This is a genomic window from Micromonospora sp. WMMD754, assembly GCF_049315235.1.
Taxonomy (GTDB): domain Bacteria; phylum Actinomycetota; class Actinomycetes; order Mycobacteriales; family Micromonosporaceae; genus Micromonospora; species Micromonospora sediminicola.
On record NZ_CP186058.1, the window covers coordinates 454,786 to 510,333 of the forward strand.

54 protein-coding genes, 2 tRNA genes and 1 pseudogene (2 of these 57 cut by a window edge) are annotated in these 55,548 nt (G+C 72.7%); 25 read left to right on the forward strand and 32 right to left on the reverse strand.

Annotated elements, in window-relative coordinates; genetic code table 11:
• Nucleotides 1-44, forward strand: the final stretch of a protein-coding gene (locus ACN27B_RS02070; protein WP_422743235.1) for a PIN domain nuclease. The gene continues 376 nt to the left of window position 1, outside the view; only the last 44 of its 420 coding nucleotides appear in the window; its start codon lies off the left edge, out of view; its stop codon occupies nt 42-44.
• Nucleotides 45-112: 68 nt separating this feature from the next.
• The gene (locus ACN27B_RS02075) at nt 113-1,252 is read left to right on the forward strand and encodes a site-2 protease family protein (RefSeq protein WP_099164102.1); all 1,140 of its coding nucleotides are present in this window, start codon (nt 113-115) and stop codon (nt 1,250-1,252) included.
• Between the two features lie 2 nt (nt 1,253-1,254).
• Here ACN27B_RS02075 and ACN27B_RS02080 read toward each other — a convergent pair whose 3' ends face one another.
• Nucleotides 1,255-2,481 carry an FAD-binding protein gene (locus tag ACN27B_RS02080; RefSeq protein ID WP_422743237.1) on the reverse strand — a complete coding sequence of 409 codons (1,227 nt, stop codon included), beginning with the start codon at nt 2,479-2,481 and terminating at the stop codon, nt 1,255-1,257.
• Nucleotides 2,482-2,548: 67 nt separating this feature from the next.
• On the opposite strand from ACN27B_RS02080, the gene ACN27B_RS02085 reads away from it, so the two are divergent.
• Nucleotides 2,549-2,920 carry a hypothetical protein gene (locus ACN27B_RS02085; protein WP_422743239.1) on the forward strand — a complete coding sequence of 124 codons (372 nt, stop codon included), beginning with the start codon at nt 2,549-2,551 and terminating at the stop codon, nt 2,918-2,920.
• A gap of 878 nt (nt 2,921-3,798) precedes the next feature.
• Here ACN27B_RS02085 and ACN27B_RS02090 read toward each other — a convergent pair.
• Nucleotides 3,799-4,728, reverse strand: coding sequence for an LLM class F420-dependent oxidoreductase (locus ACN27B_RS02090; protein WP_422743241.1), 930 nt, complete (start codon nt 4,726-4,728; stop codon nt 3,799-3,801).
• Nucleotides 4,729-4,815: 87 nt separating this feature from the next.
• Here ACN27B_RS02090 and ACN27B_RS02095 point away from each other — a divergent pair, with 87 nt between their 5' ends.
• Together ACN27B_RS02095 and ACN27B_RS02100 are read left to right on the forward strand one after the other, a co-directional pair.
• Nucleotides 4,816-5,124 carry an ArsR/SmtB family transcription factor gene (locus ACN27B_RS02095; RefSeq protein WP_172967944.1) on the forward strand — a complete coding sequence of 103 codons (309 nt, stop codon included), beginning with the start codon at nt 4,816-4,818 and terminating at the stop codon, nt 5,122-5,124.
• A 2-nt stretch (nt 5,125-5,126) separates the two neighbouring features.
• Nucleotides 5,127-5,657 (forward strand): SRPBCC family protein, encoded by a 531-nt coding sequence (locus ACN27B_RS02100; RefSeq protein WP_422743244.1) that lies wholly within the window; start codon nt 5,127-5,129, stop codon nt 5,655-5,657.
• 3 nt (nt 5,658-5,660) lie between these two features.
• Here the strand turns inward: ACN27B_RS02100 and ACN27B_RS02105 are convergent, their stop codons facing one another.
• Nucleotides 5,661-6,866, reverse strand: a complete 1,206-nt coding sequence (locus tag ACN27B_RS02105) for an FAD-dependent monooxygenase (RefSeq protein ID WP_422743246.1) — start codon at nt 6,864-6,866, stop codon at nt 5,661-5,663.
• 71 nt (nt 6,867-6,937) lie between these two features.
• Between ACN27B_RS02105 and ACN27B_RS02110 the strand changes: the two genes are divergently transcribed.
• On the forward strand, nt 6,938-7,519 hold the full coding sequence (locus ACN27B_RS02110) for a TetR/AcrR family transcriptional regulator (RefSeq protein ID WP_099164096.1): 582 nt from the start codon (nt 6,938-6,940) through the stop codon (nt 7,517-7,519).
• A 54-nt stretch (nt 7,520-7,573) separates the two neighbouring features.
• Here the strand turns inward: ACN27B_RS02110 and ACN27B_RS02115 are convergent, their stop codons facing one another.
• Nucleotides 7,574-8,188 carry a biliverdin-producing heme oxygenase gene (locus ACN27B_RS02115; RefSeq protein ID WP_099164095.1) on the reverse strand — a complete coding sequence of 205 codons (615 nt, stop codon included), beginning with the start codon at nt 8,186-8,188 and terminating at the stop codon, nt 7,574-7,576.
• Nucleotides 8,189-8,703: 515 nt separating this feature from the next.
• Here ACN27B_RS02115 and ACN27B_RS02120 point away from each other — a divergent pair.
• From ACN27B_RS02120 to ACN27B_RS02130, 3 genes are all read left to right on the forward strand, one after another.
• A complete protein-coding gene (locus tag ACN27B_RS02120) occupies nt 8,704-9,999 on the forward strand; it encodes a quaternary amine ABC transporter ATP-binding protein (RefSeq protein WP_422743252.1) in 1,296 nt (431 codons plus the stop codon).
• Nucleotides 9,996-10,889: an ABC transporter permease gene (locus tag ACN27B_RS02125; RefSeq protein ID WP_091572396.1), complete on the forward strand. Its 894-nt coding sequence runs from the start codon at nt 9,996-9,998 to the stop codon at nt 10,887-10,889. The genes ACN27B_RS02120 and ACN27B_RS02125 overlap by 4 nt, the downstream gene beginning before the upstream one ends.
• Nucleotides 10,890-10,964: 75 nt before the next feature.
• Complete coding sequence (locus ACN27B_RS02130) at nt 10,965-11,852, forward strand: glycine betaine ABC transporter substrate-binding protein (RefSeq protein WP_099164092.1); 888 nt, start codon at nt 10,965-10,967, stop codon at nt 11,850-11,852.
• A 110-nt stretch (nt 11,853-11,962) separates the two neighbouring features.
• Here the strand turns inward: ACN27B_RS02130 and ACN27B_RS02135 are convergent, their stop codons facing one another.
• Nucleotides 11,963-12,346 (reverse strand): hypothetical protein, encoded by a 384-nt coding sequence (locus tag ACN27B_RS02135; protein WP_422743253.1) that lies wholly within the window; start codon nt 12,344-12,346, stop codon nt 11,963-11,965.
• A gap of 85 nt (nt 12,347-12,431) precedes the next feature.
• Here ACN27B_RS02135 and ACN27B_RS02140 point away from each other — a divergent pair, with 85 nt between their 5' ends.
• Nucleotides 12,432-13,160: a hypothetical protein gene (locus tag ACN27B_RS02140; protein ID WP_422743254.1), complete on the forward strand. Its 729-nt coding sequence runs from the start codon at nt 12,432-12,434 to the stop codon at nt 13,158-13,160.
• On the opposite strand, the gene ACN27B_RS02145 is transcribed toward ACN27B_RS02140, so the two are convergent.
• Genes ACN27B_RS02145 through ACN27B_RS02155 form a run of 3 tightly spaced genes read right to left on the reverse strand, consistent with a single transcriptional unit; the run spans nt 13,144 to nt 14,399 of the window.
• Nucleotides 13,144-13,587 (reverse strand): SRPBCC family protein, encoded by a 444-nt coding sequence (locus ACN27B_RS02145; protein WP_099164090.1) that lies wholly within the window; start codon nt 13,585-13,587, stop codon nt 13,144-13,146. The two genes, ACN27B_RS02140 and ACN27B_RS02145, sit on opposite strands and share 17 nt — an antisense overlap.
• 18 nt (nt 13,588-13,605) lie before the next feature.
• Nucleotides 13,606-13,956, reverse strand: a complete 351-nt coding sequence (locus ACN27B_RS02150) for an ArsR/SmtB family transcription factor (RefSeq protein WP_099164089.1) — start codon at nt 13,954-13,956, stop codon at nt 13,606-13,608.
• Nucleotides 13,953-14,399 carry an SRPBCC family protein gene (locus ACN27B_RS02155; RefSeq protein ID WP_099164088.1) on the reverse strand — a complete coding sequence of 149 codons (447 nt, stop codon included), beginning with the start codon at nt 14,397-14,399 and terminating at the stop codon, nt 13,953-13,955. The genes ACN27B_RS02150 and ACN27B_RS02155 overlap by 4 nt, the downstream gene beginning before the upstream one ends.
• A 135-nt stretch (nt 14,400-14,534) precedes the next feature.
• Here ACN27B_RS02155 and ACN27B_RS02160 point away from each other — a divergent pair, with 135 nt between their 5' ends.
• Both ACN27B_RS02160 and ACN27B_RS02165 read left to right on the forward strand, forming a co-directional pair.
• Nucleotides 14,535-15,491 (forward strand): ATP-binding cassette domain-containing protein, encoded by a 957-nt coding sequence (locus ACN27B_RS02160; RefSeq protein WP_422743255.1) that lies wholly within the window; start codon nt 14,535-14,537, stop codon nt 15,489-15,491.
• On the forward strand, nt 15,488-16,312 hold the full coding sequence (locus ACN27B_RS02165; protein WP_422743256.1) for an ABC transporter permease: 825 nt from the start codon (nt 15,488-15,490) through the stop codon (nt 16,310-16,312). The genes ACN27B_RS02160 and ACN27B_RS02165 overlap by 4 nt, the downstream gene beginning before the upstream one ends.
• 6 nt (nt 16,313-16,318) lie before the next feature.
• On the opposite strand, the gene ACN27B_RS02170 is transcribed toward ACN27B_RS02165, so the two are convergent.
• Both ACN27B_RS02170 and ACN27B_RS02175 read right to left on the reverse strand, forming a co-directional pair.
• On the reverse strand, nt 16,319-19,471 hold the full coding sequence (locus ACN27B_RS02170; RefSeq protein ID WP_422743258.1) for a BTAD domain-containing putative transcriptional regulator: 3,153 nt from the start codon (nt 19,469-19,471) through the stop codon (nt 16,319-16,321).
• 82 nt (nt 19,472-19,553) lie between these two features.
• A complete protein-coding gene (locus ACN27B_RS02175; protein ID WP_099164084.1) occupies nt 19,554-20,141 on the reverse strand; it encodes a GNAT family N-acetyltransferase in 588 nt (195 codons plus the stop codon).
• Between the two features lie 39 nt (nt 20,142-20,180).
• On the opposite strand from ACN27B_RS02175, the gene ACN27B_RS02180 reads away from it, so the two are divergent.
• Nucleotides 20,181-20,648 carry an SRPBCC family protein gene (locus tag ACN27B_RS02180; protein ID WP_099164961.1) on the forward strand — a complete coding sequence of 156 codons (468 nt, stop codon included), beginning with the start codon at nt 20,181-20,183 and terminating at the stop codon, nt 20,646-20,648.
• Between the two features lie 69 nt (nt 20,649-20,717).
• The gene (locus ACN27B_RS02185; RefSeq protein WP_099164083.1) at nt 20,718-21,152 is read left to right on the forward strand and encodes a hypothetical protein; all 435 of its coding nucleotides are present in this window, start codon (nt 20,718-20,720) and stop codon (nt 21,150-21,152) included.
• Between the two features lie 10 nt (nt 21,153-21,162).
• On the opposite strand, the gene ACN27B_RS02190 is transcribed toward ACN27B_RS02185, so the two are convergent.
• A complete protein-coding gene (locus tag ACN27B_RS02190) occupies nt 21,163-21,471 on the reverse strand; it encodes a hypothetical protein (RefSeq protein ID WP_099164082.1) in 309 nt (102 codons plus the stop codon).
• A gap of 73 nt (nt 21,472-21,544) precedes the next feature.
• On the opposite strand from ACN27B_RS02190, the gene ACN27B_RS02195 reads away from it, so the two are divergent.
• A complete protein-coding gene (locus ACN27B_RS02195) occupies nt 21,545-21,955 on the forward strand; it encodes a RidA family protein (RefSeq protein WP_099164960.1) in 411 nt (136 codons plus the stop codon).
• 151 nt (nt 21,956-22,106) lie between these two features.
• Here the strand turns inward: ACN27B_RS02195 and ACN27B_RS02200 are convergent, their stop codons facing one another.
• Nucleotides 22,107-22,688, reverse strand: coding sequence for a DinB family protein (locus ACN27B_RS02200; RefSeq protein ID WP_099164959.1), 582 nt, complete (start codon nt 22,686-22,688; stop codon nt 22,107-22,109).
• Nucleotides 22,689-22,924: 236 nt separating this feature from the next.
• Here ACN27B_RS02200 and ACN27B_RS02205 point away from each other — a divergent pair, with 236 nt between their 5' ends.
• On the forward strand, nt 22,925-23,380 hold the full coding sequence (locus ACN27B_RS02205) for a GNAT family N-acetyltransferase (RefSeq protein WP_099164958.1): 456 nt from the start codon (nt 22,925-22,927) through the stop codon (nt 23,378-23,380).
• A 17-nt stretch (nt 23,381-23,397) separates the two neighbouring features.
• Here the strand turns inward: ACN27B_RS02205 and ACN27B_RS02210 are convergent, their stop codons facing one another.
• Nucleotides 23,398-23,661, reverse strand: a complete 264-nt coding sequence (locus tag ACN27B_RS02210; RefSeq protein ID WP_422743262.1) for a hypothetical protein — start codon at nt 23,659-23,661, stop codon at nt 23,398-23,400.
• A gap of 261 nt (nt 23,662-23,922) precedes the next feature.
• On the opposite strand from ACN27B_RS02210, the gene ACN27B_RS02215 reads away from it, so the two are divergent.
• Nucleotides 23,923-24,363 carry a hypothetical protein gene (locus tag ACN27B_RS02215; RefSeq protein ID WP_157779181.1) on the forward strand — a complete coding sequence of 147 codons (441 nt, stop codon included), beginning with the start codon at nt 23,923-23,925 and terminating at the stop codon, nt 24,361-24,363.
• Between the two features lie 810 nt (nt 24,364-25,173).
• Here ACN27B_RS02215 and ACN27B_RS02220 read toward each other — a convergent pair.
• Nucleotides 25,174-25,680 carry a SigE family RNA polymerase sigma factor gene (locus ACN27B_RS02220; protein ID WP_422743264.1) on the reverse strand — a complete coding sequence of 169 codons (507 nt, stop codon included), beginning with the start codon at nt 25,678-25,680 and terminating at the stop codon, nt 25,174-25,176.
• Nucleotides 25,681-25,800: 120 nt separating this feature from the next.
• On the opposite strand from ACN27B_RS02220, the gene ACN27B_RS02225 reads away from it, so the two are divergent.
• From ACN27B_RS02225 to ACN27B_RS02240, 4 genes are all read left to right on the forward strand, one after another.
• Complete coding sequence (locus ACN27B_RS02225) at nt 25,801-26,502, forward strand: SMI1/KNR4 family protein (RefSeq protein ID WP_157779180.1); 702 nt, start codon at nt 25,801-25,803, stop codon at nt 26,500-26,502.
• A complete protein-coding gene (locus tag ACN27B_RS02230) occupies nt 26,480-27,061 on the forward strand; it encodes a GNAT family N-acetyltransferase (RefSeq protein WP_099164078.1) in 582 nt (193 codons plus the stop codon). Before ACN27B_RS02225 ends, ACN27B_RS02230 begins: the two co-directional genes overlap by 23 nt.
• A 43-nt stretch (nt 27,062-27,104) precedes the next feature.
• Nucleotides 27,105-27,437, forward strand: coding sequence for a hypothetical protein (locus ACN27B_RS02235; RefSeq protein WP_422743267.1), 333 nt, complete (start codon nt 27,105-27,107; stop codon nt 27,435-27,437).
• Between the two features lie 121 nt (nt 27,438-27,558).
• On the forward strand, nt 27,559-27,960 hold the full coding sequence (locus ACN27B_RS02240) for a hypothetical protein (RefSeq protein WP_422743269.1): 402 nt from the start codon (nt 27,559-27,561) through the stop codon (nt 27,958-27,960).
• A gap of 141 nt (nt 27,961-28,101) precedes the next feature.
• Here ACN27B_RS02240 and ACN27B_RS02245 read toward each other — a convergent pair whose 3' ends face one another.
• Nucleotides 28,102-28,341, reverse strand: coding sequence for a hypothetical protein (locus ACN27B_RS02245; protein WP_422743271.1), 240 nt, complete (start codon nt 28,339-28,341; stop codon nt 28,102-28,104).
• A 321-nt stretch (nt 28,342-28,662) separates the two neighbouring features.
• On the opposite strand from ACN27B_RS02245, the gene ACN27B_RS02250 reads away from it, so the two are divergent.
• Entirely contained in the window at nt 28,663-31,605 is a 2,943-nt protein-coding gene (locus ACN27B_RS02250; RefSeq protein WP_422743273.1) for an NACHT domain-containing protein, read from the forward strand.
• A gap of 1 nt (nt 31,606) precedes the next feature.
• On the opposite strand, the pseudogene ACN27B_RS02255 reads toward ACN27B_RS02250, so the two are convergent.
• Nucleotides 31,607-32,677 (reverse strand): annotated as a pseudogene (locus ACN27B_RS02255) (tyrosine-type recombinase/integrase); the annotation flags it as partial.
• Nucleotides 32,678-32,814: 137 nt separating this feature from the next.
• On the opposite strand from ACN27B_RS02255, the gene ACN27B_RS02260 reads away from it, so the two are divergent.
• A complete protein-coding gene (locus ACN27B_RS02260) occupies nt 32,815-33,693 on the forward strand; it encodes an IS5 family transposase (protein WP_422745814.1) in 879 nt (292 codons plus the stop codon).
• A 270-nt stretch (nt 33,694-33,963) separates the two neighbouring features.
• Here the strand turns inward: ACN27B_RS02260 and ACN27B_RS02265 are convergent.
• The 4 genes from ACN27B_RS02265 to ACN27B_RS02280 all read right to left on the reverse strand — a co-directional run bounded on the left by ACN27B_RS02265 (nt 33,964) and on the right by ACN27B_RS02280 (nt 37,763).
• A tRNA-Ile gene (locus tag ACN27B_RS02265) sits at nt 33,964-34,040 on the reverse strand.
• 120 nt (nt 34,041-34,160) lie between these two features.
• On the reverse strand, nt 34,161-35,393 hold the full coding sequence (locus ACN27B_RS02270) for an NAD(P)/FAD-dependent oxidoreductase (protein ID WP_099164075.1): 1,233 nt from the start codon (nt 35,391-35,393) through the stop codon (nt 34,161-34,163).
• Complete coding sequence (locus ACN27B_RS02275) at nt 35,386-37,521, reverse strand: MMPL family transporter (protein WP_099164957.1); 2,136 nt, start codon at nt 37,519-37,521, stop codon at nt 35,386-35,388. The genes ACN27B_RS02270 and ACN27B_RS02275 overlap by 8 nt, the downstream gene beginning before the upstream one ends.
• Before the next feature lie 169 nt (nt 37,522-37,690).
• A tRNA-Asn gene (locus ACN27B_RS02280) sits at nt 37,691-37,763 on the reverse strand.
• Nucleotides 37,764-38,035: 272 nt separating this feature from the next.
• Here ACN27B_RS02280 and ACN27B_RS02285 point away from each other — a divergent pair.
• Both ACN27B_RS02285 and ACN27B_RS02290 read left to right on the forward strand, forming a co-directional pair.
• Nucleotides 38,036-38,428: a hypothetical protein gene (locus tag ACN27B_RS02285; protein ID WP_099164074.1), complete on the forward strand. Its 393-nt coding sequence runs from the start codon at nt 38,036-38,038 to the stop codon at nt 38,426-38,428.
• A 127-nt stretch (nt 38,429-38,555) separates the two neighbouring features.
• The gene (locus ACN27B_RS02290; RefSeq protein WP_099164073.1) at nt 38,556-39,740 is read left to right on the forward strand and encodes an ROK family transcriptional regulator; all 1,185 of its coding nucleotides are present in this window, start codon (nt 38,556-38,558) and stop codon (nt 39,738-39,740) included.
• Nucleotides 39,741-39,846: 106 nt separating this feature from the next.
• Here the strand turns inward: ACN27B_RS02290 and ACN27B_RS02295 are convergent, their stop codons facing one another.
• The 12 genes from ACN27B_RS02295 to ACN27B_RS02350 all read right to left on the reverse strand — a co-directional run.
• Nucleotides 39,847-40,857, reverse strand: a complete 1,011-nt coding sequence (locus tag ACN27B_RS02295) for a sugar phosphate isomerase/epimerase family protein (protein WP_099164072.1) — start codon at nt 40,855-40,857, stop codon at nt 39,847-39,849.
• 172 nt (nt 40,858-41,029) lie between these two features.
• Entirely contained in the window at nt 41,030-43,138 is a 2,109-nt protein-coding gene (locus ACN27B_RS02300) for a ThuA domain-containing protein (RefSeq protein WP_422743277.1), read from the reverse strand.
• 20 nt (nt 43,139-43,158) lie between these two features.
• On the reverse strand, nt 43,159-45,996 hold the full coding sequence (locus tag ACN27B_RS02305) for an RICIN domain-containing protein (RefSeq protein WP_422743279.1): 2,838 nt from the start codon (nt 45,994-45,996) through the stop codon (nt 43,159-43,161).
• 276 nt (nt 45,997-46,272) lie between these two features.
• Nucleotides 46,273-47,340: a polyprenyl synthetase family protein gene (locus tag ACN27B_RS02310; protein ID WP_422743281.1), complete on the reverse strand. Its 1,068-nt coding sequence runs from the start codon at nt 47,338-47,340 to the stop codon at nt 46,273-46,275.
• Entirely contained in the window at nt 47,337-48,731 is a 1,395-nt protein-coding gene (locus ACN27B_RS02315; RefSeq protein ID WP_422743283.1) for an alkaline phosphatase family protein, read from the reverse strand. The genes ACN27B_RS02310 and ACN27B_RS02315 overlap by 4 nt, the downstream gene beginning before the upstream one ends.
• The gene (gene eboE / locus ACN27B_RS02320) at nt 48,728-49,915 is read right to left on the reverse strand and encodes a metabolite traffic protein EboE (protein WP_422743285.1); all 1,188 of its coding nucleotides are present in this window, start codon (nt 49,913-49,915) and stop codon (nt 48,728-48,730) included. Before eboE ends, ACN27B_RS02315 begins: the two co-directional genes overlap by 4 nt.
• Entirely contained in the window at nt 49,915-50,766 is an 852-nt protein-coding gene (locus tag ACN27B_RS02325; RefSeq protein WP_091572289.1) for a TatD family hydrolase, read from the reverse strand. Before ACN27B_RS02325 ends, eboE begins: the two co-directional genes overlap by 1 nt.
• Nucleotide 50,767: 1 nt before the next feature.
• Entirely contained in the window at nt 50,768-51,373 is a 606-nt protein-coding gene (locus tag ACN27B_RS02330; RefSeq protein WP_099164066.1) for an EboA domain-containing protein, read from the reverse strand.
• 37 nt (nt 51,374-51,410) lie between these two features.
• Complete coding sequence (locus tag ACN27B_RS02335) at nt 51,411-52,304, reverse strand: sugar phosphate isomerase/epimerase family protein (RefSeq protein WP_422743288.1); 894 nt, start codon at nt 52,302-52,304, stop codon at nt 51,411-51,413.
• Nucleotides 52,301-53,200 carry an SCO3242 family prenyltransferase gene (locus ACN27B_RS02340; protein ID WP_422743290.1) on the reverse strand — a complete coding sequence of 300 codons (900 nt, stop codon included), beginning with the start codon at nt 53,198-53,200 and terminating at the stop codon, nt 52,301-52,303. Before ACN27B_RS02340 ends, ACN27B_RS02335 begins: the two co-directional genes overlap by 4 nt.
• Complete coding sequence (locus ACN27B_RS02345) at nt 53,197-54,345, reverse strand: inositol-3-phosphate synthase (protein WP_422743292.1); 1,149 nt, start codon at nt 54,343-54,345, stop codon at nt 53,197-53,199. Before ACN27B_RS02345 ends, ACN27B_RS02340 begins: the two co-directional genes overlap by 4 nt.
• Before the next feature lie 266 nt (nt 54,346-54,611).
• A protein-coding gene (locus ACN27B_RS02350) for a Gfo/Idh/MocA family protein (protein WP_091572268.1) crosses the window boundary here: on the reverse strand, nt 54,612-55,548 show its 3' portion. 263 nt of this gene lie beyond the right edge of the window; only the last 937 of its 1,200 coding nucleotides appear in the window; the start codon falls outside the window, past its right edge — the gene reads right to left on this strand; it ends in the stop codon at nt 54,612-54,614.

Consider the following 55,548-nt stretch of genomic DNA (forward strand, 5'->3'; position numbering starts at 1 on the left):
GTCAGCCGACGACCTGGGTGGCGCCGGCCGGAACCGCTGCTTGATCGGTGGGCCACGGCGCGGTGCCGTTCGGCCCTGGTGTGGGGGTGCCCGCGCCGGGTATGACAGGGACATGAGGGCGAGTTTCCGGCTCGGCCGGATCGCGGGCGTACCCGTCGGCGTCAACTGGAGCGTCCTGGTCATCTTCGTGCTGATCGCCTGGTCGCTGTCGGCGAGCCTGTTCCCGCGCTCGTACCCGGGAAATTCGACGCTCGCCTACGTCGCCGCCGGCCTGGCCGCCGCGGTGGTCTTCTTCGTCGGCCTGCTCGCCCACGAGGTGTCGCACGCGGTGGTGGCCAAGCGCAACGGCATCGAGGTCGAGGGGATCACGCTCTGGCTCTTCGGCGGCGTCGCCGAGTTGAAGGGCGAGGCGAAGGACCCGGGCGCCGAGCTGCGGATCGCCGGCGTCGGGCCCCTGGTCAGCCTGATCATCGGCGTGGTGTTCGGCACGATCGCGGTGGCGGTCGCGGCGGCCGGCGGGGGCGGGTTGCTGCTCGGTGCGCTGTCCTGGCTGGCCGGCATCAACGTGCTGCTGGCGGTCTTCAACGTGCTGCCGGCCGCGCCGCTGGACGGCGGGCGGCTGCTGCGCGCGGCGGTGTGGAAGGCCACCGGCGACCGGACCCGGGCCTCGGTGGTGGCCGCGCGCGCCGGCTGGGTGCTGGGCATCCTGCTGATCGGCCTCGGGCTGTGGCGGTTCCTGGTCGGCGCCGGGTTCGGCGGGCTCTGGCTGGCGCTGATCGGTTGGTTCCTGATCGGCGCCGCCGGCCAGGAGGAGCGCGCCGCCCGGATGGGCGACGCGCTGCGCGGCATCCGGGTCGGCGACGTGATGACGCCGCAGCCGCAGACCGCGTCCGGCGACCTGACCGTGGCCGACTTCGTCGACCACTACCTCTTCGCGTACCGGCACTCGACGTTGCCACTGACCGCCGACGGCCGGCCGGTCGGCCTGGTCACGCTCGACCGGGTACGCGGCATCGCGGCGGACCGCCGCGCCTCCACCACGCTGGCCGAGGTGTCCTGCCGGGCCGACGAGCTGGTGCTCGCCCGCCCGGACGAGCAGCTCAACGACCTGCTCCCCCGGCTCAACGAGTGCACCGACGGCCGGGCGTTGGTGGTGGTCGACGACCGGCTGGTCGGGATCGTCTCGCCCAGCGACATCAGCCGCGCCGTGCAGCGCGGCAGCCTGCGCCAGCAGATGCCCGCCGGGCGCTGAGATCAGTCGCGGGGGAAGTAGACGTCCATCTCCGGGGTGCGGAACTTCCCGTCCGGGTCGAACTCGCGCAGCAGGGCCCGGAAGTCGCCGTGCCGGGGGTACGCGGGCGCCGGATCACGCTCGAAGAGCTTGCCCCAGTGCGGGCGCGGCGCGAACGGGGCGAGCCGCTGCTCCACCTCGGCCAGCACCGGTGCCACCGCCACCGGGTCACCGACCCAGGTGAAGTGCACCGCCAGCGTGTCCCGCCGGAAGTTCGGGCTCAGCCACAGCTCGTCGGCGGCCACCGTCCGCAGCTCGCAGACCTGGAGCACGGCGGCGATCCGCCCGGCGACCGGGTCGAGCGCGGCGAGCGCCGCCGCCGCGTCGGCGCGGGCCACGTGCCACTCGGACTGCAGCTCGTCGCCGCTGCTCGGGGTGAAGCCGAGCCGGAAGTGCGGCAGGCGCTCGTGCCACGGCCCGGCCTCGCCGAGCTGGGCGGTGCAGTGCTCCGGCGACATGCCGGGCACCGGGTGCCGGGGCGTGTCGGCGGCCACCGTGTCCAGCCAGTCGGCCGGGGGCGGCGCCTGGTCGGCGTCCTGCTTGATCCACACCTGGTCGAAGCGGTCCGACCGCCACCCGGTGAAGACGCTGACGCTGTACGCGGCGTCGAGCGCCTCGTCCAGCGCCGCGCGGGGCAGGCCCAGCCGCACGTACTGCCGTACCGCGAACGTGGGCACCACGTCGAGGGTGAGCCGGGTGACCACGCCCAGCGCGCCGAGGTTGACCACCAGCCCGGCGAACCTCGGGTCGGTACGGTCGACGGTGAGCAGGTCACCGTCGGCGGTGACCAGCTCCAGCGCCGCCACGGCGGTGGCCAGGTTGCCGTTCGCCGGGCCGGATCCGTGGGTGGCGGTGGCGACCGAGCCGGCCACCGAGATGTGCGGGAGCGAGGCGAGGTTGCGCAGCGCGTACCCCTGGTTGTGGAGCGCGGTGGCCAGGTCGCCGTAGCGCACGCCGGCGGCGACCGTGACGGTGCGCCGGTCGGGGTCGAGCGCGACGGTCGGCGGCAGGCCGGCGAGCGTGACCTGCGTGCCGGCGGTGTCGCCGAGCCGGTTGAACGAGTGGCCGGTGCCGACGGCCCGGACCCGGTCCGCCCCGGCGACCAGCCGGCGCACCTCGTCCACCGAGGTCGGCCGGTGCCGGTCCCGCGCCGACCAGCGGACGTTCCCGGCCCAGTTGGTGTCGGTCATGGGCTGCATCATGCGCCATCCGGCGCGGACAGGGTTGCTCCGGGGGCCGAGCGGGAATCCTGGACGGATGAGCAGCTACCGCGACCCGAGCCTCCGCGGCGACGTGTACCCGTCGGAGGAGGAGATCGATCCGACCGGGGTGGACCCCGACCTCATCGGCGCGGCGCCTGACGCGACCGCGCCGGCCCCGACGCCGACGCCGGAGCCCGAGCCGGACCCGGTGCCCCGGCCGGGCCCGCCGCCGCGCTCCGGGCAGGGCCGGTCGATCGTGACCCGGCACCTGGACGGATCCGTCGAGGTGGTGATCGACCTCGACGGCGACGGCGTGGCCGACGTCGTGCAGGTCGACCTGGACGGCGACGGCGTCCCGGACGTCACATACCTGGACAGCGACCGGGACGGCCGGCTCGACACGGTGCGGCGGGCGACGGCCGGCTGACCCGGCCCGGCCGACCACGGCCCGCCCAAGGTGCGACGCCAGGCCGTCCCGGCGTGCTCCGGACCCGCCCCGATCCGCCCTGCCCCGGCCATGGCCTGGTCCCTGCCCCGGCCATGGCCTGGTCCCTGCCCCGGCCATGGCCTGGTCCCTGCCCCGGCCATGCCCGGTCCCTGCCCCGGCCATGCCCGGTCCCTGCCTCGGCCCGGTCCTGCCCTGCCCGGTCCTGCCCTGCCCGGTCCTGCCCTGCCCGGTCCTGCCCTGCCCGGTCCTGCCCTGCCCTGCCCGGTCCTGCCCTGCCCGGTCCTAACCCCAGCCCGGCCCGCCCTCGGTCCCGGCCATCGGTTCCGGCCCGGGCCCGGTCTCCGGCCATCGGTTCCGGCGCGGGTCGTCCGGCATCCCGGTTCCGCCCCGCCCTCAGGCGCGTCCGGCGGGCCGGCGTCCGTCGGTCCCATCAGGCACCCGCCCCGGTCGCAGGGCCGTCCCGCGCCGCCCCGGTTTCAACGCCGGCTGTCAGCCAGCTCGACTCTCACCTGGCCACGGAGGCTCAGCGAATCGCTCGCCCGACAACAAGCCGCTGTTCCGAGCGCACGGTCACCCTCCGCAACGCTCCGTCAGAAGCAGTGTCACCTCGAACCCATATGACTCAGAGTCATAATTATGACTCTGAGTCATATCGCGCTTGGCGAGAAATCTCCTCCCGACCGTGCTGGGCCGGCTGAGGAAGCTCGGGGCCGAGTCGGACCGAGCCGAGCCGAGCCGGACCGAGCCGAGCCGGACCGGACCAAGCCGGACCGAGCCGAGCCGGACCAAGCCGGACCGAGCCAGGCGGAACCGAGCCAGGCCAGGCCAGGCCGAACCGAGCCAGGCCGAGCCGGGGCTCAGAGCTGCGGCATCACCTCGGCGGCGACCAGCTCCAGGTGGTCCAGATCGGCCAGGTCGAGCACCTGGAGGTAGACGCGATCGCTGCCGGTCTCGGCGTACCGACCGAGCGTGTCGACCACCTCGGCAGGTGTGCCGGCGGCGCCGTTCGCGCGCAGCTCGTCGGGATCCCGGCCGATCGCCTCGGCGCGTCGGGCCACCTCGGCGTCGTCGCGCCCGCAGCACAGCACCAGCGCGTTGGACCAGGTCATGGTGGACGGGTCCCGGTCGATCGCGGCGCAGGCGTCGCGTACCCGCTGGAACTGTGCCTTCGTGTCGTCGACGGAGGCGAACGGCAGGTTGAACTCGTCGGCGTAGCGGGCCGCCAGGCGGGGCGTGCGCTTCGGGCCCATGCCGCCGAGCAGGATCGGCGGGCGGGGCCGCTGCACCGGCTTGGGCAGCGCCGGCGAGTCGCTGACCGGGTAGTAGGTGCCGGGGAAGTCGAACGTCGACCCGGGCGGGGTGGACCAGAGCCCGGTGATGATCGCGAGCTGCTCCTCCAGCCGGTCGAACCGCTCCCCCAGTGCCGGGAACGGGATGCCGTACGCGCTGTGCTCCTCGGCGTACCAGCCGGTGCCGATGCCCAGCTCGACCCGGCCGCCGCTCATCTGGTCGACCTGCGCCACGGTGATGGCCAGCGGGCCGGGCAGGCGGAAGGTGGCGGCGCTCATCAGCGTGCCGAGCCGGATCCGGGTGGTGTCCCGGGCCAGGCCGGCGAGGGTGGTCCAGGCGTCGGTCGGACCGGGGGCCCCGCTCACCGAGCCCATCTTCAGGTAGTGGTCGGAGCGGAAGAACGCGCCGAACCCCGTCTCCTCCGCGCGGCGCGCCACGGCGAGCAACTGGTCGTAGCTGGCCCCCTGCTGGGGTTCGGTGAAGATCCGCAGTTCCATGCCCCGAGCATATGGACCCGACGGCGACGCGGCAGCGCCCGCCTGCATTCCTTGACAGTCATATAACCAGTGAGGCATATTGCCAGCGTGTCCGTGGACGCCTTCGCCGTACTGGCCGAACCTTCCCGCCGCCGCATCCTCGACCGGCTGCGCCGGGCGGAGAGCAGCGTCGGCGACCTGGTGGACGCGCTGGGGATGAGCCAGCCGGCCGTCTCCAAGCACCTGCGGGTGCTGCGCGAGGCCGGCCTGGTCACCTGCCGCACCGCCGCGCAGCGGCGGATATACCGGGTCGACACCGGACCGCTGCGGGCGGTGGACGACTGGCTCGGGCCCTACCGGCGGATGTGGGACACGCACCTCGACGCCCTGGAGCGCCACCTCGACAGTCAGGAGTGACCATGCAGCGCGACAGTTTCCGCCCCGGCCCGCTCGCCGACGTCGAGCTGGTCCCCGGGGGCGACCGGTGGGACCTGGTGCTCGTCCGGGACCTCCGGCACCCGCCGGAGAAGGTGTGGGCCGCCCTCACCGACCCGGAACAGCTGGCGCAGTGGGCGCCGTTCCGGTCCGACCACGACCTCGGCAGCCCTGGCGAGACCACGCTGCGCACCGTCGACGGCGACCGGGCCCACCCGGCCCCGGCCCGCGTGCTGCGCGCCGACCGGCCACGCCTGCTGGAGTACACCTGGGGTGACGCCCTGCTCCGCTGGGAGCTGGCCCCGGCCGGCGCCGGCACCACGCTCACCGTCCGGCAGCGGATCGACCGGCCCGACCTCGCCCCGATGGTGGCCGCCGGCTGGCATCTCTGCCTCGACGTCGCCGGTCATCTGCTCGACGGTGATCCGGTCGGCCCGATCCGGGGCGCGGAGGCGAAGGACTTCGGCTGGGCGGAGCTGCGCGACGCGTACGCCGAACGCCTGGACCGCCCCTGAGCCTCAGACCGCGCGGGCCGGCGGGTCCGGCAGCGTGATCGCGTCCGAGGCCCGCCGGATCGGCTCGGCCACCCGGCTGACCATCCGCTCCCGTCCCGGCAGGCGCGGCAGGAGGCGCAGCATCGACGTCTGGAACCGGATCTGCGTGGCCGAGCCGAGCACCATCCCCTTCAGGTTGCGCTCGGCCAGGGCCTGGTTCGCCGCGGCGAACGGCCGCATCCGACGCTCGTACGCGGCGAATCCGGCCGCCGGTTGCCCGCCCGCCTCGGCCAGCGCGGCGGCCAGCACGTACGCGCCCACCAGTCCCAGGCTGGTGCCCTGGCCGGAGGCCGGCGAGGCGGCGTGGGCGGCGTCGCCGACCAGGCCGACGCGGCCGGACGACCAGCGTTCCATCCGGACCTGGCTCATCGCGTCGAGGTAGAGGTCCGGCGCGTCCGGCAGCGCGGCGAGCAGCTCGGGCACCCGCCATCCCGAGCCGGCGAACGCCCGCCCCAGCAACGCCCGCTGCCTGGCGGCGTCGCCGTGGTCGGGGGCGTCGGCCGGCGAGCGGAAGAGGAAGAGCGCCCGGGCGTCGGGCGCGCCGGCGGTCCGGTAGACGCCGACGGTCCGCCCGGGGGCCGGGTGCAGCAGCTCGACCCGCTCCTCGCCGAACCCGGCGGGCACGGTGCAGATGGCGATGTGGTGCCCGAGAGGGCGCAGGTACGCCGACTCCGGGCCGAACGCGAGGCGTCGTACCGTCGAGTGCAGTCCGTCGGCGCCGATCACCAGGTCGAAGCGGCGGCGCGCGCCCCGCGCGAACGTCACGTCCACGCCGTCGGCGGTGGGGCGCAGCGCGGTGATCGACTCGTCGAAGCGGTGTTCCACGTCTCCGGTCGCCGCCCGCAGGATCCGGGTCAGGTCGCCGCGCATGATCTCCACGTCGCCTCCCGTGCGGCCGCCGAAGAGGGCCGCGTCCATGGTGGCGAGTTGCCGGCCGCGCCGGTCGAGGAATCGGGCCAGGCGCATGCCGGTGTCGTGCGCCCGGACCGAACCGGTCAGGCCCATCCGGTCCAGCACGGTCAGGGCGGCGCCCCGGACGTCCACCTTGTAGCCGCCGTCGCGGGGCGCGGCGGCCCGTTCCACGACTGTGGGTCGGAAGCCGTGGTGACGCAACCACCAGGCGAGGGCGCAGCCGGCGACACCGCCGCCGGAGATCAGCACATCGGTCATGCCGCCGACGGTACAAGCGTGTCAGACGTTTGTGCAAGACAGAATTGCAACACCTCGGTACGCTGTCCGGCATGGGTAATCGGGAGGACCTGCTCGACGGGGCGAAGCGCTGCCTGATCGAGAAGGGCTACGCGGCCACGACCGCCCGGGACGTGGCCACCGCGGCCGGCACCAGCCTGGCCGCCATCGGCTACCACTTCCGCACCACGCGGGCCCTGCTCGACGAGGCGCTCGTCGGCGCGATGGCGGAGTGGGGCGAGGAACTGGACCGCGCGCTGGCCCGGGACGCCGGGCCGGACGCCGACCCCGAGCAGCGGTTCGAGCTGGCCTGGGAACGGATCATCGAGTCGTTCGCCCGGCTGCGTCCCCTGTGGGCGGTGCAGTTCGAGCTGATCGCCCGGATGGACCGCTCCCCCGACCTGCGCGCGGCGTTCGCCGCCGCCAACCGCCGGGCGCGACTCGGGCTGGCCGAGGTGTTCCACCGCCTCGACCCGGACACGGACGAGGCGACCGCGCTCAAGCTCGGCGCGTTCCACCAGGCGCTGCTCGGCGGCGTGGCGGCCCAGTGGCTGGTCGACCCGGACGCCGCGCCCTCGGCGAAGGAGCTGACCCGGGCCCTGCGGACCGTCGCCCGGGAGCTGGGCCCGGCCTGACGAGCCGGTTCGGCCGGGGCACCACCGGCACGACCGCCGCCGAACGGGCCGCCGTCAGCCCGAGGGCCGGACGGCCGCGGTACGACCGACGAACTCGAAGGTCTGCCGCGCGGCCTCGACGGCGTCGTGCCGCTCCGCGGACGACCAGTCGCGCCCGGCCAGCGCCTGACGGAAGTCCCGCCAGTCGGCACCCGGGGCACGACCGCTGCGCCGGAAGAAGCGTGTCCCCTCCCCCTCGGCCAGGCCGAGCCGGCGCTCCACCACGGGGGCGATCACGCTGCCGCCCAGGGCACTGCCGAGCAGCACGTACCGGCCGCCGACCGCCCGGGGCGTGGTGTCCAGGCGGACGCCGGACGTCCGGTCGGCCGCGACTCCGCCCCCAACGCCGAGCGCGGCCAGGTCCGCCCGGAGCAGCGCGGCGGCCTCACCGAGCCGGGCACCGACCGGCAACCCGGTCCAGTCGGCGGCGGCGAGGTCCCGTTCCAGCGGCGCCCAGGCGGCGAGCAGCGCGGCGAGCGTGCCGCCGAGGTCCGCCCGGCCACGGATCCGGTCGGGCAGGGCCAGTCGGCGCTCCACCACGACGTGGTGGTCGCGGGTGCCTTCGCGCAGCGCGGTCAACATCGGCGACACCACCGCCGCCACCCGCCGGGGCCGGACCTGATCGGACATCCGGCGAGTATGTCCTGACCCGTCCAGCGCCCGTCGACCGGAGTGGCACGACGTGGTCCTCACCTCGCCACATTCCCGTCAATCGTTTCGACGGAATTCGACACGCGGTCCGGCGCGTCCCCTTTCCCGCACCACCCGCCGGTTGCTCGACCGGATCCGAATATGACAATCACGCGACGATTTGCTATCGGCGCCTTCATATTCGAGAGTGCCGCTCACCGACGTTCACGCCGCCGGGCCAGCTCGGACAGAAAGCATCCTGATCAGGGAAAACGCACCTCCCGAGCGTGCGGGCGGGCTCACCCGAAGGCCCGGACGACCGAATTCGACCGCCGTTTTTTGTGTGCAGTTCCACATTCCCCGCAGTCCCGACTGGATTTGCGGCGATGACGTCGGTAGGTTTCTCGGCCGGCCCTCACGGCCCAGACAACGTGACCGATGTTGATATGACGGACGAGACGCGAAGACAGCCTCCACCGGCGCGATCCGCGGTGGCCGGCGTCGGAGAGGGGATCGTGTCCGCGCTCGCAGTGAAGTCGCTCTACAAAATATTCGGGAACCGAGCCGACGAAGCGGTGGAACGCCTGGCGGGCGGCGCACCGCGCACCGAGGCGCTGGCCGGCCTGCCGGCCACGGCCGCCGTCATCGACGCGACCTTCGAGGTACGCCCCGGCGAGATCTTCGTCGTGATGGGCCTCTCCGGCTCCGGGAAGTCGACCCTCATCCGGATGCTGAACGGGTTGCTCCGCCCCACCGCGGGCAGCGTCCGGATCGACGGGGTCGAGGTGACCTCGCTCAAGCCGGCCGCGCTGCGCAAGCTGCGCCGGGACAAGGTCAGCATGGTCTTCCAGCACTTCGCGCTCATGCCGCACCGCACCGTGCTGGAGAACGCCGGCTACGCGCTGGAGGTCGCCGGCCTGCCCAAGGCGCAGCGGCGGGAACGCGCGATGGACGCGTTGCGCATGGTCGGGCTGACCGAGTGGGCGGACAAGCTCCCGCACGACCTCTCCGGCGGCATGCGCCAGCGAGTCGGCCTGGCCCGGGCGCTGGCCGCCGACACCGACATCCTGCTCATGGACGAGGCGTTCTCGGCGCTCGACCCGCTCATCCGGCGCGAGATCCAGGACCAGCTCCTGGAGTTGCAGGCCGAGCTGGGCAAGACGATCGTCTTCATCACCCACGACCTCAACGAGGCGATGCGCCTCGGTGACCGGATCGCGGTGATGCGCGACGGCCGCATCGTCCAGATCGGCACCGCCGAGGAGATCCTCACCGATCCGGCGAACGACTACGTGGCGCAGTTCGTGGCCGACGTGGACCGGACCCGGATCCTGACCGCCGCCTCCGTGATGGAGAAGCCGCACCACGTCCTCGACGTCAACGCCGGCCCCCGGGTCGCCGCCCGGGCACTGCGGGAGAGCCAGACCTCGGTGGTCTACGTGACCGGGCCGGGGAAGCGGTTCCTCGGCACGGTCACCGAGGACGAGGTGCTGCGCGCGCTGCGGGAGAACCGGACCAACCTCGACGGGTACGTCTCGGGCGAGCGCGTCCGCACCGTCACCGAGGACACCGCCGTGGCCGACCTGTTCGCCGACTGCGCGGAGAGCCAGCACCCGGTGGCCGTCCTGGACGACCGGGGCCGGCTGACCGGGGTGATCCCCCGGATCACCCTGCTCAGCGCGCTCGCCAGCGCCACCCCGGACGAGGCGCCGCACGCGTCGGCCCCGCACCCGCCGGTCCCGCGACCGGCCGAGCCCGCGACCGGGCCCGCCGAGGCGGAGCTGGTCGGCGACAAGGAGATGTCGGCATGAGTCTGCGCGAATCCCCGCTCGACGCCGCCCTGCCCCGGGTCCCGCTGGGTGAGTGGACGGAGTCCGCGGTGGACTGGGCCACCCGTACCCTCGGCCCGGTCTTCGACGCTGTCGCGTCCGTGGTCGAGGCCCTGGTCAGCCCGCTCGACCAGCTGCTCAACGGCGTACCCGCCGTGGCGGTCGTCGCGGTGCTGGCCGCCCTGGGCTGGTGGCTGCGCGGCTGGAAGTTCGGCCTCGGCACCGCGGTCGGCCTCGGCCTGGTGGCCGGGATGCCGTACTGGGAGGAGACCATGAGCACGCTCGCGCAGGTGCTCGTGGCCAGCGTGCTCGCCCTGCTGCTGGCGATCCCGCTGGGCGTCTTCGTGGCCGAGAACAGGCGGGCCTCCGCCCTGGCCCGGCCGGTGCTGGACCTGATGCAGACGATGCCGGCGTTCGTCTACCTGATCCCGGCGATCTTCTTCTTCGGCATCGGCACGGTGCCGGGCGTGCTCGCCACGCTGGTGTTCAGCATGCCGCCCGGCGTCCGCCTGACCGAGCTGGGCCTGCGCCAGGTCGACAAGGAGATCGTGCAGGCGGCCGAGTCCTTCGGCGCGCCGCCGTGGATGGTGCTGCTGCGGACGAAGCTCCCGCTGGCGCTGCCGACGATCATGACCGGCGTGAACCAGGTGATCATGCTGGCCCTGTCCATGGTGGTCATCGCCGGCATGGTCGGCGCCGGCGGACTCGGCGACGTGATCATGTTCGCGCTCTCCCAGGTCGAGGTGGGCAGCGGCTTCGAGGGTGGGATCGCGGTCGTGGTCCTCGCCGTCGTGCTCGACCGGCTCACCGATTCCGTGGGCGACCGGTTCCCCTCCGCGCGGGCCCAGCGCCTCGCGCGCGAGGCCGCCTGACCGTCGCCCTCCCCGCCGGCACCCCTGGTTCCGCGTACGCGGAACCGCCGGCACCCCGAAAGGAAGGGAAATTCTGTGTTCACGACAGTGAAGCGCGTGCTCGCGCTGGCGGTGACCGCCACCCTGGCCCTGGGCGGCGCGGCCGCCTGCGGCGAGAAGTCGGACGACGCGTCCGGCGCCGACAAGAAGATCACCATCGGCTACATGGCCTGGGACGAGGCGATCGCCGCCTCGAACCTGTGGCAGCACATCCTGGAGGACAAGGGCTACCGGGTCCAGCTCAAGAACCTGGAGGCCGGGCTGGTCTACGGCGGCCTCGCGAACGGCGACATCGACCTGTTCCTGGACGGCTGGCTGCCGCTCACCCACGCCTCCTACGTGGAGAAGTACGGCGACAAGCTGGAGAAGCTGGGCGTGTGGCACGACGACGCCAGCCTCAGCATCGCGGTGCCGAAGTACGTCGAGGGCGTCGACTCGCTGGCCGACCTGGCCGGCAAGGCCGGTACGTTCGGCGGCGAGATGATCGGCATCGAGCCCGGCGCCGGCCTCACCAAGGCCACCCAGGAGCAGGTGCTCCCGCAGTACGGCCTGGACGGCTCGATGAAGCTGAAGACGTCCTCCACCCCGGCCATGCTGGCCGCGCTCGACGGCGCCATCGCGGACAAGAAGCCGATCGTGGTCACGCTCTGGCACCCGCACTGGGCCTACGCCAAGTACGAGCTGAAAGACCTGACCGACCCGAAGGGCACGCTGGGCAAGGCCGAGCAGATCAACACGTTCGGCCGGCAGGGCTTCAGCGAGGACTTCCCCGAGGTCGCCGCGATGCTGAAGAAGTTCAAGATGGACGGTGACCAGCTCGCGTCGCTGGAGGACCTGATGTTCAACACGCACAAGGGCGACGAGAAGAAGGCGGTCGAGGAGTGGCTGAAGGCCAACCCCGACTACCTGAAGACGCTCGCCTGAGCGAACGTCAGTGACCCCAGGGGCCCCGCCGGTTCGGCGGGCCCCTGGCCGTCCATGCCGCCATCCTAGACAGCGGCCCGGTCGTCGCCCGGCATCTCGATGTCGCCCCGTCAGGCCGCCCGCCGGCGCAGCCAGCCGGTGCCGCCGGCGACCACCGTCGCCCCGATGGCGGTGCCGATCGCCACCAGCGCCGCCCCGATCGCCCACAGGCCGCTGTCGTCGCCCGCGGCGGCGTGCGCCGCCCACGGCACGGTGAACGCCACCGTCATCACCGAGGCGACCAGCCAGGTGTTCAGCCACCAGCCGCCGGCCACGGCGAGCGCCACCAGGGTCAGCACCGCGGCGGCCACCTGCCGGACCGCGTACGGTCCGCCGGCCGCGCCGGTCTCCGGGTCCACGATCCAGCCGGACTCCCAGCTCAGCCAGGCCCACCAGGCGCCGGCCGTGGCCGCCGCGAGGATCAGCCCGCCGAGCACCGCACGTCTCGTCGTCACACCTGGAGATCCTGCCGGGCCGGGGTGGGCGGACGGATGAGCATCCGTACTCGTTTCCGGTGGGGTGCTGGCAGGATCTCCAGGCGTGACGAGTGTGTCCCGCCCGCCGGGCGCGCTGCCGCGGGTCGTGCCGGCGGGGGCGCTCGCGGACGTCCCGGCCGACCGGTTCCTGGCGTTGCTGGAGGCGGTCACCATGATCCTCACCCTGCCCGGGCGCGCCGCGACACGGGTGGACGCGCTGGTGGTCCCCACCGGCCAGGGCGAGGACTGGCGCCTCACCGACGCGATCCGCGCCTGGGAAGCCGACCGGGCGCTGCGCCACCTGCTGGTGGCGAGCACCAACCCGGCCGAGCGGACCTACCGCCCGCTCACGCTGGATCGCCTGCGGGCGCTCGGGCTGCGCCGGGTCGACGGGGTCGTGCTCCAGGCCGAGCCGGCCGGCGACACCGGACAGCAGGCCCGGTGGATCCTCGACCGGGTTCGGGAGCTGGGCATCGGCAGTCTCGCGCTGGTCGTCTCCCCGTACCACCTGGTCCGGGTCTACCTCACCGTGTTGCGGGCCGCCGACGACGCCGGCCTGCGGGTGCCGATGGTCCCGCTGCCCGTGGCGGTCGCCCCGCACGCCCCGGTGCCGGAGGCCGGGGCGTGCGGGTACGACCTGGTGGCCGGCGAGGTCAGCCGGTTGCTCCGCTATCCGGACGAGGGCTGGATCGCCACCCCGGAGCGACTGCGCGCCTATCTGCGGTGGCTCTGGACCGAACACGGCGCCCTGCTCGCCGGCCCCGGGCCCGATCCGCTCAGTGCCAGTCGCTGATCCGCACGTCGCGCGGCGACGGCGCGCCCTCGCCGGTCTCCACCAGCGACTTCAGGCTCAGCAGGTAGGACCCCCACTTCGTGCCGCAGTGGTGCATGAACTCGACCGGCTCACGCCAACCCCGGTGGGCGAAGAGCACGATCGTCCAGTCGCCGTCCTGGCGCAGGTCCCACTCGACGGTGGTGCCGACCCACTCCGGCGGGCCGTCCACCACCCGCCAGACCACCCGCTCGGACGGCCGCAGCTCGACGACCTCCATGTCGAACCCGCCGGGCGGGAAGCGGAACTCCAGGACGCCACCGACCTCGGGACTGCCCGTCGTGTCGTCGGTCCACCAGCCGGCCAGTCCGTCGACGGTCGTCAACGCCTCGTACGCCGTCGCGGGGTCCGGGGTCCGCACCCCGATCCGGTGCAGGATGTCCACCATCTCGATCTCCTCGTCTCGTCACTCCGATTGGGTGCGCTGGATCTCCTCGGCGATCCGCTTGATCCGCCGCAGGCGGGCGTCCCAGGCGGAGCCGACCGACGCGAGTTGGGCCACCGCACGGGCGAGCTGGGCGTCGTCGACGCGGTAGCGCCGCTCGCGGCCGGCCGGGTCGCCCCGGACCAGACCGACCCGGTCCAGGACGCCGAGGTGCTTGGCCACCGCCTGGCGGGTCACCGGCATCTGCCGGCTCAGCGACGTGGCGGTGCCGCCGCCCTCGGCGAGCAGCAGGTCGAGCATCCGGCGGCGGGTCGGGTCCCCGATCGCGGACCACAGGTCGTCGTCGACCGGCTCGACCAGGGTGCTGGTCACGGCCGGACGGCCAGCGTCGCGGCGTAGGGCGGCAGTTGCGGCAGGAAGTGGTCCCAGCCGCTGACGTGGTCCCGGTACTGCTGCTCCAGCACGGCGATCTCCCAGCCCATCTCCCGGAAGCCGGTCTCGGTCATCCGCAGCAGGGTGCCGGCGCCCGACGGGGTCAGCTCGAACGTGACGAGCAGCGAGTTGCCCTCCACCGGCGTCTCGCCGGCGGGGTGGGTCCAGCGGAACGAGAACGTCCGGGGCGGGCGGGCCTCGACGACGGTGAACGGGACGACGGTGTCGCCGAAGACGATCTCCCCGGGCGCGCCGGGGGTCGGGGTGTAGCGGGCCTCGTCGGGCCACCATCTCGACAGGTGCTCGGGGCTGCTCACCACCTCGAAGACGATGTCGGGCGACGCCTCGACGAAGATCTCCCGCTCGATGGTCCCGTACTCCATGGCAACCTCCTGCAACCGTTGGTTGCACATGACGCTAGCCGCCCCCGGCCCGACGCGCAACCATTTGTTGCATGTGCGTGGTGGTGCCAGCGTCGTGTGCGTCCGCTGCCAGCGCCACCCACCAGGGTCGGTGCCATGACGTACGCATTCGAGGCGGAGGGCCTGGTCAAGCGGTTCGGTACGACGACCGCGCTGGCCGGGATCGACCTCGCCGCACGACGGGGGACCGTGCTGGGGGTGCTGGGGCCCAACGGCGCCGGCAAGACCACGGCGGTGCGGATCCTCGCCACCCTGTTACGCCCGGACTCCGGGCGCGCCACCGTCGGCGGTCACGACGTGGTCCGCGAGGCCGCCGAGGTACGCCGGCTGATCGGGCTCACCGGCCAGTACGCCTCGGTCGACGAGGACCTGACCGGCACGCAGAACCTGGTGCTGATCGGCCGCCTGCTCGACCTGAGCCGGCGCGAGGCCCGGGCCCGGGCGACCGAACTGCTCGCCTGGTTCGACCTGAGCGCCGCGGCCGGACGGCCGGCCAAGACGTACTCCGGCGGGATGCGCCGCCGGCTGGACCTGGCCGCGAGCCTGGTCGGCCGGCCGGAGGTGATCTACCTGGACGAACCGACCACCGGTCTGGACCCGGCCAAGCGCGAGGAGATGTGGGGCGTGGTCCGCTCGCTGGTGGACGACGGCTCGACGGTGCTGCTGACCACGCAGTACCTGGACGAGGCCGACGCGCTGGCCGACGAGATCTCGGTGATCGACCACGGCCGGGTGATCGCCCACGGCACGCCGGGTGAGCTGAAGCGGATCGCCGGCAGCCAGACGATCGTGGTCCGGCCGAGCGAGCCCGACCGGATCGGCGAGGTCGCCGAGATCCTGCGGGCCAGCACCGGCGCCGAACCGGAACTGCCCCGACCCGGCCTGCTCACCGTGCCGGTCGAGGGCGACGCCCCGTTCACCGCCGTGGTCCGCCGGCTCGACGACGCCGGCATCGGGGTGGCCGAGCTGGCGCTGCGACTGCCCAGCCTCGACGAGGTGTTCTTCACGTTGACCAGCCACGGCGCCGACGAGTCCACGGAGGTGGCGGCATGACCACGACCACCCGCGCGGCGGCCACGCGGCCCCGCACCCGCGCGCCCCGGGGCGCCGCCCGTAGGTTCGGACTGGCCCGGCACAGCCTCGCGCTCGCCGGCCGCAGCCTGATCAAGACGCTCCGCACACCGGAGCAACTGCTGGACGTCACGCTCCAGCCGGTCATCTTCGTGCTGATCTTCGTCTACCTGCTCGGCGGCGCGATCTCCGGCTCGCAGCACGCGTACCTGGAGTTCCTGCTCCCGGCGATCATGGTGCAGACGGTGCTCTTCGCGTCCATCGCGACCGGCGTCAGCCTCAACACCGACGTCGAGAAGGGCGTCTTCGACCGGTTCCGCAGCCTGCCCATCGCCCGGTCCGCGCCGTTGGTCGGCTCCGTGGTCGGCGACCTGGTCCGGTTCGTGGTCTCCATCGTGGTGCTGTTCGCGTTCGGCTACGCCATCGGCTTCCGGATCGGCACCGACCCGCTGTCCACGCTGGCCGCCTGCCTGCTGACCATCGCGTTCGCGTTCGCGGTCAGTTGGATCGGCGTGCTGCTGGGCGTGGTGATGCGCAGCCCGGGCGCCGTGCAGGGCACCGCGTTCCTGGTGCTGTTCCCGCTCACCTTCGGCACCAACATGATGGTGCCGACCGACACGCTGCCCGGGTGGTTGCAGTGGTGGGTCGGGATCAACCCGGTGGCCGACGTGATGGAGGCGGCCCGGGGCCTGATCATCGGCGGCCCGGTGGCCGGGCCGGTGACCCGGTCGCTGCTCTGGACCGTGGCGATCATCGCGGTGTTCGCGCCGCTCGCGGTGCGGGCCTACCGACGTCGCGCCTGACCGGCCTCACCGAGCCGGGTCGCCGCCCACGAACGCGAGGGCGTCGGCCCGGCTCAGGCCGTGCCCCCGGGCGTACGCGGCGGCGTAGCCGTCCTCGCCCAACTCGGTCCGCAGCCGTTCGGCGAGCCGCTGCACGTCCGGGTTGGACCGGTCCGGCCAGCCGCGCAGCGCGTCGGACGTGCCGAGCAGCTCGGCGGCCCGCTCGTACCGGCCCTCCGCCTCGGCGACCGCGACCCAGCCGACCGCGATGATCGCCATCACCGGCATGTCCCGTGCGGCCAGCCCTCGGACGGTGGCCTCGTCCAGGTGACGGCGGGCGTCCGGCAGGTCGCCCCGGGCGAGCGCGAGATGCGCCATGGTGGCCAGCAGCAGGCCACGGAACTGCGGCGCGACCAGTGGCGCCTCGTCCTGCCGGCGCATCGCCTCGGCGAGGCACTCCTGCGCCTCGTCGAGCGAGCCCTCCAGCCGGGCGATGTCGCCGAGCATCATCAGCCCGAACGCGGCGTCCCGGCCGTCCCGGTCGGCCACCCGGTCGGCGACGAACCGGCGCAGCTCCGCCTTGGCGCCGGCCACGTCGCCGGAGCGGGCGCGGATGGCCGCCAGCCAGATCAGCTGGAAGCCCGGCTCGGCGGCCGGGTTCAGTTCGCGGACCAGGCGCGCCGACTCCTCCAGCGCGGCCGTGGCCGCCGCGAAGTCGCCGCGTTTGGTCAGCGCGTCGGCGTACTGGCTCAGCACCATCGACAGGCTCCACCGCTCGCCCACCGCGCGCAGCTCCTCGATCGCCCCGGTGAGGTCGCGCAGCATGCCCTCGGCGTCGCCGTCGTTCTCCCTGATCTGGCCGCGCATCGCCAGCAGCGTCCCGTCCGTCCACGGGTCGGGATGGCCGCGCGCCCGGTCGACCGCGGCGATCCCGGCGGCGGTGTCATCGGTGAAGATGGACAGCGCCGGTTCGAGCAGCGCCACCAGCGGGTGCCCGGTCCCCTGCGCCGCGCGCACGGCGTCGGTCAGCTCGGCGATCCGCTCCGGCGTCGGCACGTGGGCGCTGTGGAACATCTCCGTGACGACACGGATGGCGAGCACCACGGCCCGCTCCCCCGGCGGCGTCGGGCCGGGCAACGCGAGCGCACGGGCCAGCACGTCACCGCCGATGCCGCCGTCGTCGCCCCAGATCGTCAACGGCAGCGCCAGCCCCGCGCCGATCCGCAGCGCGGTGTCGGCGTCGCCGGCGTCGCAGGCGTGGTGCAGCGCGCCGACGATGTTCTCCCGTTCCGCCTCCAGCAGCCGCAGCCAGGGCAGCTGGCCCGCGGTGCGCAGGTGCGGCTCGGCGGTGCCGACCAGATCCCGGAAGTACGCGGCGTGCGCGGCCCGCGCCCCGGCCCTCTCCCCGGCCGCGGCGAGCCGCTCCAGCCCGTACTCACGGATGGTCTCCAGCATCCGGAACCGCCCGTCGTCGACCACCTGGAGCAGCGACTTGTCGACGAGCGCGTCGAGCAGCGCGGCGGCGGCCGGGCCGGCGACGCCGGCCGCCGACTCGGCGGTGACCGACGCCGGGAAGACCGCCAGCCGCTCGGCGAGCCGGCGCTCGTCGTCGGTGAGCAGCCCCCAGCTCCAGTCCACCACCGCCCGCAGCGTCCGGTGCCGGGGCAGCGCGGTGCGGCTGCCACCGGTCAGCAGCCGGAACCGGTCGTCCAGGCCGGCCGCGACCTGCCGGGGCGACAGCGTCCGCAGCCGCGCCGCCGCCAGCTCGATCGCCAGCGGCATGCCGTCGAGCCGGCGGCAGATCTCCACCACGTCCGCGACGTTGTCGTCGGTCACCGCGAAACCGACCCGCACGGCGGCGGCCCGGTCGCGCAGCAACTGCACCGACGGGTACGCGGCCGCGTCGCCCGGGCTCGCGTCGGCCGGCGGCAGGCGCAACGGCGGTACGGGTTCCAGCACCTCGCCGACGATGCCCAGCGGCTCCCGGGAGGTGGCCAGCACGCGCAGCCCCGGGCAGCGGCCCAGCAGGTCCTCGGCGAGCCGGGCGGCGGCCTCGACGACGTGTTCGCAGTTGTCCAGCACGATCAGCGTCTCGTCGGTGGAGATCGCGTCGACCAGCCGGCCGAGCGTGTCGCGGAGCGTGGGCCGGACCGGTTCCCGCGTCCGCTCCCGCCGGCCCACCGTGTCGAGCACGGCCCGGGCCACGTCGGCCGGGTCGGTGATCGGCGCCAGCTCGACCAGCCAGGCCCCGCCTGGCACACCGTCGGCCAGCCGGCCCGCCGCGACGCTCGCCAGCCGGGTCTTGCCGGCCCCACCCGGGCCGATGAGCGTGACCAGCCGGTTGCCGGCGAGCAGCCCGGTGAGCCGGCGCAGGTCCTCGTCCCGCCCGACGAACGTGGTGAGCGCCGCCCGCAGGTTGCCCCGCCGCCCGGCGGGCACGGCGGCCGGGGCCGCCTCGCCCCGCAGCAGCGCCAGGTGCGCGGCCCGCAGCTCGGGCGAGGGGTCGACGCCCAGCTCCTCGGCGAGCCGCTCGCGGATCCGCTCGTACCCGGCCAGCGCCTCGGCGGGCCGCCCGGCGGCGGCCAACGTGCGCAGGTGCAGCGCGGCCAGCCGCTCCCGCAGCGGATGTGCGGCGGTCAGCTCGTCCAGCTCGGCGACCAGCAGTTCCGGCCGCCCGGTGCGCAGTTCCGCGTCGATCCGGTCCTCCTGCGCGGTGAGCCGCAGCTCGGCCAGCCGGGCCGCGGCGGCCCCCGCATAGGCTGCGTCGGCGACCTCCGCCAGCGCCGGACCGCGCCACAGCGCCAGCGCGTCGCGCAGCGTCGCGAGCGCCTCCGGCGCGTTGCCGTCCCGCAGCGCCTCCCGACCCTGCCGGGCCAGCCGCTCGAAGCGCCCGGCGTCCACGTCCTCGGGGGCGAGGTCGAGCCGGTAGCCGGCCGGACCGCTGCGCACCCCCAGCCCGGGCACGGCCCGACGCAGCCGGGACACCAGCGTCTGCACCGCGTTGGCGGTGTCCGCGGGCGGCGCGTCCGCCCAGAGCGCCTCGGCCAGCGCGGGCAGGCTCACCGGGCGACCCGGGTCCAGGGCGAGGCGGATCAGCAGCGCCCGCAGTCGCGCCCCGGCGACGTCGACGGTCCGCTCGCCGTCACGGACCTCCAGCGGCCCGAGGATCCCCACCCGCACGCTGCCACTTTCTCATCCGAGTGCACCGCCCGAGCAGTCAGGCGTCACGACGCAGGTGGCGAGTGAGCGCCGGCCGACCGCGTCAGTCGTCGCCGCGTACGCGGGCGTGCACCTCCATGTCGTGCCGTCCGTCGGCGTGCACGGCCGCGTTGCGCCTGATGCCCTCCGGTCGGAAGCCCGCCTTGACGGCGACCCGGCAGGAGGCGTGATTGCGGGTCGAGTGGTCGAGTTCGAGACGGTGGAAGCCCACCGCACCGAGCGCCCAGTCGCTCACCGCCCGCAACGACCGGGAGGCCACACCCGCGCCACGGGCGGCCGGAACCACCCAGTACGCACACACCGCCACCCCGTCGCCGAGGTCCATGCCACCCAGGACCATGCGTCCCAGCACGTCACCGCCGCCGTACGTCATCGCCCAGCTCGCCGCCGTCTCCTGCGCCCACGCGCGGCGGTAGAACGCGAACCACTCGCGTACCTGCTCCTCGGAGGCGGGTCGGCGGGTGTGCCAGCGTCGGATCTCCGGATCCTGGTACGCGGCCAGGAAAGCCGCCGCGTCGGACGCCCGCCAGGGCCGCAGGACGAGGTCACCGCCGGCGGTGAGCGTCGGCTGCGGACCGACCGCGAGCGTGCCGGCGGGAACGGCGGGCGGTGTCGACAGAGGAAACCTCACCCGCCCATCCTGCCCGCGATCGGATCCTAGAATCGAGTGGTGAACCGCATCGATCAGGCGAGCCGGACGATCGCCGCAGCGCCCGCCGCGATCTACGACGCGCTCCTCGACCGAGAGGCGCTCGAGGCGTGGCTGCCGCCCGACGGCATGCGCGGGCGGATCGAGCGGTGGGATCCCCGCCCCGGCGGCGGGTTCCGGATGGTGCTCACCTACCTCGACCCCAGCGGCAGTCCGGGCAAGACGTCGGACGCGACCGACGTCGTCGACGTCGGGTTCGCCGACCTGGTACGGCCGGCGCGCGTGGTGCAGACAGCGGTGTTCCGGGCCGACGACCCGGCGTACGCCGGCACCATGACGATGACCTGGCACCTCGCCGCGGCCGGCGACGGCACCGAGGTGACGGTGACCGCGACCGGCGTGCCGTCCGGCATCGACCAGGCCGTCCACGAGGAGGGCATCGCGTCCTCGCTGGCGAACCTCGCCTCGTACGTCGAACCCGGCGACTGACCCTCGCCCGTCACCGCGTCGCCGCGCGCGCCTGCCCGATCCGCCCCGACGGACCGGTACCGTCGGGGCGTGGCAGCGGTGGCGGCGGGGGTCTTCCGTCGGACCCCTCTCGAACGGTCCGACCAGCGCCTCGCGTGGGACCGCACCGATCAGGCGTTCTTCGCCGCCGGCGCGTGCCACATCCTGGCCTGGGTGTGCCGGGACGCCTACCCGGACCGGCCGGTCGGGCTCGCCGGACTGCGCTTCACCGACGACCCGCAGGTCTGGCACGTGTACGCGACCTGGGCGGGGTGGGCGTTCGACCATTCCGGCTGGCACGCGGAGGCGGACCTGCTGGCGGCGAACCGCGACTTCGAGAGCCGGCCGCTGGAGGCCGTCGCGCTCCCCGCCGACCTGGCCGAGTTCTGCGCCGCGCACCACAGCCGCATGCCGCACCAGTACTGGGGCGATCCGCTGCCACGCGCCCGCGCCTACCTGACCCGGCACACGCCGCCGTGGACGTAGCGGTTCGCTCCTACTTGTTCGACGGCAGCGGCTCGCCGGAGACGACGGAGTACAGCTCGACCACCAGGGCGACGACGCCCGCCGCCGCGAAGAGCACACCGAGCCCCCGTTCGAACAGGACGAACCGCGCCACCCGGCGGTCGGCGTCGGCGTCCGGCAACCACCGCCACGGCGGCACCCGCCGGAGCATGCCGGCAGCGGCCGCCGAGCGGCGTACGTGCCACTCCGTGACGCCGCGGTAGTTGGTGGCCAGTGCGACACCGACGAGGCCGATGAACAGCGCGATCAGGACACCCGCAACGACCCGCCAGGTCTCCATCAGGCCTCCTGCTCGCTCCACCACCGCGCAAACCTGGTGACGCCACGGTCCTGGATCCGGGATGCTGCGGCGCATGACCATCATCAGCTCCAACCCCGAGGGCGTGCACCCCACTCCGGGCTACCACCACGTCACGATCGTCGCGGCCGGTCGCACCGCCTACCTCGCCGGCCAGTGCCCGTTGGACGCCGACGGTGTCCTGGCAGGCCCGGGTGACGTGGAGGCCCAGGTGGACCAGGTCGCCCGGAATGCGCTGACCGCTCTCCGGTCGGTCGGCGCCGGTCCCGAGCACGTCGTGCGTACCGTCATCTACGTCGTCAGCGCCGACCAGACCGTGCTGGCCCAGGTGTGGCGACGGTTCCTCGCCACGCCACTGGCGGGCGCGTTCACCACCGCCAGCACGCTGCTCGGCGTGGCCCAGCTCGGTTTCACCGGGCAGTTGGTCGAGCTGGACGTCACCGCGGCGCTGCCCGAGCCGTCGTAGGTCGGGCGTCGCGGATCCCCTCGTCGTCGGACCTGCGGGTGTCGAGCGGCATGTTCTCGCCCGGCCCGTCGCCCCCCGGCGCGCCACCGCCGCGGGCGCGACAGCGCACCAGGTCCACGGGGCTGCCGTCCCGCCCCGTCACCGCGGTGATTCACCGGCCGGCGGCCTCCCGCGCGTTCCGCTCCACCATGTCCCGGTGAGCGGCCCAGTGCGCCGCGTCCGACGTGGGCATGTTCGTCGTCGTACGCAGCAGTCCGACGGTGCCGTCGATCAGCTCCCGAACGATGTCGGCGTGCCCGGCGTGGCGCTGCGTCTCGGCGGTGACGTGGACCAGGACCTGGTGCAGTGTCACCTCACCGCCGTCGCCCCACCACGGCACTCGGCCGACGGCGTCCAGCGGCAGGGCCTCGATCGTCGCGTCCGCGTGTGCCCAGGCCTGCCGGTAGCGGTCGACGACGGACTCGCGCGACTCAGTCGGCAGAGCCCAGGCTTCCCACGACGCGTCATCCTCGCACCATCGGGCGACGGCGTCACCCGGCCGCCCGAACGTCTCACCGAAGTAGCCGAACTCGCCGCGCGCCAGGTGCTTGACCAGGCCCAGCAGGTTCGTGCCGGTGGGCGTCAGCGGACGCCGGACGTCGTACTCGTCCAGCCCGTCGAGCTTCCACACCACCGCCTCCCGGGCACCGCGCAGATAGTCGAGCAGGTTCGCCTTCGGGTCGTAGATCGCCATGGTGCACAGCATGAGGCATCGATGCTCGCTCGGCCGGCCCCCTCGGGTGGTACTGGCCGTCCTGACACCGGCGGCGCCACACGCCGCCGTGGACCGGAGGTGGTCGTGGAATTCGCTGGTCACCGGCGGTGAGCTGTGCTTCCATACGGCGGGTGACGAGCGGAGACGCATCCGGCGCGGACGCGCCCCCGAGCGCCCGCCGGCGCACCGACCGCGACCTCGGCGACTGCGTCCGCGTGCTGGCGGAGGTTCATCGGCGCGACGGCTATCCGGTGAACTGGCCCGACGTCCCGCACGCCTGGCTCACGCCGTCGTCGCTCCTCGCCGCGTGGGTGGCGGAACGGGACGGCCGGGTGGTCGGCCATGTCGGCCTGTCCCGGAGCGGGACGGGAGACGCGGCACCCGGCTTGTGGAGCTCTCGCACGGGTGTGGGTGTCGAAGGGACCGCCGTGGTCAACCGACTGTTCGTCGCTCCGTCGGCTCGCGGCCACGGGATCGGTGTGCTGCTGATGGCGCGGGCTGTCGACGCGGCACGGGATCGCGGCCTGAGGCCGGTGCTCGACGTGGTGGCGTCCGACACCGCGGCGGTGGCTCTCTACGAGCGGCTCGGCTGGCACCTGCTGGGCACGGTCGATCAGCAGTGGAGCTCGGGGCAGCGGGTGGCCGTCCGGTGTTACGCGGCGACAACCTGAGGGGGCGCCCCTGAGGCTCAGTCGTCGCCGCCGACCCCGGGTGCCGCGGCGGGGGTGTCGAAGCGGCACGTCGGAGTTGGCGAGCCGACGGTCAGTCGCGCGCCGGCACCGGTGCCGGGGTGCCGTTCACGCAGCTCTCGACGAACAGGTCCTCGCCCTCCCCGATGAGCCATCTTGCGCAGGTAGTCCGCCTGCTCCTCACAGGTCGCGCTGCTGCCGCACGAAGCGAGGAGCACCGCAAGAGGCAGCGACAGGGCCATCGCCGCGTAGCGCTTGTCCACCGGCGCAGCCTACCGATCCGCGCCCGGTAGCCGCTCCGGATGGCTCCCGCCGGACGAGGACGACTTCGACTCGGAGGAGGAGTTCAACGCGGCCGAGGACGTGTATCGGGAACGGCACGACGAGAACGGAACCCCACTCGGCCTCACCCGGTGGTATCGGCGCCGGCCGGCGAGGGCCGAGAGCCGGGTGCCGGGAATCGGCCGGCCCCAGGAGATCGAGCGGGGGTCCGCCGGCGCGCGCGCCGCCTCTATCATCAGCCGGTGCTGCGTCTCCGTCCGGCGGTTCTGGCCGCTGCCGTGGTCCTCGCCGTGCCGGGGTGTCAGGGCTACGGTCCCTCGCCGCAACCGTCCACAGTCGGCAGCACTCCCCCTGCCGCGGCCGTCTCGTACCCTGCTCTCAAGGGCGTCGCCCTGGCCGCCTGGGTGTGTGAACAGGTCGACCAGGCGGTGCGCAGCGGCACCCACGGCGATCCGGCCGTCATGCGGCCGATCGGCGAGGCGGCCAAGCAGTCCGGCGTCGACGGCTTCACCTTCAAGGGGTCCGTGCTGCTGGCGAAAGCCGACCTGGTGGAGCAACGTCGGGCGACCGAGCCAGGCGTGGCGATCGAGCTCCAGGTCAACGCCATGGACCTCAGCTGGACGTGCAGGGGAGCCGTCCAGCGGCCCGGTTGGCCGAGTGTCACCAGCCCGGCGGCGAAGTGACCGGGACCACGACGGGCATGCCGCGACAGGCGGGCGAGGGCCATGTTCGGTGTGACCACGCCTGAGATCACCGTCGCCACGTCCGAAGGCCGCGCCCGGGTCGTCACCTCGCCGGTCGCCGCGTTCAGCAAAGACGCCCTCCTGCGATTCCTGTTCCCCGACGACGCGACCTACGCAGCCACGTCGGCGCCTTGCGACGGCCCGGGCCCGCCGTTGCGCGGCGGGCCCGGCGTCGCTGCGGCGGCACGGCGACGCTCCGATCCGCGCCGGCATCGGCTCAGTGGGGAACAGGGCTCGCCACCGCTGCGCCCGGCGCCCCCGGATCGGGGGCCGGCATGCCCGGTCGGCCCGGGGCCGGCGCGCCCGCCGGGGGCGGAACCGGCCGAGCGGTCCCGCTCGGGCTCGGACTGGCTGCGCCCGGCGGAGGCGGAACCGCCCGAGCGGTCCCGCTCGGGCTCGGGACCGGCGTGCCGGGAGCGCCCGGCGGAGGGGGAACGGTTCCCCGTGCGCCGCCGGGACTCGGGACCGGCTCACCCGGCGGGCCCGGAACCGGCTCGTCCGGCCCGCTCGGGCTCGGCTTCGGGACGATCGTCGCCGGACGTGACGGCTGCCCGTCGTCGCCCCGGTCCGCGTAGGCGAACGGCGCGGCGATGACGAGCGCGGCCAGCAGGCCCGCCGTACCCACCACCATGGTGTTCCGTCGGCGGTGGCGTACGCGTCGTTCCGCCCTGGTCAGAGAGTCCTGCACGGTCGGTGCCTCCTCGGCGATCTCGGTGAGGGTGGTGCGGAGGACGTGCTCGAACGGATCGGTCATCGCTGCATCTCCAGAAGCTCGCCGGCCGGCAGGAGCTGACGCAGGCGGGCGACCGCACGGGCGGTGCGGCTGCGCACGGTCCCGACCGAACAGCCCAGCAGCTCGGCGACCTGCGCCTCCGGCAGGTCCTCGTAGTAGCGCAGGACCACGACGGTCCGCTGCGCCGGCGTGAGTTGCCGGAGCGCCGCCCGCAACGCCAGCCGCAGGTCCGCTCCCCCGCTCGGGTCGGCCACCACCGGCGTACCGAGGTCGACCGGGGTCTCACGCCGCCGACGCAGCCGACGCCACCAGCTCACCTGCTCCCGGTACATGACCGCCCGCAGGTAGCCCTCCGGGTCGGCGTGACGGATGCTCCGCCACTTCGGGATGACCTTCGACAGCGCCGACTGGAACAGGTCCTCCGCGTTGCTCCGGTCGCCGGTGAGCAGGTAGGCGACCCGGATCAGCGCCGGCGCGCGACTCGCCACGAACTCGGCCAGCACCGCCCGTTCGTCCTCTTCCACCGCACCACCCTCGTTTCCTCGTCCACCCCTCACAGACGCCTGGGAGCCCCACCGCTATCCCGCCCCGTCGAGATTGTCGAGGGATGTCGGCGGTCCGGGCCCGGCGGTATCGTCCGGCGCGTGCCGCACACCGACTGGTCCGACGTACGCGAACGGCTGGCCCGCGTGGCCGCCGCGCCCGCCGCCTCCGCCGTCTTCGGGTCCGCCGGCCACCGGTGGGAGCTGGAGCCGCCCCTGAGCACCGGGGACCTGGCCGAGGTGGAGGCACAGCTCGGGGTGGAACTGCCCGGTGAGTACCAGGCCTTCCTGCTCGTCGCGGGCCGGGGCGGCGCGGGGCCGGCGTACGGGCTCTTCCCGCTGCGCCGGCGCGACGGACGGTGGTCGTGGGAGGGCGACGGCGCCGACCTCACCGACCTGGGCACGCTCGCGCGGCCCTTTCCGCACGTCGAGGCGTTCAACCCGGCCGACGGGCTGCCCGGCCCGCCCGACGAGGACGACTTCGACTCGGAGGAGGAGTTCAACGCGGCCGAGGACGCGTACTGGGAACGGCACGACGCCGTGGTGTTTCGGCCGGAGCACTCGGTCGGCCTGCTCTACCTGTGTCATCTCGGCTGTGCGCTGCGTGAGGCGCTGGTCGTCAGCGGACCGGCGCGGGGCCAGATGTGGACGGACGACACCGCCTCGGACGGCGGTTACCAGCCGCTGCGCGACGAGGACGGAACCCCCCTCGGCTTCGCCCGGTGGTATCGGCGCTGGCTGGAGGAGGCCGAGAGCCGTGTGGCACGTCGGGCCCGGGACAATGTTCGCTGTGACAGCACCTGAGATCACCGTCGCCACGGCGGAGGACCGGGGCCGGGTCGTCGCCTCGCTGGTCGCCGCGTTCACCAAGGACCCCGTCCTGCGGTTCCTGTTCCCCGACGACGCGACCTACGCGCCCTACGCCGGCGCCTTCTTCGGGCACCTCTTCGACAAGCGGCTACCCAAGGCGACGATCTGGACGGTCGAGCGCGGCGCGTCGGTCGCCATCTGGGAACCACCCGCCGCCGAGGGCGACGCACCGGACGACGACCTCGCCGACCGACTTCCCGCCGACGTGCTGCGGCGCGTCCGCGCGTACGACCGGGCGGTCCACGCCGCACTGCCCGCCGTCCCCTTCTGGTATCTCGGGGTGTTGGGCACGCATCCGGACCACGCCGGCCACGGGTGGGGCCACGCCCTCATGCGGGTGGGGCTGGACCGGGCCGCCGCCGACGGCCTGCCTGCGGTCCTGGAGACGAGCAACCCCGACAACGTCGAGGTCTACCGGCGCGCCGGCTGGGAGGTGGCGCACCGCTTCGCCGAACCCGTGCCGACCTGGGTCATGCGGCAGTCGACTCGCTGACCATGACGCCGGTTCTGTCCGGACGGGGTGCCATCATCGGCTCGTGTCGCTGTGGGACGTCGTCGGGCGCATCGGAATACCGCTGATCGTCGTCGGCGGCGCCGTGGCCGCGGTGTTCGTCGCCGCATCCGAGCCACCCGACAGGTTCTCCCGACCACACGGCTGGCAGTGGGCGTGGGTCGGGCTGTGGCTCATGACCGCCGGTGACGCGGCGTTCGGCGACGACAGGTCGTCGTTCGAGCGGGGTTGGAAGGGCGCCACCGCGCTTCTCGTCGCGGTGGCCGTCGCCGTCGCCGCACGGCGCCACCGCCGGTGGCGGAAGCACGTCCGCTCCACCGACGACTCAGCTCCAGCGGCCCACCCACATCGCCGGTGAGGCCTACTGTGTCGTCGTGCCGCGATCCGTTGACGCCGTTGACCGGCACGCTCCGGTGTCGTCGAGAAGCCGACGCCTGTGGCTGCTGTCGTTCGTCGCGGCTGCCGCTTGCTGCTTCGGCGTGCTCAAGCTGACGGGCCCGGCGGAGACGTCCGCTCAACGGTATCTGTCCCAGGTCGACGTGCGCGGCTACGAGCGGGTGCACGACTACCTCGACCCCGGCACGGCCCCCGTCGAGGAACGTGCGGCGGTCGCGATCTTCGTCGGGCCTCCCGACGACGACGTCCTTGCCCGCGTGTCCGGGCCGGGGCTCGTCCTCGGCGCTGCGCCGAGCATCCCCGGCTCCACCGACGTCGCGGTGGTGGGTCGCGGTCAGTGGCACGGGTGCTTCGTGCACGTCGACCGCTGGACGACGAGTGATCCACCCCTGTCGTACTACCCGCTGAACGCCGAGCAGGTGACGGCGTTCCGGTCAGGACGCCTGTCGGTGCTGGACGTAGCCGTCGGATGCGGCAGTGGATGAGCGGCCGGCGGATTTGCTGGCCCACCTCGGGGGCCACGGCCTGGTCGCCCTGGTCAAGATGGACGGCGGAAGCCCACAGGATCGCTGGACTGCCCCGGTGTCAGGCGGCCCGCTGGGCGGGGAATTCGACCATTGGCACGATCATGCCGACTCATCGGGCCTATCCATGCTGGGGTCCTCCTCGTCGGGCGACGATGTGATCACCTGGTCCCAGGCGTTGACGATGGCCGCGGCCTGCCGCTCGTTGCAGGCCAAGCCACTGAGCAGGACGTTGTTCTGATAGTCGAGGATCTCGAAGCGCCATCGATCGAGTTCGGGCCGACGTTCGAGCGTCGCCCAGAAGTGGCCGGAAAGATCGCTGGAGAACGCCTCGTCCGCCACGCCACCGCTCCTCTGCCTCAACTACAGCCCTGTCGAAGATCTCCGCCGGAGGCATCGGACGTGGTCCCACCGGCGCGGCAAAGCAGGGGCGAGCAACTTTTCTGCCGCGGCGCGGGCAGCAGTCCGAGACTCCATCCTGTCAGCTTACTGACTGCCAAGGCACTGGTCAGGGCTCAGAGATCCGAGCCATCCGCACGACGACCTCGGCGAAGGCCTGGCCGGATTCGGTTCATGCCGGAGCTGTTGTCCCGTGCCGAAGCTGACGTGTAGCGAGCGACGCTCACGACGACTAGCCTCTCCGGAACCTAGGAGGGGGAACCAATGGCCGACGTCGCAGCCGCCATTGCCACCGGCGCCGCTGGCGAAGCTCTCGGATCGCTGCTGGTCAAGTTCATGGCATCCGTGCACGGTGCCATGAGAAGTCCACTGGCACCGGATGTCGATGTCAGTGCCTTCTTGCTCCAGCACTCCAGCGGCGAGCAGATTATCGTCAATGACTCGGATCTCAACGACATAGCCGACTTCATTAACACAGCGGAAGTGGCTGCCGTAGCACAAAGTTACGTGCTCCTGAAGGCGGTTCGAGAAAATCATGAAGACGCCGAGAGATCACTCGAATATTTAAGAAGCGCCTTCGACCAGCAGGTCTCAGACTGGGGTAGGCCGAATCCCCGACCTTGGACACATTCCTCCGAGGTGGTCTGGCAACTTTTAATACAACACCTTGAAGCGATCGCGCCCCAACCTAGCGCGGTTGCTCGCGTCGCAAAGGCAGAATCAGCACGCCTAATTGATTCCACAAATCGGGCTGCGGGATTTTCCCTGCCGGCCGCACCCCGCTATGTCCGGGCAACGATCGAGGCCACCTCGAATCCCAATCGAGTCGCACAACTCCGAGCACTTTGTGCCGACATCTGCCGCATCGCTGGTGACGCTTCTGACGAGATGCATCTGGAGCACGCTCAAGAACGTCACCGATTCCGGTACGAGGAACTTTACATTGAAAGAAGCCTCAAGCCTCGAACACCAGCAAACGCTAGCTTGGCCGATGTGTTCAGGCATCCCATCGCAGGTGTGCGTCTCGTGGTGATCGGGAACCCGGGTGTCGGCAAAAGCACTTTGGTAACACGCTTAGTAAACACCGTCGCCACTCGCGCGTCGAAAGACCTTGCCCCCATTCTTGTGCGATGCCGAGAGCTTTCAGCGGACGTCTCAGCACCGGCGATTCAACATGTCGAAAAGGCGATTCACGGTCTGGGGCTCTCCGCCGACCGACTTGATGTAGAGCAACTCCTCGCCCTGGGACGCGCCTTCGTGATATTCGATGGTGTCGACGAGGTAACCGAGATACAACAACGCCGGAAGTTGATCGAAAAAATCGACCTGTTAGCACAGGAGTTTCCGCTCTCCTCGATGATTGCAACCACTCGTAAGGTCGGATACGAAAGCGCTCGCTTCACCGAGGGACGATTCCCGACTTTCGAGCTGCAGGAGTACACCCTCAGCCAGGTCACCGAATATGTAAATCGCTGGTTCAAGCTCATGCAGAGAAGCATCAAAGACCCGGCCGCCTTCCTGCAGGAGTCCGCAGAGATTGACGACGTGCGACGCAACCCACTCATGCTGTCGCTTCTCTGCACTCTCTACAGGCTGCGCGGCTATATCCCAATGAATCAACGCGATGTCTACAAGCAGTGCGCCGATCTACTGTTCCATAGTTGGGACGCCATCCGACACATTCCACAGCCCGTCGACCACAAACGCTATGGCCACACGCTTATGGAGGAGCTAGCGGATTTCTTTTATAAATTCCCTTCGGCTGGGGGTGGTGTCGAGGAGAAACAGCTCACAAGAATCATTGGGACGTATTTCGGCGATACAGCCGGCGTTGATCCAAGGGATGCCGAAGTCAGGGCGCGAGAATTTCTGGAGTTTTGCGCAGGACGAGCCTGGCTGCTCACGGCGATCGGACATTCAGAACGTGGAGAGCGACTGTTTTCGTTTACTCATCGCACCTTCATGGAATATTATGCAGCCGAAGCCATCGTGCACCGAGCCAAGTCCCAGGAGAGCGTTCTCGAATCGATCCTTGAGGCCTACAAAAAGAATCCGAGTTCGGTCCTCCCCGACCTCATGTTTCAAGCCTACGACGACAAGGATTACCGGGGATCAGAAGCGCTCCTAAGGGCCTTGATGAGAGCCGGGAAAGAGGGGCGCAAGGTAGCGGCAGGAAAACATATACCCCTGTGCCTTCGAGTATTGAACTCAACACCTGTCGGCGCTCGCCTAGTTAGCGAGGTACTTATTCAAGCCTTCGACCTCTGGCGATCCCAGAATGTGACAACGCTCGAAGACCGTCGCGCCTTTATCTCTTTGCTTCAACTGTACAAGGACCCTCGGAACATATGTGGCCGCCTCCTTACCGAGCAGGGGTTCGCGGAAAGGGAGATCGCCGCGTATCTGAACAGCCAGCGAGGGTATCGATTCGGGCCACAAGAATCGAGTGAGGCCGCCCGCAGGAGGTTTCGGCAAGCCTTCGCGTCGAGGTGGGCACGCACCCAGATCTCAGGCGAGGGCGAGCTGTATTCCGAAGAATGGAGCAGCATCGTTTCTACCGTGCTGCAATCTGAGGAGAAAGTGCTTATCAAGTCCGACCCATACGTTCGCACCTACTTGGCCATGCAGGGCACGCTGAGCACAGACAAGAAGAGTCCGACAAGTTTCCCGCTGGTATTGGACTGCTTTGGCGCACCCCAGCTCGGCATTTTCGCCGTGGGCGCCATCAAGTACATCTTGGGAGAGGACATCTCCGAAGCAGAAACCGCCGCAGCGACAAACTTCCATAATTCTTTGTCCGTCAGATCACCTACCGTTCCTTACGCCCAGGCAATGGGTCTTGAGGGTGCCATCACGAACCTTTATAGGCGCCTACTGAGAGTGAGCATTGTGCAGGGCGAATCAGGATCGATCCTGACGGAAATAGCTCTATGGCTGGCGTTCGTCGCAGCAGAGGCAAATCCGGGCTCCGTCAGCGTCTTCATGGAGGAGCTTAACGATCATCTCGGCAGCGACTTCCTCTATCGTTGCCTTCGGCGCCGGATTGCAGAAAATATAGACGAAGGCGTCGCTGCCGAGATCGCCGACGCAGCCGATTTCAGCGGAGAAGAGTTGGACAGCATCCGAACGCTACGGCCCCCGTGGATGGGCAACTGGATTACAGGCCGAAAATCGCTAATTGGCAAGCCCGAGAGTGATGCCATGTAGTTCAACGCTTTAGAGGTCGCGAGGGCATACGGGCACTGAGTGCAGCAGCAGCTCGCTGGTCGGACTCCGACAGCCAAGCGGCATAAACCCGCAGGGTTGTCGCTCCGCCCCCGCCGTGACCAAGTCGACCGGCAACCGTTCGCACGTCCACGCCCGCGGCGATCAACTCCGTTGCGGAATAGTGCCGTAGCGCATGTAGGTTTGTGGTGATGCCGAGTCGCGCGGCCATCCGGCTGAATCGCTGGGTGGCCGTGTCCGGCACGAGCGGAGCTTTCCCGTCCGGATCGGGCGAGAACACGTAGCCGTCACCGCTCACCGGGAGGCTAAGGGCATCGCGGCGTTCCTTGCAACGCGCCAACTGATCCTTCAACACCTTCACGGTTTCGGTGTCTAGCGCTACGCGCCGCTGCTGGTGCGTCTTCGTGTCCTTCTCCCGCAACTTGCCCGCGTCATCGACGTACAGGGCGCTCCCCAGGGTCAGCACAGCGGCGTCGAGGTCAACGGCTGACCACCGCAACGCGCACAGCTCGCTTCGTCGGGCGCCGGGCGTCATAGCGACCCATACGAACGCTCCCCAGTCGGGGTCCCGCCACGCCTGGGAGACCAATCGGGCCGCTTCGGGCGCCGTTGGTGGGTGCGGGTTGGGCTGAGGCATCCCGGGCTTCTCCGCTTGGTCTGCGGGGTTGACGGCGATCCACCGCCACCGGACGGCCCGGTTCAGTGCACCGGACAGGATCCAGTGAATCTGCCGGATCGACGCCGGGGCGAGCGGCTTGCACTCGTGCGGCCGGCACTTGTCGGTGCAGTCGTGCGGCCCTGCCTTCCGATGCTCGATGGCCGTCCGCGCGCCTCCACAGCGGCCCCGGCACTTCCGCAGCACCGCGTAGAGAGACTCCAGCGTCTCGGCGTCCAGCCGACCCACCGGCAGCTTGCCGAGCAACGGCCGTGCGTGCTTGTTCAGCTTCTTGACGTACCCCTGCCGGGTCGACGCCTCAACGTCGAGCACTTCAAGCCACCGGTCGAGCAGCTGGTCGACCGTCGCGCGTGTCCGTGGGTTGCGCCGCTCGTCCACCTAAGGCGTGTTTCAGAAGTCGTGGTGGCCGGTGAAGGTCTCGGCGTGGCGGTGATCGACAACTGAAGAGGTCTCCGGTATCTGGTTCTGCGACCAAGCAAGAACTTCATACCGGAGACCTCGTGGCCACCTTAACGGTGACGAGGCGGCATGACCTCACCGACGCTCAGTGGCAGCGGCTCGCCGCGCTACTGCCTGCCGCGTCGGCGAAGGGCCGACCGCCGAAGTGGGAGAAACGGCAGCTCATTGACGGGATCAGGTGGCGGATCCGGATCGGGTCGCCCTGGCGTGACGTCCCGGCCGAGTACGGCCCCTGGCAGACGGTCTACGGCCTGTTCCGTCGCTGGCAGCGCGACGGCACCTGGGACAAGATCCTGGCCAAGTCGCAGGCCGCCGGCGATGCGCAGGGCCGGATCGGCTGGACGGTCAGCGTGGACTCGATGACCAGTCGCGCCCACCAGCACGCCGCTGGCGCCCGCACCGACGGCCACCTGCAGAAAGAGCCACCCGGCGGCGTGCACGACGAACCTGCCGATCACGGGCTCGGACGCTCTCGCGGCGGTTTGACCACCAAGACGCATCTGGCCTGTGAGCAGGGACAGAAGGTCCTATCGATGGTCGTGACCGCCGGGCACCGTGGTGACAGCCCGCAGTTCATCCCGGTCCTGCGCCGTATCAAGGTGACCCGCCTCGGAGTAGGCCGGCCCCGCACCTGCCCCGACCTGGTCCTGGCCGACAAGGCCTACACCAGCCGAGGTAACCGCGCCTACCTGCGCAAGCGCGGAATCAAGGCGTGCATCCCGAGCAAGACCGACCAGGTCGCCCACCGCAAAGCCAAGGGCAGCCGCGGCGGACGCCCGCCGAAGTTCGACCGAGACCTGTACCGGATGCGACATGCCGTCGAGGACGGCATCGCTCGGCTCAAGCGCCACCGCGGCCTGGCCACCCGCTACGACAAGTTGGCCGTCCGATTCCAGGCCAGCCTGACCATCACCATCATCTGCGAGTGGCTCTGACCGGCTTATGAAACACGCCTTAGGCGAGGAACCGCGTACGCGCCTTCTCGGCTTCCTTCCGGGCCGTCGCACCCGGCGGAATCGTTTCGGTCACGTAGTGCCGCTTCTTCGTGATTGGGCCAATGCCCGCGTATACCTTCACCCTCAGTGAGCCGCTAGGTAGTTCCTCGATCTCGCCGCGCTGGCCTGTTCGCCGTCGCCATGGGCTAACCGTCGCGCGCTCGCACCATGAGTAGCACCACGGGAAGATCGCAGATCTAGTATTTTGCCTGGTGGGGCGGGCGGGGTTCGAACCCGCGACCGAGGGATTATGAGTCCCCTGCTCTAACCGGCTGAGCTACCGCCCCGTCACCGCGCCGGATCGTAACCCGCCGATCGATCTCCGGGCACCACCGCCCCGGCGACGCCGCCGCCGCGACGCCCACGATGGGCAACGCGAGAATAACAGCGCGCAGCGACACGTCGGCTCAGCGCCGCAACTCCTCCAGCACCGCCCCGGCGGTACGCCACCCGCTGGCCAGCGCGCCCTGGATGGACGGGCTGTCCCGGTGATCGCCGGCCACGTAGAGCCCGTCGCCGAGCGCGACCGGTTTGCGCAGTCGGCCCTGCGGTGGCGGGGCGGCCGGCAGCGCGTCGGGCACCGTGACGGTGGTGAGGTGGGTCCAGTCCGCGGTGGAGCGGCCGTAGAGGCGTTCCAGCTCGGTCCGGATCACCCGCTCGGGCGGGGGCTGCGGGCCGACCACGGACGTGGCGACCAGGTGCTGGTTGGCCGGTGCGTAGGTGGGTGCGGCGTTGCTGAGCACCACCGTGTTGGCGATCATCTCCCGCCGGTCGCCGTCGAGCAGCAGGATCGGCTCGTCCAGCGGCGGGGTGTCGGCGCGGTGGTAGTAGGTGGTGTACGCGTGCATGCGTACCCGACTGATCGTGGGCAGCAGCGTGGTCGCCGCCGGCGGGTCGGCGGCGACCACGACGGCGCGGCAGGTGATCTGACCGGCCTCGGTGCGGACCCGGCCGGGCGCGACAGCGGTGACCGGGGTACGCAGCGCGATCAGCTCGGCGGGCAGCGGGGCGGCGACGGCGCGGGGCAGCGCGCCCATCCCGCGCGCGGGCAGCCCGATCCGGCCGCGGGCGAAGGACCGCAGGATGACCGCGAAGACGTGGCTGGAGGTGGCCAGCTCGCGGTCGAGCAGGACGCCGGAGAGGAACGGCCGGAGCAGCTCCTCGATGATCGCGTCGGAGAGGCCGGCCCGGCGCAGCGCCGTCTCGGTGCTGGTCTCGGGCGCGGAGAGCAGCCGCCCGACCGGGAGGCCGGCGCAACCGGCGGCGAGCGCGGCGAGGCGCAGCCGGTCGCGCAGCGAGCCGACGCCGGCGGTCAGCGCGCCGGGCGCGCCGGTCGGCTCGCGCAGCGGGTTGACCAGTCGCTCCAGCCGGTCGCCCCGGCGCACCAGCACCCCGGAGGTGAACCAGCCCAGGTCGAGCGTGTCCAGGTCGACGAGGCCGCCGAGCCGGGGGTAGGCGGTGTTGAGCACCTGGAACCCCCGGTCCAGCAGGAACCCGTCGACCTCGTCGGTGGCCACCCGACCGCCGAGCCGGTCGGCGCTCTCCAGCAGCCGCCAGGGCACGCCGGCGCGGTGCAGCCGGCGGGCGGCGGCGAGGCCGGCCAGGCCGCCGCCGACGATCACCACGTCGGTGTCAGGCACGGTCCACCCCCGCCCCGGCCCGGTCGCCCTCGCGGTGCGAGCGGGACAATCGGCTCGGCCACCAGACCTTCGGCCCGATGTCGTACGCGAGCGCGGGCACCAGCAGCGAGCGGACCACGATGGTGTCCAGCAGCACCCCGACGGCGACCGCCACGCCCAGTTCGACCAGCACCACCAGCGGGAGGACGGCGAGCGCGGAGAACGTGGCGGCGAGCACGATGCCGGCGGAGGTGATGACCCCGCCGGTGACCGCGAGGCCGGCCAGCACGCCGGCCCGGGTGCCACGCCGGACCGACTCCTCGCGGACCCGGCTCATCAGGAAGATGTTGTAGTCGATGCCGAGCGCGACCAGGAAGACGAACGCGAACAGCGGGAACGACTGGTCCACGCCGGGGAAGTCGAAGACGTACCGGAAGAGCAGGGCGCAGAGGCCGAGCGTGGCCAGGAACGACAGCACCACGGTGGCGATCAGCAGCACCGGGGCGACCAGGGCGCGCAGCAGCAGCGCCAGGATGACCGCGATGACGAGCAGCACCACCGGGATGATCACGTTGCGGTCCCGGACGGAGGCGTCGGCGGTGTCCACGTTGATCGCGGTGAAGCCGCCGACCACGGCGTCCGCGCCGGGCACCGCGTGGACCGCCTCGCGCAGGTCGCGGATGGTCTGTTCGGCGCCGTTGCTGTCCGGCGGGTCGGCGAGCGTGACGTTGAGCTGCACCCGCCCGTCGACGACCTTCGGGGGCGTGTTCTCCTCGGGCGGCGCGTTCTCGCCGCGCCGGCCGAGCGGCGCCACCGAGGCGACGCCCTTGACGCCCTGCGCCACCTGGGCGACCCGCTGGGCGGCGGCCTGCGCGGTGAAGACGGTGGCCGGGCTGCCGGTGCCGGCCGGGAAGTGCCTGTCGATCACCTCCTGGCCGGCCACCGAGTCGGTGCGCTGGGTGAACAGCTGGGACTGGCCGAGCGTGGTGGCGCCGAGTTGGGTCACCCCGATCGCGAGGGCGGCCAGCACCACGGCGGTGACGACCCAGACGGTACGCGCGCGGCGCGCCACGAAGCCGGCGATCCGCCCCCAGATGCCGTGCTCGGTGCGGGGGTCCGCGTCGTCGTGCCGGGGGCGCCGGGGCCAGAACGCCCACCGCCCGCCGAGCACCAGCAGGGCGGGCAGGAACGTGAGCATGACGAGCAGTGTCGCGGCGATGCCGACGGCACTGACCGGGCCGAGCGCCCGGTTGGAGTTCAGGCTGGACAGCAGCAGGCAGAGCAGGCTGACGATGACCGTGGCGCCGGAGGCGATGATGGCCGGGGCGGCGCCCTTCCAGGCGGCCTTCATGGCGTCCCAGGGGCGCTCGTGCCGGTGCAGCTCCTCGCGGTAGCGGGCGATCAGCAGCAGCGCGTAGTCGGTGCCGGCGCCGAAGACGAGCACGGTGAGGATGCCCTGCGCCTGCCCGTTGAGCTTGACCACGTCGTTGTCCGCCAGGACGTAGACGACGACGGCGGCCAGCGAGTACGACATCCCCGCGGCCAGCAACGGAAAGATCCAGAGCACCGGGCTGCGGTAGACGATCAGCAGGATGATCAGCACCACGACCAGGGTGACCAGCAGCAGCGGCCCGTCGATCGCGCTGAACACCTCGATCAGGTCGCCGAGCAGGCCGGCCGGGCCGGCCACGTCGACCGTGAGTCCGTCCCGGTCCGGGCCGGCGATGTTCCGCAGCTCGTCGACGACGGTGCGGATCTGTTCGCCCTCGGCGCTGTCGATGGGGACGATCACCTGGGCGGCCTGCTTGTCCTGGCTGACGATCGGTGGTGGCAGCGGACCGATGACGCCCGGCACCTGGGCGAAGCGCGCCGCGTCGGCCTGGATCCGCTGCTGGTCGGCGGGGGTGATGCCGCTGGTGCGCTCGTAGACCACCAGTGCCGGCGTGCTCTCCCGGTCGACGAATCCGGCGGCCAGGTCCTGCGCCCGGGTGGCCTCGGCGTCGGCGGGGAGGAAGGAGGCGTTGTCGTTGGTGGCGACCTCGCCGAGCTTTCCGGAGTAGGGGCCGGCGATGCCACCGACCACCAGCCAGCCGAGCACCACCGCAACCGCGACCAGCGTCGCGGTCCAGCGGCTGCGTCCTGCGGCCATCTCCACCACCCTCGAATCGACGCATCAATCGACGCAGCGGGAGTCTAAGTCGACAGCGACCATCCTGCCGGCCGAGCTGTCGCGCGCGGGCGGAAATCAGGCGGCTGCCCGGGCCTGGAAACGGAGAACGCCCGTCGGCCTGGGCCGACGGGCGTGACGTGGAGCGAAGCTCCCCCGATTGGACTCGAACCAATAACCTGCCGGTTAACAGCCGGCTGCTCTGCCAATTGAGCTACAGGGGACCGTGCACCGCCCGACCCGGATCTCTCCGCGCCGTGCGACGGGGACAAGAGTACAGGACATCCGCCGGTAGTGCGCCAGGGGGTTACCGGACCCGACCGGACCGGTGGACCGAGGGCGGATTACGGGACAAATCGCCATCTCGACACAGGGAGGTATGAGCGCGGAGCAGGATGGGTAGTTAAGGCACCGACAGAGGATGTAGGCGCGAGTGGGTCGCTTCCGCCGGGTATCGGCGGGGATCGGCAGAGCGTCAGGTACGAAAGGAGCCGCCATGCGCGGAAAGATCATGTTCCTTGGCGGGCTGGCTGCGGGCTTCGTCCTGGGCGCCCGTGCCGGCCGGGAGAAGTACGAGGAGCTGGTGGTCCGCGGGCGCAAGGTGCTCGACCACCCGACCGTCCAGGAGGCGGCCGGCGTCGCGCAGGCCCAGGCCACCCGGCTCTACTCGGAGGGCAAGGACAAGCTGGGACAGACCAAGATCGGCGAGAAGCTCGCCACCGGCAACGGTGGCAAGCAGGGGCTCTCCGACGCCGACAAGCCGTTCGCCGGCACGCCGGCCGCCGTCGGCAGCCGGAGCAGCGCCAACGGCACGGGCTCGACCAGCGCCACCGGCTCGACCACGACCGGCACGAGCACCAAGCCGTCCAGCACCGGCAACACGCTCTGACGCACGCGGACAGCGGGCCGGCCACCTTCGGGTGACCGGCCCGCTCCCGTGTGCCCGGACGCCACCTCCTCACGCGTCACGCCGCCGTGACGCGGGTGTGGCACATTCTTCGTGGGGAGGTGATCACATGCCGATGGTCGGACCGGAGACGGCGGAGCAGGCGCGGCTGCTGCGCCTGCTGCGCGACGACGGCCCGCGGTCACGGGTCGAGCTGGTCGACGTGCTGGGGCTGCCCCGGGCACGGTTCGCCGCCGAGGTCGACCGGCTGACCGAGCTGGGCCTGGTGGAGACCGCCGGCCCGGCGGCGTCCCGCGGTGGCCGTCGCTCGTCGCTGCTGCGGGTCGGCGCGCAGGTGCGCTTCGGCGCGGTGCTCGTCGGCGACGGCCGGCTGCGGGTCGCCCTCACCGACGGCGAGCTGAACCTGCTGGCCCGGCACGACGAGCCGGTCGACGTCCGGGTCGGCCCCGAGGCGGTGGTCGGCCGGGCGGTCGAGCTGCTCGGCAAGCTGCGGGCCGAGGCCGGGCTGGCCCGGCTGACCGGAGTCGGGGTCGCGCTGCCCGCGCCGGTCGCCGTCCGCGACGGCAGCCCCGTCTCCCCACCCGCCCTGCCGGGCTGGCACCGCTTCCCGGTACGCGACACGCTCGCCGCCGAGCTGGGCTGCCCGGTGCACGTCGACAACGACGCCAACGCGATGGCCCTGGGCGAGCGGCACGCCGGCACCGGCCGACCGTTCGACGACTTCCTCTACGTCAAGCTCGGCGACGCCGTCGGCTGCGGGCTGGTGCTCGGCGGGACGCTCCACCGGGGCGCGGCCAGCGGGGCCGGCGACATCGGGCACCTCCAGCTCACCGAGGACGGACCGCTCTGCGGGTGCGGCAACACCGGTTGCGTCGAGGCGTACTGCGGGGACGCCGCCCTGGTGCGCGAGGCGGTGACGGCCGTGCGGGCGGGGCGCTCGACGGCGCTGGCGGACCGGCTCGCGGAGGCCGGCACGCTGACGGTGGCCGACGTGGCCGCGGCGGCGACCGAGGGCGACGCGGCGGCGCAGACGCTGGTCCGCGACGCCGCCCGTCGCCTCGGGCAGGTGCTGGTCGGGCTGGTGAGTTTCGTCAACCCGGCCATCGTGATCATCGGAGGGGCGCCGCCCGGCATCGGGCCGGTCCTGCTGGCCGAGATCCGGGGCGTGGTCTACCGGCGCTCCACCCCGCTGGCCACCGGCAGCATGCCGATCGTCCTGTCCGACCTGGACGAGCGGGCCGCCCTGATCGGCGCGGCCCGCCTGGTCAGCGACCAGACCTTCGCCGCCCGCTGACCCACCTCCCACCCCCCGCCGCCGATCTTGCAGTTACGGCCCCCGAGATGCCGGATACACCCCGTTTCTGGGGGGCCACAACTGCAAGATCGCGGAAAGCGGGGGGTTAGTCGCGGGTGCTGCTGAAGGCGGCGTCGAAGGCGGCGGAGGGGGCGTCGAAGGCGAGGCGGCGGACGAACTGGAGCGCCTCCGGCGCGCCGACCAGGCGGTCCATGCCGGCGTCCTCCCACTCGATCGAGATCGGGCCGTCGTAGCCGATCGCGTTCAACGCCCGGAAGCAGTCCTCCCACGGCACGTCGCCGTGCCCGGTGGAGACGAAGTCCCAGCCGCGCCGCAGGTCGGCCCAGGGCAGGTGGGAGGAGAGCCGGCCGCGCCGGCCGTCCCCGGTGCGGACCTTCGCGTCCTTGCAGTCCACGTGATAGATCCGGTCGGCGAAGTCGAAGATGAAGTTCACCGGGTCCAGCTCCTGCCAGACGAAGTGCGACGGGTCCCAGTTCAGGCCGAACGCCGGCCGGTGGCCGATCGCCTCCAACGTGCGCTTGGTGGTCCAGTAGTCGTAGGCGATCTCGCTGGGGTGCACCTCGTGCGCGAACCGCACCCCCACCTCGTCGAAGACGTCCAGGATCGGGTTCCACCGGTCGGCGAAGTCCTGGTAGCCGCGCTCGATCATGGCCGGCGGCACCGGCGGGAACATGGCCAGGGTGTGCCAGATCGACGAGCCGGTGAAGCCCACGACGGTCCGTACGCCGAGCTTCGCCGCCGCCCGCGCGGTGTCCTTCATCTCCTCGGCGGCCCGGCGGCGTACGCCCTCCGGCTCGCCGTCGCCCCAGATCCGGGCCGGCAGGATGTCCTGGTGCCGCTCGTCGATCGGGTGGTCGCAGACGGCCTGCCCGACCAGGTGGTTGGAGATGGTGAAGACCTGGAGGTTGTGCTTGGCCAGCGTGGCCCGCTTGCGCTCGACGTACGAGTCGTCGGCGAGCGCCCTGTCGACCTCGAAGTGGTCGCCCCAACAGGCGATCTCCAGGCCGTCGTAGCCCCACTCGGAGGCGAGTCGGCAGACCTCGTCGAACGGAAGATCGGCCCACTGGCCGGTGAAGAGCGTGATGGGTCGCGCCATTGTCCTTCTCCCCTGTCGTGATGGGGGATTCCGTTGCGGACCGGGGCGAGGCGACCGGAGGCGGCGGCCCGAGGGCACCGGTGGACGCGTTAGCGTCTGCGAACCCGCGGGTTGCGCCTCCCGCCGGGCCACCGGCCACCTCACGGCCGCCGTCCCCACTCTATGGCCTACCTCACGGCAGGGTCCAGCGTTGGTTGGCGGCGCCGGTGCAGGTCCACAGGTGCACCGGCGTGCTGTCGGCCGAGTTGTTGCCGGACACGTCCAGGCACTTGCCCGACTGCGGGTTACGCACCGTCCCGTCGGCCTGCGCCGACCAGTTCTGCGCGCCCGTGCCGTTGCACGTCCACAACTGGATCTTCGTGCCGTCCGCGCTGCCGCCACCGGACACGTCCAGGCACTTGCCGTACGCCTTGACCGTCGAGTTCGGCGTCACGGTCCACGACTGCGCGGCCGTGCCGTTGCACGTGTAGAGCTGGATCTGCGTGCCGTCCGCGGTGGCCGCGCCCCGCACGTCCAGGCACTTGCCGGCCAGGCCCTTCACCGGGCCGACGCCGCCGGTGCCGGTCGAGCGGACCAGCGTGAAGTCGTCGACGTCGAACAGCCCGGACCCGCTGCCGGTGAACGTCAGGTAGACCGTCTGCGTGCCCGACGGCACCCCGCTCAACGCCGTGGAGACGTCGGCGAAGGTGGTCCAGCCGCCGGTGTTCGGCACCGCCACCTGGCCGAGCACCGGGCCGGTGGGCGAGCCGGTGCGCACCTGAATGGTGCCGCCCGGACCGCCGGAGACCACCCGGGCGCGCAGCGACGTCACCCCGGTCAGGTCCAGGCCCTGGTACGCGGCCCAGTCGCCCGGGTCGACGTACCCGAGGGTCTGCCCGCCGTTGGCGCCGGCCTTGGTGAACGCGCTGACGCCGCTGGCCGCGCTGAACGACTCGGCCTGGACCGTGGTGCTGCCGGTGGGCGGCGGGGTACCGCCCAGCTCCTTGATCCGGATGTTGCGGAACGACACGTCGTCACCGGTGCCGTGGTTCTGGATGCCGACGTGCCCGGCGAGCGACCGGACCGGGTCGGTGTTGGTGAAGTCGTTGATCCGGACGCCGTTGAGGAAGACCTGGAGGCGCTCGCCCTCCACCAGGATCTCGTAGGTGTTCCACTCCCCCGCCGGGTTGAGCGCCGCGTCCCGGGCCGCCAGGTCGGCGGACTTGAACCCGTAGATCGCGCCGGTGGTCCGGTCGGCCGCGTCGGTGGGGTCGATCTGCACCTCGTAGCCGTTGTTCACGGCCGAGTTCGGGTCGCTCGACGGCGGGAAGCCGACGAAGATCCCGGAGTTGTCGTCGCCGGCCACCCGCCAGTCCAGCTTGAGCGAGTAGTTGGTGAACTGCTTCGCGCTGTACCAGTAGAGCCCCATGCCGCCGACCGAGGTGAGCGTGGCGTCGGTGTTGGTGAAGCTGCCCGGCCCGGCCTGGGACCAGCCGGTGGTGCCGCCGTTGTAGAGCGCGGTGTAGCCGGTCTCCGGCCGGCAGTCGGCCTTCGTGCGCCCGGCGGCGTAGCGGATGCCGCCGAGCAGGTGGGCCCGGAACGCCGGCTCGGCGTAGGACGCCTGGGTGTGCCCGCCGCCGGTGTAGAAGGACCGGCCGCCGCTGTAGGGCTTGCACCAGGCGTGCGGGTGGTCCCCGCCCATCGAGCCACCGGAGTACGAGGACTCGTCGAGGCTGGCCAGCACGTGCGCGGTGGACCGCGCGTTGGTGCGGTAGTCGTACCACTCGTCGGTGCGGTTCCACTGCTGCGGCAGGTGCGCGGTGGCGGCGTGCGCCCGGTCCTCCACCCTGACGGTGGCCGGCTGGATCGCCGGGTGGGACGCGAACCAGGCGCCGACCAGGTTGCCGTAGAACGGCCAGTCGTACTCGGTGTCGGCGGCGGAGTGCACGCCGACGTATCCACCGCCGCCGGAGATGTACGCCTCGAACGCGGCCTGCTGGGTCGCGTTGAGCACGTCCCCGGTGGTGTTGAGGAAGATCACCGCCTCGAAGCGGGCCAGGTTGGCGGTGGTGAACTGGGCGGCGTCCTCGGTCGCGGTGACGGTGAAGTTGTTCGCCGCGCCGAGGTCGCGGACGGTCTGTGTGCCGACCGCGATGGAGTCGTGCCGGAAGCCGGCGGTCTTGGAGAAGACCAGCACGTCGTAGGGGGCGTCGGCGGCGCTCGCCGGGGTGGCGGGGGCCGTGCAGGCGATGGTGGCGAGCACGGCGGTCACCGCCCCCAGCGCGGTGCGGAGGAGTCTCATCGGCGTTCTCCTTCCATTCCTCAGGGTAGGGTCCAGCGCTGGTTGGCGGCAGCGGTGCAGGTCCACAGGTGCACCGGCGTGCTGTCGGCCGAGTTGTTGCCGGACACGTCCAGGCACTTGCCCGACTGCGGGTTACGCACCGTCCCGTCGGCCTGCGCCGACCAGTTCTGCGCGCCCGTGCCGTTGCACGTCCACAACTGGATCTTCGTGCCGTCCGCGCTGCCGCCACCGGACACGTCCAGGCACTTGCCGTACGCCTTGACCGTCGAATTCGGCGTCACGGTCCACGACTGCGCGGCCGTGCCGTTGCAGGTGTAGAGCTGGATCTGGGTGCCGTCGGCGGTGGCGGCGTTACGGACGTCGAGGCACTTGCCGGCCAGGCCCGTCACCGGGCCGGTGCGGACGGCCGAGGTGGCGAACGTGAACGCGTCCAGGTCGTAGAGCGCCCCGGCGCCGCCGGCGAACGTCAGGTAGAGCGTGGTGGTGCCGGCCGGCGGGTTGGTGATGGTGCCGGTGACGGTGGTGAACGAGTCCCAGGCGCCGGTGACCGGGACGGTGGCCGAGCCGAGCACGGTGCCGGTGGCCGAGCCGGCCCGCACCTGGAGCGTGCCGCCGACACCGGCCGAGGAGACCCGGGCGGTGAACCCGGTGGCGTCGGCGAGCAGGTACGGCTGGAACGCGATCCAGTCCCCGTTGTGGATGTCGCCGACGGTCTTGCCGCCCTCGGCGGTGCCCTTGTCGAACGTGTTGATCCCGGACGCGGTCTTGAAGTGCTCGGCCTGCCGGTGCCGGGGCTGGAGCGTGTGCTGGGTGTGGGTGGTGAGGCCGCCGGAGTCGGTGTACTCGGCGTCGAAGATGGCGAAGATGTTCGCCGCGTCGTCGTGCTCGCCGTCGACCGGGATGGCGATCGAGCCGGTGCAGCCGGTCGCCGAGGTGATCTGGTGGCCGTGCTGGTCGTGGCCGAGCACGTAGGTCATCTTGACCTTGGTGCAGTCGATGGTGGCGTCCTCCGGGTCGGTGACGGTGATCCGGAACGGCACCGTGTCGCCGAAGGAGAAGAGCTTCCCGTTGCCGGGCGTCTCGATGACCACCGTCGGCGCGGTGTTGCCCACGGTGATCGTCACGCTGGCGGTGCCGGTGGCGCCCTGCGGGTCGCGGACGGTCAGCGTGGCGGTGTAGCGCCCGTTCGCGGTGTAGGTGTGCGACGGGTTGGCCGCGGTCGAGGTGCCGCCGTCACCGAACGTCCAGGCGTACGTCAGCGCGCCGCCCTCCGGGTCGGACGAGCCGGCCGAGGAGAACGCCACGGCCAGCGGGGCGGCGCCGGAGGTCCGGTCGGCGGCGGCCCGGGCCACCGGGGCGCGGTTGGCCCCGCCGAGGTAGTCGAAGCGGTACAGCGCCGAGTTGGCGTCGCCGTTGAAGTAGCCGGTGCCGTAGTCGAGCACGTAGTAGGAGCCGTCCGGGCCGAACGCGGAGTCCATCACCTGCTTGCCGGTCCACGGGAACGCGTCGATGGTGCCGGGTGAGCCGTCGGCGTTGAGGTGGATCGGCTTGATCCAGCCCCGGCCGAACTCGGTGGCGAAGAACTGCCCGTCGAAGGACTGCGGGAACTTGGTGGTGGACGGGTTGGCCGCGTCGTACCGGTAGACCGGGCCGCCCATCGGCGACTCGGAGCCGCCGCCGAACTCGGGCGGGCTGCCGGCGTCACCGGCGTAGCGGATCCAGGCCGGCTTCGCGGCCGGCAGCGTGGTGAGGCCGGTGTTGCGGAACGAGTTGTTCGTCGGGCCGCCGGTGCAGGCGAACTTCGCACCGGCGGTGCCGGTGGCGAAGTCCCACTCGGCGTACGTCTCGGCGGCGGTGTTGGTGCCGGTGCAGTACGGCCAGCCGTAGTTGCCCGGGCCGGTGACCCGGTCGAACTCGACCTGCCCGGACGGGCCGCGCGCCGAGGTGGTGCCGGCGTCCGGGCCGTAGTCGCCGACGTAGACGATGCCGGTGGCCTTGTCGACGCTCATCCGGAACGGGTTGCGGAAGCCCATCGCGTAGATCTCCGGTCGGGTCTTCGCGGTGCCGGGCGCGAAGAGGTTGCCGCTCGGGATCGAGTAGGTGCCGTTGGCGTTCACCTTGATCCGCAGGATCTTGCCGCGCAGGTCGTTGGTGTTGCCGGCGCTGCGCTGCGCGTCGTACCCGGGGTTGCGGTTGGTGCGCTCGTCGATCGGGGCGTAGCCGGCGGAGTCGAACGGGTTGGTGTCGTCGCCGGTGGACAGATAGAGGTTGCCGGCGGCGTCGAAGTCGATGTCGCCGCCGACGTGGCAGCACAGCCCCCGGTCGGCCGGCACGTCGAGCACGTCGACCTTGGTGGCCTGGTTGAGCGTGAAGTCGGCGTTGAGCGTGAACCGGGAGAGCCGGTTGACGCCCTGCCAGGCGGAGAAGTCGGTGCCGGTGGCCGGCGCGTCCCCGGCCGGGGTGGACAGCGGCGGCGCGTAGTAGAGGTAGATGTGCCGGTTGGTGGTGAAGCCGGGGTCGACGCCGACGCCCTGCAACCCCTCCTCGTCGTGGGTGTACACGGGCAGGGTCCCGATGACCGTGGTGGCGCCGGCCGCGTCGGTGCGGCGCAGCGTGCCGTTGCGGGCGGTGTGCAGCACCGACCGGTCGGGCAGCACCGCGAGGGACATCGGCTCGCCGGTCTCGGCGACACCTCGGGCGAGTTCGACCTGCTGGAAGTCGCTCGCCGGGATGGGGTGGGCGGACGCCGGGACGGGCGCCGCGGCCAGGGTGACCGCGCCGGCGGCCGCCGCGAGCAGCAGCGCCGATCCGGCGGCGAGTCGTCGTCGGGCTGGGGGGCGGTGGGGGTGGCTGGACATGCTGTGCTGTCCCTTCCTGACGCGCGCAGCCAGGACCGGGCGCGCGTCGCGCCGGATGCCGGGTGGGGGGATGCTGCGCCGGCCCGTCGGTGCGGTTACGGCGGGCCGTGACCTCCGACGGGGCCGGTGGTCACCTCGACGAGGCGGGGCGGTGCGGGCGTTCACCTCGACGAAACAGCTCTGTGCTGCGCACGACATTAAGGGCTTTCGATTGGCCTGTCCATAGCTTCTGCTGGTTCCGGAAACACTTTTGTCGGAACGCGTCAAAAGTTGGCGTCACTGGCGACGGTCCACGGCCCGGTACGCGAGCGCGGTCAGGGCCTGCCGCGCCGGCTCGTCCAGCGGCAACCCGTCCAGCGCGGCCAGCGCCTCGTCCGCCCGGACCCGGATCATCCGCTCCACCGCGTCGCGCGCCCCGCACGCCTCGACGACGGCCCGCACCTCGGCGGCCCCGGCCCGACCCAGGCCCGGATCCCCGACCAGCTTCCGCAGCCGGGCCGCGCCGGTCGGGTCGGCCGCCGCCCGGGCCAGCGCCATCAGCACGGTGGGCTTGCCCTCCCGCAGGTCGTCCAGGTCGGACTTGCCGGTCACCGCCGGGTCACCGAAGACGCCGAGCAGGTCGTCGCGGAGCTGGAACGCATCGCCGAGCGGATCGCCGAAGCCGGCCAGCGCGGCCACCTCCCCCGGGCCCGCCCCGGCCAGCGCGGCGCCGACCTGCACCGGCCGGGTGACGGTGTAACGGGCCGTCTTCAGCCGCACCACCGCCAGCGCGCTCGCCACCGAGCCGTCCCCGGCCGCCGCGGTCACGTCCAGGTACTCCCCCGCGATCACCTCGGTCCGCATCCGGGACAGCACGGCGTGACCCCGACGCAGCCGCTCGGCCGGCAGCCCGCAGCCGTGGAACATCTGGGCCGACCAGGTCGCGCAGAGGTCACCGCAGAGCAGCGCCGCCTGCCGGCCGTACGCCGCCGGGTCGCCCCGCCACCCGGAGCGGGCGTGCAGATCGGCGAAGTGCCGGTGCACCGTCGGCTCGCCCCGGCGGCGGTCGCTGCGGTCCAGGATGTCGTCGTGGATCAGCGCGAACGCGTGGAACAGCTCCAGCGCCGCCGCGGCGACCACGATCGGCCGGCCGTCCGGACCGCCGAAGCCCCGCCAGCCCCAGTAGCAGAACAACGGCCGCAGCCGCTTGCCCCCGGCCAGCACGAACCGGCGTATCTCGGCGTGGACGGCCCCCGTCCCGTCGTCCGGCCGACCCGGCCCACGCGCGTCCAGGAACGCGGCGAGCGCGGCGTCGAAGCGACCCCGCAGCAGGGCCGGGTCGGTCGGTACGACGGTGACGGTCATGGCGCCTCCCGGGCCAGTCCGGCGAGCTGGAGCAGCAACGCCTTGACGTCGGTCGCCGCGACCCGGGCCCGGGTCGCGGCCGGGTCGGAGCAGAGCAGCACCGGACCGTCCGCCGGGTCGGCGGGAAGCCGGCCGTGCGAGCCGCGCACCGCCCGCGCCCCGGCGTCCAGCCCCACCACGCTCATCAGGTAGCGCAGGCCGAGCTTCTTGCGGGCCAGCGCCACCGCCGCCCGCCGTTTCGCGGCGGCCGGAGCGGCCGGGTCGAAGAACAGCTCGGCCGGGTCGTAGCCGGGCTTGCGGTGGATCTCGACCAGCCGGGCGAAGTCGGGCGCCCGGGCGTCGTCCAACCAGTAGTAGTACGTGAACCAGGAATCCGGCTCGGCCACCAGCACCAGCTCGCCGGAGCGCTGGTGGTCCAGCCCGTGGCCGGCCTGCCCGGCGGCGTCCAGCACCTCGGCGACGCCCGGCAGCGCGGCGCAGCGCTTCGCCACCGCCGGCACGTCCGCCGGGTCCCGCACGTAGACGTGCGCCACCTGGTGGTCCGCCACCGCGAACGCCCGCGACGTCCACGGGTCCAGGTACTCCATCCCGGCCTGGGTGTACACCCGCAGCAGGCCCTCGGACCGCAGCATCCGGTTGACGTCCACCGGGCGGGAGACGTCGGTGATCCCGTACTCGGAGAGCGCGACGATCGTCGCGTCCCGCTCCCGGGCCGCGTCCAGCAGCGGCCCGAGCACCGCGTCCAGCTCGGCCGCCGAGGCGGCGGCCCGGGGGTCGGAGGGCCCGAACCGTTGCAGGTCGTAGTCGAGGTGCGGCAGGTAGACCAGGGTCAGGTCGGGGGCGTGGTCGGCCAGGATGCGCTGCGCCGCCCGGCTGATCCACGCCGACGACGGCAGCCCGGCGCCCGGCCCCCAGTAGCTGAACAGCGGAAACGTGCCGAGCGCGTCGGTCAGCGTGTCCCGCAGCTCGGGCGGGTCGGTCCAGCAGTCCGGCTCCTTGCGTCCGTCGGCGTGGTAGACCGGGCGCGGCGTGACCGTCCAGTCCACGTCCGCGCCCATCGCGTACCACCAGCAGACGTTGGCGACCCGGTAGCCCGGCTCCACCCGGCGGGCCGCCTGCCACACCTTCTCACCGCCGACCAGCGCGTGGTGCTGCCGCCAGAGCAGCACCTCGCCGAGGTCGCGGAAGTACCAGCCGTTGCCCACCACGCCGTGCCCGGCGGGCAGCTCCCCGGTGAGGAACGTGGCCTGCGCCGAGCAGGTCACCGCCGGCAGCACGGTGCCCAGCTCGGCGGTGAACCCGGCCTCGGCCACCGCGCGCAGCCGGGGCATGTGGGCCAGCAGCCGGGGCGTCAGCCCGACCACGTCGAGCACCACCAGCCGGCGGCTCATGAGGGAACCCCGGCCGCCGTGGACAGCCCGAGCGCGACCAGTTCGTCGCGGGCGAAGGCCAGCTCGGCGGCGATGCCGGCGGCCAGCTCCGCGTCGCCGCGCGGCCGCCGCGCCTCCGGCAGCACCCCCCAGGTGTACGTCTCCACGTCGAGGTGGTCGCAGCCGGCGGCCGGGCCGGCGAGGAGCGCGGAGAGGGCGGACCGCAGCACCGGCACGGTGGAGCGCAGCGGCGGCTCGGGCGGGGCGTGCAGCGGCACGTGGTAGTGCACCCGCCACGCCCCGGGCAGCCGCGCGTCGAGCGCCGCGTCGAGGTCGTCGGCGGCCCACGCCGGGTCGGCCGGGTCGGTGGCGCCGGCGCAGCCCGCCGCCCGGGTCTGGTGCAGGAACCTCGGCTCGACGAAGCGGCGCAGCGCGTCGGTGGAACCGGCCGGGTCGGCCGCCTCGACGGCGGCGGAGACCTGCACCTTGACCACCGGCAGCCCGGCGTCGCGCAGCCGGGCCAACGCGTCGACCGGCTCCTCCCAGGCGCACGCGAGGTGCGCCAGGTCCAGACAGATCCCGAGCCGGTCGGTATCCATGGCTGACAATACCGCGCGTGCCTGTCCCGTGGACTCCACCAGACAGCCCGGTTCCGGTTCGAAGCCGACCCGGACCACCCGGCCGGTGTCCCGCTGCACGGCGGCCAGCCCGGCGGCGAGCGCGTCCAGCCGGCGCCGGGCGGTGTCCGCCCGTTCGACGTCCCACGGGGTGCGCCAGGCCAGCGGCAGCGTCGACACCGAGCCCCGGGCCGCGTCGTCGGGCAGCAGGTCGGCCAGCACCCGGGCCAGGTCAAGGGTGTACGCCAGCCGCTGGGGCGTGGTCCAGTCCGGGTGGTAGACCGCGCCCTTGACCACCGGGGCCTGGAACGCCGCGTACGGGAAGCCGTTGAGCGTGACCACCTCCAGCCCGCGTACGGTCAGCTCGTGGCGCAGCCGGCGGCGGGCCGCCGGGTCGGCGGCGAGCGCAGCGGCCACCGGCGCGGCCAGCCAGAGCCCCAGCCCGAGCAGGTCGGTGTCGAGCGTCCGGCGCACCGCCACCGCGTACGTGTCGAGCTGGGCGAGGACGCCCGGCAGGTCCTCGGCGGGGTGGACGTTCGTGCAGTAGCCGAGATGGACGGTGGTGCCGTCCGGGTGCCGCAGCCGCATCACTCGCCCCCGCGCAGGATCGAGTTGCCGGCGAAGGTGGGCGCCGGGGCGTCCAGGTCGGCGAGGTCGAGCCGCCCGGACTGGCCGTAGAACTCCACCGGGTTGCGCCACAGCACCCGGTCGACCTCGTCGTCGTCGAACCCGGCGGCCAGCATCGCCTCCCCGGTGGCCCGGGTGAGCAGCGGGTCGGAGCGCCCCCAGTCGGCGGCCGAGTTGACCAGCATCCGCTCGGTCCCGTACGCGCGCAGCAACTCGACCATCCGGGGCGGCGACATCTTGGTCTCCGGGTAGATGGAGAAGCCCAGCCAGCAGCCGGTGTCCCGGACCAGCTTCACGGTGACCTCGTTGAGGTGGTCGATCAGCACCCGCCCGGGTTCGATGCCCGACTCGGCGACCACGGCGAGGGTGCGCTCGACGCCGCGCGCCTTGTCCCGGTGCGGGGTGTGCACCAGCGCGGGCAGGTCGTGCCCGACGGCCAGCGCGAGCTGCCCGGCCAGCGCGGCGTCCTCGGCCGGGGTCATCGCGTCGTAGCCGATCTCGCCGACCGCGACCACGCCGTCCTTGTCCAGGTAGCGCGGCAGCACGTCGAGCACCGGGCGGCAGCGCGGGTCGTTGGCCTCCTTCGGGTTGAGTGCCACGGTGGCGTGGTGCCGGACGCCGAACTGCCCGGCCCGGAACGGCTCCCAGCCGATCAGCGAGTCGAAGTAGTCGACGAAGCTGTCCACGCTGGTGCGCGGCTGACCCAGCCAGAACGCCGGCTCGACCACCGCGCGCACGCCGGCGGCGGCCATCCGCTCGTAGTCGTCGGTGGTCCGCGACGTCATGTGGATGTGCGGGTCGAAGATGCGCATGTCACGCCTCCGTGGTGGTGATGGTCAGTCGGTGCAGCAGCTCGGTCGCGTCGGCGGGCATGGTCCGGCCGGCGGCGTGCCGCTCGGCGGCGAACGCGGCCAGCATCTGGGCCAGCTCGGCGTCGGCCCGGCCGGTCAGGTCGTCGACCACGGCCAGCGGCACCCCGGCGAACACGCACTTGAGCACCGCCTGCCGCCAGGCCGGCTGCTCCAGGTGCCGGGCGTAGGGGCCGAGCGCGGCGGCGACCAGCCGGGTGTCGTTGGTGCGGATCGCGTCGTGCAGCAGCGGCACGCACTCCGCCCCGATCGGCAGCAGCGGCAGCGCGCGCAGCACCCCGCGCCGCTCGGCGGCGTCGCCGTGCCGGTAGAGCGCCTCGGCCGCGGCGGCGTGGCCGGACGGCAGCGCGGTGAGCAGCAGCGCCCGGACCGTCTCGTCGACGGTCCAGCCGGGCGGATCGGGCACCGGCCCACGCCCGCACCGCCGGGCGGCGGCGGCGAAGAAGCGCGGGATCGTGGCGGGTTCGGTCGCGACGCGGCGCAGCGCCGCGTCCAGCCACTGCGGATCGGGTACGCCCCGCAGCGCGGCGCGCAGTCGGTCGGGTGTCATGCCGTCTCCCCTCTGCCGGGTGCTGGAAGGTGGTCGGTCACCGCCCCTCGCCGCGCCGGGCGGCGGCGCGCAGGAAGTCCAGCGAGCGGGCGGCGACGGTCGGGGCGGCGTGCGAGTGCCGGGGCAGCTCCACCGCCACCAGGCCGGGGTAGCCGGCGTCGGTCAGGGCACGCAGCACCGGCGGGAAGTCGATCTCCCCGGCGCCGAACTCCAGGTGCTCGTGCACGCCCCGGCGCATGTCGTCGATCTGCACGTTGACCAGGTGGTCGGCGACCGCCGTCACGCACTCGGGCACCGGCCGCGGCTCCAGGCAGCGACAGTGTCCGATGTCGAGGGTGATGCCGAAGCCGGGCGGCGCGCCGAGCGCGTCGCGCAGCCACCACCAGTCGGCGATGTCCGCCACCAGCATCCCCGGCTCCGGTTCGAAGCCCAGCGGCACGCCGGCCGCCTCCGCCTCGGCGCAGACGGTGGCGCACCCGGCGACCAGGCGGTCCCGGGCGACGGGCGGCGGCACCTGCGGCGGGCGTACGCCGGCCCAGAAGGAGACCGCCTCGGCGCCCAGGTCCGCGCCGACCCGGACCGCCCGGCGCAGGAACTCCAGCCGGCGGGCGGGGTCGTCGTGAAGCAGCGTCGGGGCGTGCTTGTGCCGGGGGTCGAGCAGGTAGCGGGCCCCGGTCTCGACCACCACGGCCAACCCCAGGGCGTCGAGCCGGCGGCGCACGGCGGCCACCCGGCGGGCCAGCCCGGGGGCGAACGGGTCCAGGTGGTCGTGGTCCAGGGTGAGCGCGACGCCCTCGTACCCGAGGTCGGCGAGGACCGCGAGCGCGTCGCCGAGGCGGTGGTTGGCGAAGCCGTTGGTGCCGTACCCGTAGCGCAGCCGGCCCGGCCCGGGCGGAGTCGCGGCGGTCGGTGCCGCCGGCGCGGCGGTCATGTCGGGGAGACGAGTCGGGCCAGGCGGCGACCGATCGGGGCGGCCCCGGCGACGGCGAGGCCGAGCAGCCGCGCGCCGGCCCGGGCGGTCAGCGCGCCCTGCAACGCGGGCAGCCCGGTGATGCCGGCGCCGACGGCGGCCCGCACCCGGGCCGGCGCTGGGTCGGCGAGCACCCGTGCCTGCGCCCGGCCGTACCCGACGGCGTAACCGGCCGCGAGCACGGCCGGCACCCGAAGGAAGGGCCCCCGCTTAACGCCTCCGGTAGAGGAGGGGGCCCCGCTTAACACGGTCGGCCGGCCCGGGGCGGCGACCGCGATGAGCGCGGTGCCGGCCAGGGTGAGCCCGGGCAGCCGCCGGTCCGCCATCCCGGTCACCTCGCGGCGGGACAGCGCGGTGACGGTCCAGGTGTGCGCGGCGACGGTCAGCGCGGCCGGCAACGCCCGCGCCGCCCGGCCGCCCGTCGCGCCGAGCAGCACGTCCAGGCCCCGACAGGCGGCCATCACCGCCGGACCGGCGGCGGTGTCCTTGGCCCGCAGGTCGTACCCCCAGATCGTGGCCGCGAGCGGGAACGCGACGGCCGCCGCCCGGCGGCCCCCGGCGGCGGTGGCGACGGCGAGGCCGGCGGCGGTGAGGCCGGCCGCGACGCCCCACGCGACGGCCGGGCGGACCCGGCCGGACGGGATCGGCCGCTCCGGGCGCTCGACCGCGTCCAGCCGCCGGTCCGCCCAGTCGTTGGCGGCCATCCCGGCCCAGTAGAGCAGCACCGACGCGCCGGCCAGCGCGGGCGTACGCCGGTCGAGCGCACCGGCCGCCGCGGCGCCGGCCACCACGTCCCCGGGCACCGAGAGCGCGGCCGGCGCCCGGACCAGCTCGACCAGGTCGGCCAGCCGGGTCACCGGGTCACCCCGGCGTGCAGACCGGCGACGAAGTCGCACAGCACCGCCCACTGCTCACCGAGCGCGTGGCCGGTGTCGCCGAGCGGGTCCTTGAAGAAGAACGCCAGCTCGGCCAGCGCGCCCCGGCGGCCGGCGGCGTGCGCGGCGGCGGTGAGCCGGGCCAGGTCGAGCACCAGCGGAGCGGCCAACGCGGAGTCGCAGCCGTGCCAGGTGAACTCCATCCGCATCCCGGTGCCGAGGAAGCCGGCGAACGTGACCAGGTCCCAGGCCGTCTTGAAGTCGCCCAGTTCCTCGACGTAGTCGATCCGGGTGCTGCCCTGCGGCAGGTAGCCGAGCGTCTCGGCGAGGACCCGTTGCTTGCTGCCCACCTTGGCGGCGTTGGCGGCGGGTTCGGCGAGCGTGGCGCCGTCGCCGCCGCCGAGCAGGTTCGTCCCGGACCAGGAACGCACCGCCAGGTGACGCATCGCGAACATCGGCGCCAGCACCGACTTGAGCAGCGTCTCGCCGGTCTTGCCGTCGTGCCCGGCGTACGGCAGTCCGCGCTCGTCGGCCAGCGCCACCAGGGCCGGCAGCCGGGCCCCGGTGGACGGGGTGAAGTCGACGTACGGGCAGCCGGCGGTGAACGCCGCGTACGCGTAGCGGGAGCTGGCCGGCAGCACATCGACCGAACCGGCCAGCGCGGCGCGCAGCGCGGTCGGGTCGTGGTGGGCCGGGTGCGGGGCGGGCGTCGGCTCGGTGGCGGCGACGTTGACCACCACCACCCGCTCCAGCTCGTGTCGGCGGCGGAAGTCGGTGAGGTCGCGGACCACGGCGGCGATCCGGTCGCCCGGGCCACCGTCGGTCGGCGCGGGGCGCAGCGCCGCCTCCACGGCGGCCAGCTCAGGCGCCACGGCGTCGGCCAGCCGGGCGGGCAGCACCCCGGCGGCGGCGAGCGCCTCGGCGCGTTTGGTGAGCGGGGTGGCGACCACGTCGTGGCCGCCGAAGACGAGGTCGGTGAAGCCCGGCAGCGCGGGTCCGCGCAGCGCGGGAAGTTCGGTGACGCAGCCGGTCGGCGCGGTCAGCCCGGCCCGCAGGGCGAGCGCCCCGACCACGCTGGTGGTCGCGACCGAGCCACGTGCTCCGACCAGCCAGACACCTGTACGCATCGCGCTACCTCCCCAGGTCGGTGCCGGTCCACCGGTGCGGCCGGGGAATCCCGGTCCGGCCGCACCGGAGGGCCGTGCTGGTCGTGCCGCCCGGAGGGCTTCCGGCGGCACGCTCCCCGGAGCCGGCCTCGTCCCCGCCGCGGGGCGCAACCGCGGCGGGCCCTCGCCGGCCGGCGCCGGAAGGCTGTCGGCGGCGCTGCCGCGCCGCGCGGGAGGTGTCCGGTCGGGCCCCCGCGTCTCCCGGCTGGGTGAGCGGGGGCCCGGCGTCACACCTCGGCCAGGGCGGGTGTCACCTCCGTCCACGCGGCCCGCTCGGCCGAGCGGGTGACCGCGTCGAGCACGAGCTGGACCTGCAACGCGTCGGCGAACGACGGAGCCGGGTCGGCGCCGGTGGCGACCGCCTCGACGAAGTCCCGCATCTGGTGGGTGAAGGAGTGCTCGTAGCCGATGATGTGGCCCGGCGGCCACCACGCCGACAGGTACGGGTGGTCCGCCTCGGTCACCAGGATCCGGCTGAAGCCCTGCTCGGCCGCGGGCCGGGTGGCGTCCAGGAACTCCAGCTCGTTGAGGCGTTCCAGGTCGAACACGACGCTGCCGCGCGAGCCGTTGATCTCGACCCGCAGGGCGTTCTTGCGGCCGGTGGCGAACCGGGTGGCCTCGTAGGTGGCGAGCGCGCCACCGTCGAGCCGGGCCACGAAGACCGCCGCGTCGTCCACCGTGACCTCGCCCGTCGCGCTGCCGTTGCCGTCGGCCCGCGCGGCCAGGCCGCTCGACCCGGCGACCAGGGGCCGCTGGCGGACGAACGTCTCGGTGATCGCGCTGACCCCGGTGATGAGCTGGCCGGTCACGTACTGGGTCAGGTCGATGATGTGCGCGCCGATGTCGCCGAGCGCACCGGAGCCCGCCCTGTCCTTCTGCAACCGCCAGACCAGCGGGAACTGCGGGTCGACGATCCAGTCCTGGAGGTAGACCGCCCGGACGTGCCGGATCTCGCCGAGCCGACCGTCGGCGACCAGCTGCCGCATCAGGGCGACCGCGGGTACGCGCCGGTAGTTGAAGCCGCACATGGCGCGTACCCCGGACTCCCGGGCCCGCTCGGCGGCGGCCGTCATCTCCCGGGCCTCGGCGACGGTGTTGGCCAGCGGCTTCTCGCACAGCACGTGCTTGCCCGCGGCCAACGCGGCCAGCGCGATCTCGCCGTGG

Coding starts and splice junctions, on each gene's coding strand:
- ACN27B_RS02075 (WP_099164102.1), top strand. CDS start 113: ATGAGGGCGAGTTTCCGGCTCGGCCGGATCGCGGGCGTACCCGTCGGC.
- ACN27B_RS02080 (WP_422743237.1), bottom strand. CDS start 2,481: ATGACCGACACCAACTGGGCCGGGAACGTCCGCTGGTCGGCGCGGGAC.
- ACN27B_RS02085 (WP_422743239.1), top strand. CDS start 2,549: ATGAGCAGCTACCGCGACCCGAGCCTCCGCGGCGACGTGTACCCGTCG.
- ACN27B_RS02090 (WP_422743241.1), bottom strand. CDS start 4,728: ATGGAACTGCGGATCTTCACCGAACCCCAGCAGGGGGCCAGCTACGAC.
- ACN27B_RS02100 (WP_422743244.1), top strand. CDS start 5,127: ATGCAGCGCGACAGTTTCCGCCCCGGCCCGCTCGCCGACGTCGAGCTG.
- ACN27B_RS02105 (WP_422743246.1), bottom strand. CDS start 6,866: ATGACCGATGTGCTGATCTCCGGCGGCGGTGTCGCCGGCTGCGCCCTC.
- ACN27B_RS02110 (WP_099164096.1), top strand. CDS start 6,938: ATGGGTAATCGGGAGGACCTGCTCGACGGGGCGAAGCGCTGCCTGATC.
- ACN27B_RS02115 (WP_099164095.1), bottom strand. CDS start 8,188: ATGTCCGATCAGGTCCGGCCCCGGCGGGTGGCGGCGGTGGTGTCGCCG.
- ACN27B_RS02125 (WP_091572396.1), top strand. CDS start 9,996: ATGAGTCTGCGCGAATCCCCGCTCGACGCCGCCCTGCCCCGGGTCCCG.
- ACN27B_RS02145 (WP_099164090.1), bottom strand. CDS start 13,587: ATGGTGGACATCCTGCACCGGATCGGGGTGCGGACCCCGGACCCCGCG.
- ACN27B_RS02155 (WP_099164088.1), bottom strand. CDS start 14,399: ATGGAGTACGGGACCATCGAGCGGGAGATCTTCGTCGAGGCGTCGCCC.
- ACN27B_RS02160 (WP_422743255.1), top strand. CDS start 14,535: ATGACGTACGCATTCGAGGCGGAGGGCCTGGTCAAGCGGTTCGGTACG.
- ACN27B_RS02165 (WP_422743256.1), top strand. CDS start 15,488: ATGACCACGACCACCCGCGCGGCGGCCACGCGGCCCCGCACCCGCGCG.
- ACN27B_RS02190 (WP_099164082.1), bottom strand. CDS start 21,471: ATGGAGACCTGGCGGGTCGTTGCGGGTGTCCTGATCGCGCTGTTCATC.
- ACN27B_RS02195 (WP_099164960.1), top strand. CDS start 21,545: ATGACCATCATCAGCTCCAACCCCGAGGGCGTGCACCCCACTCCGGGC.
- ACN27B_RS02200 (WP_099164959.1), bottom strand. CDS start 22,688: ATGGCGATCTACGACCCGAAGGCGAACCTGCTCGACTATCTGCGCGGT.
- ACN27B_RS02230 (WP_099164078.1), top strand. CDS start 26,480: ATGTTCGCTGTGACAGCACCTGAGATCACCGTCGCCACGGCGGAGGAC.
- ACN27B_RS02250 (WP_422743273.1), top strand. CDS start 28,663: ATGGCCGACGTCGCAGCCGCCATTGCCACCGGCGCCGCTGGCGAAGCT.
- ACN27B_RS02275 (WP_099164957.1), bottom strand. CDS start 37,521: ATGGCCGCAGGACGCAGCCGCTGGACCGCGACGCTGGTCGCGGTTGCG.
- ACN27B_RS02285 (WP_099164074.1), top strand. CDS start 38,036: ATGCGCGGAAAGATCATGTTCCTTGGCGGGCTGGCTGCGGGCTTCGTC.
- ACN27B_RS02290 (WP_099164073.1), top strand. CDS start 38,556: ATGCCGATGGTCGGACCGGAGACGGCGGAGCAGGCGCGGCTGCTGCGC.
- ACN27B_RS02295 (WP_099164072.1), bottom strand. CDS start 40,857: ATGGCGCGACCCATCACGCTCTTCACCGGCCAGTGGGCCGATCTTCCG.
- ACN27B_RS02300 (WP_422743277.1), bottom strand. CDS start 43,138: ATGAGACTCCTCCGCACCGCGCTGGGGGCGGTGACCGCCGTGCTCGCC.
- ACN27B_RS02305 (WP_422743279.1), bottom strand. CDS start 45,996: ATGTCCAGCCACCCCCACCGCCCCCCAGCCCGACGACGACTCGCCGCC.
- ACN27B_RS02310 (WP_422743281.1), bottom strand. CDS start 47,340: ATGACCGTCACCGTCGTACCGACCGACCCGGCCCTGCTGCGGGGTCGC.
- ACN27B_RS02315 (WP_422743283.1), bottom strand. CDS start 48,731: ATGAGCCGCCGGCTGGTGGTGCTCGACGTGGTCGGGCTGACGCCCCGG.
- eboE (WP_422743285.1), bottom strand. CDS start 49,915: ATGCGGCTGCGGCACCCGGACGGCACCACCGTCCATCTCGGCTACTGC.
- ACN27B_RS02325 (WP_091572289.1), bottom strand. CDS start 50,766: ATGCGCATCTTCGACCCGCACATCCACATGACGTCGCGGACCACCGAC.
- ACN27B_RS02330 (WP_099164066.1), bottom strand. CDS start 51,373: ATGACACCCGACCGACTGCGCGCCGCGCTGCGGGGCGTACCCGATCCG.
- ACN27B_RS02335 (WP_422743288.1), bottom strand. CDS start 52,304: ATGACCGCCGCGCCGGCGGCACCGACCGCCGCGACTCCGCCCGGGCCG.
- ACN27B_RS02345 (WP_422743292.1), bottom strand. CDS start 54,345: ATGCGTACAGGTGTCTGGCTGGTCGGAGCACGTGGCTCGGTCGCGACC.